The following is a 57,341-nucleotide window of genomic DNA, read 5'->3' as shown; positions in this document are numbered from 1 at the left end:
TTGAAGGTGCCGGTTTTGAAGGAGTCGGTTCCGCCTCATTCCCCCTGCTTTCAATGATTTTTAACAGGTCTTTGCGCGTGATCCGGCCTTCCCTTCCCGTTCCTTTCACCTGGTTCAAGTCAATGCCGTATTCCTGGGACAGTTTTAAAACGGCCGGGGAATAGCGGACTTTTTTCCCTTTTTCCGCTTCCGGCTGTGGCGCTGCAGCATCCGAACCCGGACCCGGTTCTGCTTCAGGCTGGACATTTGTTTCGGCTGCGGTTTTGACCGTGCAAATGACTTCCCCGACAGCAACGGTTTCGTCTTCCGAAGCGATCAGTTCCACGATTTCCCCTTCAAACGAAGAAGGCACTTCGGCATTGACTTTGTCTGTTAATACTTCACAAAGCGGATCGTATTTATGGACATGATCACCCGGGGATACAAGCCACTTGCTGATGGTTCCTTCCGTCACACTTTCTCCGAGCTGCGGCATCGTAATATTTTCTATCGCCAATTGGCACCCTCCTATCCTGCAATTCTAAAATTCGGCCAGTTCCCGCATTGCTTTTTCGACTTTTTCGGGATTGACCATAAAATATTTTTCCATCGTCGGCGCATACGGCATTGCCGGAACATCCGGACCGGCCAGACGCATGATCGGGGCGTCCAGGTCAAACAGGCAGTTTTCCGCAATGATCGCGGCAACTTCGCCGATAATGCTTCCTTCTTTATTGTCTTCCGTGATAAGCAGCACTTTCCCGGTTTTTGCAGCTGCCTCGATGATTGCCTCTTTGTCGAGCGGATAAACGGTGCGCAAATCGAGAATATGTGCTTCGATCCCGTCCTCTCTAAGCTTTTCCGCAGCCTGGAGGGCAAAATGGACGCAAAGCCCGTACGTGATCACCGTAATATCCGTTCCTTCCCTTTTTACTTCGGCCTTGCCGATCGGGAGCACATAATCTTCATCCGGCACTTCACCCTTAATCAGGCGGTACGCGCGCTTATGTTCGAAAAAGAGAACCGGATCATCGTCCCGGATTGCGGCTTTCAGCAACCCTTTTACGTCATAAGGCGTGGACGGCATGACAATTTTCAGCCCCGGCTGGTTTGCAAACACCGATTCAAGCGACTGGGAGTGATACAGTGCCCCGTGGACACCACCTCCGTACGGTGCACGCACGACAAGCGGGCATTGCCAGTCATTATTGGTGCGGTAGCGGATTTTCGCCGCTTCCGAAATAATCTGATTGACAGCCGGCAGAATAAAATCGGCAAACTGGATCTCGGCAACCGGCCGCATCCCGTACATCGCAGCCCCTACGCCGACCCCGGCAATCGCCGATTCAGCGAGCGGCGTATCGATCACTCTTTCGGCGCCGAACTGCTCGTATAATCCGGCCGTCGCCTTAAATACCCCGCCTTTTTTTCCAACATCTTCGCCGAGCACAAATACTTTTTCGTCCCGTTCCATTTCTTCCCGCAATGCTTTTGTAATTGCGTCAATATATGAAATGACAGCCATCGTTCTCCTCCTTACTCCCCGTAAACAAACCGGAGCGCATCTTCCGGTTTAGCATACGGCGCTTTTTCGGCGTAATCGGTTGCCTCATTGACGGTTTGGATGACGCGCGCATCGATTTCTTTTTCTTTTTCCCCGTCAAGAAGGCCCGCCTCTTTTAAGTACCGGCTAAATAAAACAACCGGATCTTTTTCTTTTGCCGTCTTCACTTCTTCCTGCGCACGGTAGCGGTCATCATCATCGGAAGAATGCGGTGTAAAGCGGTAAACAAGCGTTTCGATTAAAGTCGGCCCTTCCCCGCGCCGGGCACGGTCCGCCGCTTCTTTGACCACTTCATAGACAGCGAGCGGATCGTTTCCGTCAACTGTCACACCCGGCATGCCGTAGCCGATCGCACGGTCGGAAACGCGCGGGTTCCCGAGCTGCTTTTCAATCGGGACACTGATGGCATACTGGTTATTTTCGCACATGAAAATGACCGGCAGCTTGTGGACCGCGGCAAAATTCGCCCCTTCATGGAAATCGCCCTGGTTGGATGATCCTTCCCCGAAAGTGACAAAGGTAACAAAATCCTTTTTCTCCATTTTGCCTGCGAGCGCAATTCCGGCCGCATGCGGTACCTGTGTCGTTACAGGGGAAGACTGGGTGACGATTCTGTTTTTCTTCTGCCCGTAGTGGCCTGGCATTTGCCGGCCGCCCGAATTCGGGTCTTCCGCTTTGGCAAACCCGGAAAGCATAATGTCGCGTGCGGTCATGCCGAAAGCGAGCACAATCCCGAGATCGCGGTAATACGGCAATACATAATCTTTTGTCCTGTCGAGCGCAAAAGCGGCGCCAACCTGGGCAGCTTCCTGGCCCTGGCAGGAGACAACAAACGGAATTTTGCCGGACCGGTTTAAAAGCCACATCCGTTCATCCACCTTGCGCGCAAGCAGCATCATTTCGTACATTTCCAATACTTCCCGGTCGCTTAAACCTAAGTCTTTATGCCGATTTTTATTCATTGTTATCACTCCTTATCCAAAAGCTACGCATGGATTTCAAGCCCATCTACTGCGAGTGCCGCCTCCCCAATCGCTTCGCTTAGCGTCGGGTGCGGATGGATATTCATGGCCACCTCCCACGGCGCCGCATCCAAAACGCGTGCAAGCCCGGCTTCTGAAATCATATCTGTTGCATGCGGCCCGATGATATGTACGCCTAACAGATCGTCGGTTTTTGCGTCTGCCACGATTTTAACAAAGCCGTCCGTTTCCCCGTAGACAAGCGCTTTGCCGACTGCCTGGAACGAAAACCGGCCAATTTTTACATCATATCCTTTTTCTTTTGCTTTCTCTTCCGTCAGGCCGACACTGGCAATTTCAGGATTGGAATACACACATTTCGGCACCATGGTGTCATCGAGCGGGTCCACGCTTTTCCCGGCGATGCGGTCAGCCGCAATGATGCCTTCCCTTGCTGCTACATGGGCAAGCTGCAACCCGCCGATGCAGTCCCCGATCGCATAAATATGGGATTCTTTTGTCTGGTAAACTTCATTGACCTGAATAACGCCGTTTTCGATTTCAATATCCGTATTTTCGAGGCCGATGTTTTCCGTGTTGGCCAGCCGGCCGACCGATAATAAAAGCTTATCTGCCTCAAACGTTTTTCCGTTTTCCGTGCCGATCCGCACCTTGCCGTCCCCTGTCTGGAGGGAAGCTGCATTGAATGCGGTACCGGTGAAGATGGCAACCCCTTTTTTCTTCATAAGGCGCGTAATTTCTTTTGAAATGTCGCTGTCTTCTCCCGGCAAAAGGCGCGGGGAAGCCTCAATGATCGTCACCTTTACGCCAAAGTCGGCAAGCATCGAGGCCCATTCCACACCGATCGCCCCGCCGCCTGCAATCAGGATGGATGCAGGGAGTTCTTCCATTTCAAGCGCTTCGTCAGATGTCATCACATATTCCCCGTCGACTGCAAACCCGGGAAGCACACGCGGGCGCGAGCCGGTCGCAATGATTAAATTTTTCGGGAGGAGCATCTCATTGTCTGTACCCGCACCCTCGATTGAAACCGTTCCTGCTACGGGCGAAAAAATGGAGGGGCCGAGGATTCTGCCGGTGCCTTCATACACATCAATTTTCCCTTTTTTCATCAAGGATTGAACGCCGCGGTGCAATTGCGCCACAACTGCGTTTTTCCGTTCCCGGATTTTTGCAAAATTCAAGGCGGCATCACGGACATCCACGCCGAAATCGGCGCTTTTTCGGACCAGCCGGTATACTTCCGCGCTTCTTAACAGGGCTTTTGTCGGAATGCAGCCTTTATGGAGGCAGGTGCCGCCAAGTTTTGATTTTTCAACAATTGCTGTTTTTAACCCGTTTTTTGCTGCGCGGATGGCGGCCACATAGCCGCCTGTTCCGCCGCCCAAAACAACGACATCGTATTCTTTTGCCAATGTTGTTCCTCCTTCACTTGCGTTACCGCGGAAGCCGTTTTTCGAGCACGTGTTTATTGTGCGGCAAAAATTGTGAACGCGCACGGGAAACTTTTGCAATCCGTTCTTCCGCCATCCGGTCTGCCGCCAAATAGGACGGAATCCCGTCGCGTTTTGAAATGTCGATCACTTTCTGTACATTATAGTAGACTTGCTCGACTTTTTTCATCGCTCTTTCCCGGTTGTAACCGTGCAGTTCGTCAGCCACATTGATAACCCCGCCGGCATTGATGACATAATCGGGTGCATAAAGAATGCCCATTTCATGCAGCCGGTCGCCGTGCTTCGGTTCTTTCAACTGGTTATTTGCAGACCCCGCAATCACTTTTGCTTTCAGCTGCGGAAGCGTTTCATCATTCAAAATGGCCCCGAGCGCGCATGGGGCAAAAATATCACAGTCCTGGGCGTAAATGTCATCCGGGTCCACTGCTTTTGCCCCGAAAGCCTCAACAGCCCGTTTTACCGCCTCCGTTGAAATATCGGTCACAATAAGGCGGGCGCCTTCTTCGTGCAAATAGCGGCACAGTTCAAATGCAACATGGCCGACGCCCTGGACGGCGACGGTTTTCCCCTCAAGCGAATCACTTCCGAACGCCTCTTTTGCCGCTGCTTTCATGCCGACATAGCAGCCATACGCCGTGACAGGTGAAGGATTTCCGGATGAACCGTACGTTTGCGAAACGCCTGTCACAAAATCGGTTTCCTCGTGGATGATGTCCATATCTTCAACAGTGGTGCCGACATCTTCAGCTGTAATATAGCGGCCCCCGAGCCCCTGGATGAACCGGCCGAACGCCCGGAACATTTCTTCATTTTTGTCTTTGCGCGGGTCGCCGATGATGACGGTTTTCCCTCCGCCAAGATTGAGACCGGCGGCAGCGTTTTTATACGTCATCCCCCGCGCAAGCCGCAACGCATCTTCAATGGCGGCTTCTTCCGTTGCGTAAGTCCACATTCTCGTGCCCCCGAGCGCTGGCCCGAGTGTTGTATCATGTATGGCGATCACCGCTTTTAATCCAGATGCGTCATCATGGCAAAACAACAGTTGTTCATAATCGTATTTTCGCATATAATCAAAAATTTCCATTGGACTTCCTCCTTTTCCGCAAGCAAAGCTGTCAGAAAGCTGTACAGGCATTTTTGCGGCTGTAACGGACAGCCCGATGCCTCTTTTGAAAACGGCACACCGCTTTTTCCGAAACCCCGGGCCAGCCTTCACTGTTGAAAATGCAAAAAGAATGCCACTTTCGCATTGTTTTCCTGTTTCCGCTTTTCATGCAGAAATGGCGAAAAGAGCGGGGCTTAAAAAAATAAACTTCCGTTTACCAGTTTGCTACTTTTTGCACGAATATGCAAATTATTGCATGCTGATTTTTGCAAGCCGGTATTTTTCCAATTTATAGTACAGGCTTCTTAGTGAAATGCCAAGCTGTTTGGCCGTATTCGTTTTGTTCCCGGCATTTTCTTCGAGCGCTTTTTGGATCAGCTGCTTTTCAAAAGCGGACAGCATTTCATCGAGGTTGCCTTTTTCGGGTACCCCGTCCGCTTCTTGCTTTTCCGCGCGTTTCCCCGGGGATAAACCAAGCCCGTCAAGATGGTCCGCATCAATCGATTTTTCATGGAAACCCATAAAAATGATGGCCCGCCCGAGCACATTTTCCAATTCACGGACGTTTCCCGGCCAGTCGTAGCGGTACAGAATGGAAAGCGCTCTGCTTGTGATGCCTTCTACATTCCGGCCGTAATCCTGATTGATTTTTTGGATGAGACGCCTGGCCAGTAACGGAATCTCCTGTTTTCTCGCCCTGAGCGGCGGAATCCGATTGGCATGCGGTCGAGCCGGTAATATAAGTCTTCCCGGAAATTTCCTTCTGCAACAGCTTTTTCAAGGTCGGCATGCGTGGCACAAATAATCCGGACATCCACCGGTACCGGCTTTGTGCCGCCGACTTTCACAATCTCTTTTTCCTGCAGGACGCGCAAAAGTTTTGCCTGCATATGGGCGCTCAGTTCACCGATTTCGTCCAAAAACAGGCTGCCATGGTCGGCTTCTTCAAACAACCCCTTTTTGCCGCCTTTTTTCGCGCCTGAAAAAGCGCCTTCCTCATAGCCGAACAGCTCGCTTTCAAGCAGCGACTCGGCAATGGCCGCACAGTTGACACGGACAAATTTATGGTTTTTCCGGCTGGATGCCTGGTGGATGGCATGCGCAAACAGCTCTTTACCGGTGCCGGATTCGCCGCGCAGCAAAATCGTCACAGGTGTCTGTGCCGCCAGTTTGGCCTGTTCCACGGCGATATCCATTTCATCGGAAGCATGGATAATGTCCTCAAATGTATATTTTGCCGTGGCAGCCTGCATCATTTGCCTTCTCGCCCGGCGCAATTCCGTTGTTAATGTCTCGATTTCAGAGACGTCATGAATCACGCCGACGCTTCCCTTTAGCATGCCGTTGACGATGACCGGCGCAACATTGACAATCACTTCTTTTTTTAACGGACCGACCCGCATTTTCACGCCGCGTACCGGTTTTTTCGTTTGCAGCACTTTAAAATGCATGCTTTCGCCTTCGGAAATATCCGCTGTTGCCGGTTTGCCGATGACTTCCTCTTCGCTTAACCCGGTGATTCTTGTATAAGCCGGATTGATGAGGATGCCGCGCCCTTTTTCATCGACAACGGAAATCGCATCATCGCTTGAGTGGATAATGGCCTGCAGCATCATCTTGATTTCTTTTAAATTCGTAATCTCCTCAGCCTGTTTCACAGCTTCCGTAATATCCCGGAAAACGGAAATGGCCCCGGCGACTTTCCCGCCATCAAACATCGGAATGTGGGAGGCGAGTATTTTGACCCCGTTTTGCAGTTCAATTTCCACGTTTGTTTCCCTTTTCTTTGTTTCAAGGACATGGGCAAGCCGGCTTTTCGGGATCACGCTTGAGATCGGCTTGCCAAGCACTTCCCGGGCCGAAACGCCGTTGATCTTTTCCGCGGCCCTGTTCATAAAAATGATCCGGCCGTTTTTGTCAATCACCGTCATGCCTTCTGCCGTCGACTGAAGGATGAGCGCATGTTTTTTTGTTTCGCTTTCCAACTTCCGGATTAAGGCTTCTTTTTCCTCCAGCAATTTCGCAATCAAATAGGCGACACTGCCGGGGATGACAATCCGGCCCGTGCAATCGGCAGCGATTTCACGAAAAACTTGCTCATCCCCGGTTACCTCAATGATAATATCGACATCGGGACCTGAAAAAACGCGCCAGTTGTTTCCGGTCTTTACGCCCATGTTTTTGGCAAGCCGGATCCCCTCCGCCTGCGGATTGATATCAACGATGCCGGCCACACGGAATCGTGCGCTCTCGGACAATATTTTTAAAATCGCTTTTCCGCCTTTCCCCCCGCCAACGATTAAAACATTTTGCATCGCTGCTCCCCCTTTTCGTGCTGGTCTCCGCTATTCTATTTTATTTGAAAGGGCTTACATTTACAATGGGCTGCATTGCCTGCGTCCAATCCCGGGTGTTATAATGATGGAAACGGTTTAAAGGGGGGCCGGGATGGGCAGGTTGGTGGCACTTTTTGTATTGGCGGTGCCGGTCATCGCCGCTGCTTATGGGATCAAATGGATGCGGGATATGGTTTTCGGGATTCCGGACCGCCCGTTTTCTTCGCTGACGCTCCAGTTTCTGACCGGGCTTTTGCTCTCTGCCGGCGGCATTGCCTTTACCGCCGGATTTATCCTGCACCGGGACAGAAAGCACCAAAAGGTACAGAAACGTTTCAGCAAACCATCAAAATAAAGCATCCGGCTATTGCCCGGATGCTTTTTCCCGTTCTGCTTTTCTTTCCTGTACCGCCATTTCCGGGAAATCCGTGATGATTGCCGTGCAACCGATTTTAAACAGCCTTCTCATATCTTTCGCTTTATTCACTGTGTACGGCCTGACTGCAACACCGTGGTTCATGGCGGCACGGATGATCCATTCGGCCGTTGTCAAAAGGCGCGGATGGATCGCTTTTGCTCGGATCGATTTCGCGTAGACCCACGGCATAAACATCACTTCCGAATACAGCGGGGCAATCTCCACTTCGGGTGCCAGACGGTAGCATTGAATGATGGAATAGTGGTTAAAGGAAGAAAAAATGACCCTTTCTTCCAAATGGTATGCCCGGATTAACGAAACGGCTTTTTCCTCGATCAGCGGATAATCCACTTTTGCCGTCTTCAGTTCAATATTGCAGAGAAGCTGGTTTTGGGCGAGCCATTCAAAGACTTCTTCAAGTGCCGGGATGCTTAGCGGTTTGCCGGTTTCGAACCGGTCAATCACATCAAGCGACCGTAATTGAGCAAATGTTAAATCTTTCACATACCCTTTGCCTTCTGTCGTACGGTTGACCGTTTCATCATGAATGACGACCAGTTCGCCGTCTTTTGACAACTGAATATCCAGTTCAATCCCGTCCGCTCCGGCCTTTTCCGCTTCGAAAAAAGCTTCCATTGTGTTTTCCGGACGTGTGCCTGCCGATCCCCGGTGGGCAAAAATAAGCGTCACTTGATACACACCCTTTATTTATTTCGTTCATCATTATATATTCCCCGAACAAGAAAAGCGTAACCTTTTACGCACGGAATCCGGCCGGTACAACTCACTGCACCGGCCCCTTTCCCTTTCAGGAAGCTTTGTGTTCGAGGCGGAGTTTATCAGCGACCATGGCAATGAACTCGGAGTTTGTCGGCTTTGCTTTGGTCATGGAAACCGTATAACCGAATAGGGTGGAAATGGATTCGATATTTCCCCTGCTCCATGCCACTTCTATCGCATGGCGGATGGCGCGCTCAACACGGCTGGCAGTGGTATTGTATTTCTTTGCAATTTCGGGGTATAACACTTTTGTAATCGAGCCAAGCAATTCAATATCATTGTACACCATTGCAATCGCTTCGCGTAAATACATATAGCCTTTAATATGGGCCGGCACGCCGATTTCATGGATAATGCTCGTAATGCTTGCATCGAGATTGACAGGCTTCGATTCCGGTTTGGAAGCTGCCATGCCGGGTGATGATTTCAGGACGGAGCCTTTTTTGCTTGTCTGTCGGATTTGTGAAACAAGCATGTCCATATCAAACGGTTTCAGCACAAAATAGGATGCGCCCAGTTCCACCGCTTTTTTCGTTACATCTTCCTGGCCGAAAGCCGTCAGCATGATGACGTTCGGCATCCGGGAATAAGCCGATTCTTTTAGTTTCTCGAGCACGCCGAGACCGTCCAGATGCGGCATAATAATATCCAGCAGCAAAATGTCCGGGTCCGCCTCTTTTAACTGTTCAAGGCATTCCGTCCCGCTGTATGCCGTTCCGCAAATTTCCATGTCTTCCTGCTGGGATATATAATCTTCTAATAAACGAACAAGTTCACGGTTGTCATCAACAATAAACACTCTGATTTTTTTCACTGCCACTGTCCTCCTCAAAAAAATAGCCGTATCTCTGTACAAGAATATGTTTCGACAATGGCGGAAAATTTCCTGCTTTTTTATTCATTATTTTTTGTTGAAAACCGGGACGCTGGAAAATCGCCCGGACAAAACGTCCGCACGCATTAATAATAGATAAGTGCATCATTCTTTAAAAGCGGAAGGGGACTTGCCCCCTCCGTAAATGCCTGCTTCATGGAGCATCCATTCGATATGGACGCCATAGCCGGATGTCGGGTCGTTGACAAACACATGTGTCACGGCACCGACAAGCCGCCCGTTTTGAATGATCGGGCTCCCGCTCATTCCCTGAACAATGCCGCCCGTTTTTTTCAGCAATTCCGGGTCGGTAATTTTGATGACCATTCCTTTTGTTGCCGGAAATTTTTGCGGAATGGTGCTGACAATTTTAATCGAATAGGCTTCCACTTTTTTCCCGTCGACAACCGTTAAAATTTTTGCCGGCCCTGTCTTTACCTGGTCTGACAGTGCAATCGGCATCGGTTTTGCATATGTGCTGTCTTTTGCACCCGGATCCAGCTGTCCAAAAATGCCGAATGGGCTGTTTTTCGTTATATTCCCGATCCGGCCTTCTTCGGTAAAACGCGCCAATTTTTCCCCTGGGCTCCCGTTTTTGCCTTTTTCAATCGACGTCACGACCGAATTGACAATCCTGCCCTTTTCGACGACGATCGGTTTTTTTGTGTCCATATCGGATATGACATGCCCGAGGGCGCCATATTTTTTCGTTTTCGGATCAATAAACGTCATCGTGCCGATTCCAGCGGCCGAATCTCGTATATAAAGCCCGAGTTTATACGACTGCCCGCTTTTATCTTTTAACGGCTTTATCGTTTTCCGGATGGTTTGTCCATCCCTTTTAATGACGGCATCCAGCGGTTTTCCTTCTTCCCCTGCCTGCTGGACAATTGGGGCAATATCGGACATATTTTCGATTTTTTTCCCGTTCATTTCAAGGATCATGTCCCCAACTTCAATTCCGGCCTGTTCACCGGGAGAAAACTTCCCTTTGTCCGTCTGCACAAGATGATGGCCGACGATAAGGACGCCGAGCGTATTCAGCTTGACGCCGATCGACTGCCCGCCGGGGATCATCTTAATATTTGGATGCACTTCTACTTCCGTTTTTTTGACCGGGATGCCCGCCAGTTTAAGAAACATTTCTTCCTTGCCGGCTGACTTCCCTTTTATGGAAACCGTATGTTGATGCGCATGAATTTCCGCACTGTTTCCGCTTGCCATTACAGCGGCAGCAGAAGTTTTATGAAATTCGATTTGCTGGCCTTCCAGTAAGCGAACTTGCTTCGGAAAGTGAAGATATTGTTGAAAAGGCTGCGAAAAAACGCATAATAAAAGTGAAACAAGGAGAAATCCGCCTGTCAGCTTCCTTATTTTTTCAAAGTTCAAACATTCCACTCTCCTCGCTTCCGGTTCACCCTGTTGTTTAGCCTTTGTTTGTTTTGGCTATGATTTTAATTTAGCCTTGAAGCGTTTTAAATATAACAGCGCCTGCGGGAAAAATGCTGCCCAATCTGGATAGAAAGGGTCCGGCTCCACCATTTTTCCAAATAGGCGGACCGGACCCTTATTTTATCGCTTCGGCCAGTTCGAGCAGCTCTTTCGCATGCTGTCTTGTCAACTCTGTCATTTCAACGCCTGAAATCATACGGCCGATTTCTTTAATTTTTTCTTCCTGACCTAAAGGCTTGACTTTTGTCCGCGTTCTCTCCTTTTCAGTCTCTTTCATGATCAACAGATGTGTATCCGCCATGGCGGCAACCTGCGGCAGATGGGTAATGCAGAGGACTTGCGAATGGACCGAAATGCGGTAAATTTTCTCCGCAATCGCCTGCGCAACGCGGCCGCTTACGCCGGTATCCACTTCGTCGAAAATGACGGAAGTGATCCCCTGGTGCCGGGAAAATATCGTTTTTAATGCCAGCATAATCCGCGACAATTCTCCGCCCGAAGCGGTTTTTGCGAGCGGTTTTAGCGGTTCGCCCGGATTGGTGGAAATGTAAAATTCAACCTGGTCGAGCCCGTCGCGCCGGAACGGAATGTCATCCGCCTCATAATAATCATCAGCAGCGGCAAGAAAACGGACTTCAAACTTTGTTTTATCCATATACAGCTGCTTTAATTCGGAATGGATATTTTTAGTCAGCTTTTCCGCCCATTTTTTGCGTAAATCGCTGAGCTGCTTGGCTTCCAAATACAGATCGCGTTTTACCGTTTGCAGTTCTTTTTCTAGAAGCTCCACATGATGGTCACGGTTTACGATCGATTCGATTTCTTCTTCAATTTTGGACCCGTATTCCAGAATTTCTTCGATCGAGCTACCATATTTTCGTTTTAACTGGTTGATCTCATTCAGCCGCGCTTCAATTACGTTAAGCCGTTCCGGGTCAAATTCAAGTCCGTCAAGCCGGGAACGGATTGAGCGGGACATGTCTTCGAGCGTATAAAAACAACTTTGGACGGATTCCAAAATGTCAGAGAGCTCGCCATCCACTTCAGCCGCGGTTTCAAGATGGCTCATGGCAAGGCTGAGCCAGTCGAGGCCATGCTGTTCCCCGGCAAGCGCTTCATACCCCGTATTCAATGATTCAAACAGCCGTTCAAAATTGACGAGTTTTCGTTTTTCTTCCGCTAATTCCTCGTCTTCATGCAGCCTCAGTCCGGCGTTTTGGATTTCCTCATGCTGGAATTGGATGAGGTCAAGGCGCTGGGCGAGCTGCTGGTCGTTTTCATTCATTCTTTTTAACCGCCCGTAAACGGCTTCGTATTTTTTATACAATTTTTCGTAATCAAGGAGAGCCGTTTCAATCTCACTTTGCCCGTACTGGTCAAGCAGTGGCAGATGGTACGTTTCGTTCAGCAGTTCCTGCGTTTCGTGCTGGCTGTGGATATCAATTAAAGTCGACCCGATTTCGCGCAGCACCGAAATCGTCACAAGTTTTCCGTTGATGCGGCAAACGCTTTTCCCTGTTTTCGATATATCGCGCCGCAAAATGACCATGCCTTCCTCAATCTCAATGCCGAATTCGCGGGCGCGATCCATGCACGGATGACCGTCCTCGACCAGAAATAAGCCCTCAATCTCAGCACGGTTTTCCCCGTGCCGGACGAACTCCGATGACCCTCTCCCGCCTGTTAGAAGCTGGATGGCATCGATAATAATCGATTTGCCGGCACCGGTCTCCCCTGTCAGGACGGTCAGCCCGGCTTCAAATGAAAGCGTTAATGCATCAATAATGGCAAAATTTTTAATCGATAATTCCTGCAGCAATCAAACATCACCACTTTCTACAGCAAGTCCAAAAACCGTTGCGAAACCGTTTCGGTCTCATCCTGGTTTTTGCAAATGATCAGGCATGTATCATCTCCGCACAAGGAGCCGATAATTTCTTCCCAATCCAAAATATCAATCAAAGCGCCGATTGCATGCGCGTTACCGGGCAATGTTTTCAATACGATCAGGTGCCCGGCTGTATCAATGCTGACAAATGCATCTGTCAGCGCCCGTTTCAGTTTCTGCATCGGGTTGAAGCGCTGGTCGGCAGGCAAGCTGTATTTGTACCTGCCGTTATTGAGCGGCACTTTGACAAGATGAAGTTCTTTTATATCCCTTGAAATGGTGGCCTGCGTCACATTAAAGCCGGCATTGCGCAAATGCTCGACAAGCTCGTCCTGTGTTTCGATATCATAATTGGTAATCATTTCCCTGATTTTGATCAAGCGCTGTCCTTTATTCATATCCTCACCTCAAGGATGCTCTTTTGTAAATATGCATCTACTTGTATGTTAGCGCATTTACGGGCAAATGTACAAGCAGCTTTTTTCCGTAAACGGGCTTTTTTTCGGGTGCGAAACGCCCTTATACAAAGCAGCCTACCGGTTATCCAATAGGCTGCCAAATCTTTGTCTATCCCTTCCTGAGCGTGGCATGGGCTTCTTCCACCACGTCATTTACGGTTACGCGCAACCGGTTGGCGCCGCCTTCTGTTTCGCTGGCGGGCTTTACGAGGTGGATTAAAAATTCAATATTTCCTTCCCCGCCTGTAATCGGCGAGAAGGAGAGGTTTTCCACCGAAAAGTTTTCACGCAAGGCAAGCTGGATGATTTTTTCGATCACTTCGCGATGGACATTTTTATCTTTTACAATCCCCTTTTTGCCCACCTGCTCGCGCCCCGCTTCAAACTGCGGCTTAATCAGGGCGACCACATCGCTTAAAGGTGCAAGGAGCGTTTTTAATACCGGGAGGATCAAGGACAGGGAAATAAAGGACACGTCAATCGAGGCAAATTCCGGAATGCCCTTTGTGAAATCCTGCGGGGTAACATAGCGGAAATTTGTCCTTTCCATAACAACAACCCGCTCGTCCTGGCGCAGCTTCCATGCAAGCTGGTTATAACCGACATCGAGGGCATAAGACATTTTGGCACCGTGCTGGAGGGCACAGTCGGTAAATCCACCGGTCGAAGCGCCAATATCGAGAACAATTTTGTCTTTTACATTAAGTCCAAATACTTTCAACGCTTTTTCCAGTTTCAGTCCGCCCCGGGAAACGTACGGAAGGGGATCCCCTTTTACGATGAGCGGGGCATCAGCAGCAATTTTTTCACCCGGTTTATCAAGGCGGGTCTCATTTGAAAAGACAAGCCCCGCCATGACCGCCCTTTTTGCTTTTTCTCTTGTTTCGATTAATCCGCGTTCTACGAGGAGAACGTCCACCCGTTCTTTTTTCATTTAAAATGAAGCCTTTCTTTGCTGTTTTTGAGGCAATATCTGCCGGACTTCCCGGATCAGCCGGTCCTTTGTCAGCCCGATTTCCTGCCATAATTCTTTTACGCTGCCGTGCTCGACAAAGCGGTCGGGAATGCCAATACGGCGAATGATCCGATCAGAGAAGCCACGATCACCCGCAAATTCCAACACTGCGCTGCCAAACCCGCCTGCAAGCACGGCCTCTTCCACGGTTAATACCGGCATTCCGGTGCGGAAAACGGCTTCGAGCATTGCTTCATCAAGCGGTTTGATAAAGCGCGCATTGACCACTTTAACCGATATCCCTTGCTTTTGCAAAAATTTCGCTGCTTCCATGGCCATCGGAATCGTCGTCCCAAAGGTAAGGATGCACACGTCATTTCCTTCTTTCAAGACTTCCCAGGTGCCAAGCGGGATTTCTTTTAATTCTTCATCAAGCGCTACGCCGAGGCCATTGCCGCGCGGAAACCGCATCGCGATCGGCCCGCCGTCATATTTTAAAGCCGTGTATACCATATGCTGGCCTTCATTTTCGTCTTTTGGCATCATTAACACCATATTGGGCAGGCTGCGTAAAAAAGCAATATCAAATACGCCCTGATGGGTTTCGCCGTCCGCGCCGACAAGGCCCGCCCTGTCGATCCCGATGAAAACATTTAAGTTTTGCCGGCAAATGTCGTGGACAACCTGGTCATACGCCCGCTGCAGGAATGTCGAATAAATGGCCAAAAACGGTTTCATGCCCTGGGTGGCAAGCCCTGCAGCAAAAGTGGCGGCATGCTGCTCGGCAATCCCGACATCATATACCCTTTCCGGAAGCTCCTGCTGGAACCGTTCCAGCTTCGAACCAACTGTCATTGCCGGCGTAATCGCGACAATGCGCGCATCTTCCTTTGCAAGGCTGAGGACGGTATCGCTAACAAGTTTGCTCCAGGCAGGAGGGGCATCCGCCGGTTTGATAAAATCGCCGGTTTCAATTTTATACTGCCCGGTGCCGTGCCAGGCGCCTTTCGTATCGTTTTCGGCCGGTTCATATCCTTTTCCTTTTTTGGTAACGACATGCAAAAGAACAGGGCCTTTCGTCTTTTTGGCATACTGAATATTTTCGAGCAATGCATCAAAATGATGGCCGTCAACAGGGCCTAAATAAGTGAAACCGAGTTCTTCAAAAAAAATCCCGGAGACAAGCAAATATTTCAATGAGTCTTTCAGCCGTTCTGCAGTGGCCGCAAGCTTTCCGCCGACAGCCGGAATTTTTTTCAGCAGGAATTCCAGTTCATCTTTTGCGCGCCGGTATTTATTCGCCGTTCGCAGTTTGCCGAGCACCTGGTGAAGCGCGCCGACGTTCGGGGCAATCGACATCTCATTGTCATTCAGCACAACGATGATATCCCGTTTTTCATGGCCGATATGGTTGAGCGCTTCAAATGCCATGCCGCCGGTCAGCGCGCCGTCTCCGATCACCGGGACAATATACGATTTTTCTCCTTTTAAATCGCGGGCGACCGCCATGCCCATCGCGGCGGACAAGGAAGTGGAACTGTGCCCGGTTTCCCAGACATCATGAATGCTTTCATTCCGTTTCGGAAACCCTGAAAGCCCGTGGTATTGGCGCAGTGAGCCGAACTCTCCAGCCCGGCCGGTTAAAATTTTATGCACATATGACTGGTGTCCCACGTCCCAAAGAATTTTATCATTCGGGCTGTCAAAGCATTTATGCAGGGCAAGCGTCAATTCCACGACACCAAGATTCGGCCCGATATGCCCGCCGGTCTTCGACAATGTTTCAATCAAAAAGCGGCGGATTTCCGCGCTCAGTTGTTTCAAAGCGGGGATGTCCATTTGTTTCAAAAAGGACGGGTCCTTGATCGATTCAAGATCCAATGCGGATCACTCGCTTTCCTCATCAATATACGGCATCACTTACATCTATTATAAACAATCAACGCGTTTAGACAAGAAATACCTCATTTAAACAAACGCCGCCGGTTTTGCTGTTCCGGCCGTTCGGTTTGCGCCAAATGAACGGCCGTTAATGGTCCCGCGTTTCGATCATCCCCGTCAGTTCCATTAAGGCGCCGGTTTCAGCGCCGGTTTCAGCGAGGCACTGCTTTGCAAGGCGAGTATGGCGCCTGAGTTCTTGTTTGGCACCCTCAAGCGTTAAAAGAGCCGGATATGTACTTTTATGGCGGGATTCATCGCTGCCGACCCGCTTGCCGATTTTTTCCTGTTCCCCCTCGATATCCAATATGTCATCCCGGATTTGAAAAGCGAGGCCGAGATGATCGGCAAATTGCCCGAATTTTTCCAGCTGCTCTGTTGACGCGCCGCCAATCATCGCGCCGGCAAGCACGCTGAAACGAAGCAGTTTGCCGGTTTTGTGGGCATGGATATATTGTAGTTCCTCGAGGGTCAGTGTTTTATTTTCGCCTTCCATATCCGCCACCTGCCCGGCGACCATGCCTTCCGGACCCGCAGATTTTGCAAGGAGCGCAATCAGTTTTACCTTCAAAGCGTCATCCAACCCCGGATCTTCGGCAATCAGTCCGAAACTGTGCGTCAAAAGGCCGTCGCCGGCAAGAATCGCCACCGCTTCGCCAAATACTTTATGGTTGGTCGGCTTTCCTCTCCGCAAATCATCATCGTCCATTGCCGGGAGGTCATCATGGATCAGAGAATAAGTGTGGAGCATCTCGACTGCACACGCGGTCTGCATGCCCCGACCAGCCGGTTTACCGAGCGCGGATACGGTTGACAACAAAAGAAGGGGGCGGATCCTTTTCCCCCCGGCCTGGAGGGAATAATGCATCGCGTCTTTTAATACAGCAGGCGCACGAAGATCCGCGATATATTGTGCCAGGTGTTTTTCAATTTCTTTCACATCATACGCAGGCTTCTGCACGGTTATTCCTCCTCCCGGATCTCAAAATCCTGCTCTTCGCCATCCTCCGACATGATTTTTGCCAGCTGTTCCTCTACATTTTTCAGTTTTCCGTGGAGTAATTTGGACAGCTCCATTCCCTGTTTGTAAATGGAAATGGCTTCTTCGAGGGGCACATCCCCTTCTTCCAGTTTCCGCACAATGTCTTCCAGTTGCACCATCGCTTCTTCAAAAGTTAATGAATCAGCCATCTTTTTTCCCCCTTTCAATTTTATCTACCGTGCACAAAAGGCCGCCGTCCGTCAACCGGACCCGGATCGTTTCACCCGTTTTGGCCTGGCTTGTTTTTTTCAGGATCGTTCCGTCTTCCGCCATAGCCAGACTGTAGCCCCTTTCCATTACTTTCAACGGGCTCAGCGCTTCAAGGGCGGAAATATTTTTGGCAAAACGATGCTGCTTCTCCCGCAAGACCGCTTGCATTTGCTTCACGAGGTTTGCTTCAAGGCTCGTGAAATTCCGCCGCGCCTGCAGCAGTTTCTGTTCAGGACGGTTGCGCAAAAGCCGGCCGTGCAGATTGCGGGTTTGTTCCTCCGCTGTACCGATTAAGCGCCCCGCTTCCCTGTGCAGGCGATCTGTAAGGCGATCAGCCTGCTCGATTTGCTGGCGGATGAGCCGGTAAGGATTTGTCAAAACGGGCGACCGTTCAAGGTAAGCAAGCCGGCTTTTTTCATAGCGTACTTTCTCCCGCATGTTTCGTATAAGCCGCGTCTTTAAATGCAAGATTTTTTCCCGTACGTCATCAATATGGGGAACAGCAAGTTCAGCTGCAGCAGTCGGCGTCGGTGCCCGTAAGTCTGCCGCAAAATCGGCGATCGTAAAATCCGTCTCATGGCCGACAGCAGAAATCACCGGAATATTTGACGCAAAGATCGCCCGGGCCGTTATTTCTTCATTAAAAGCCCACAGCTCTTCGATGGAACCGCCGCCCCTTCCGACGATCAGCACATCCGCTTTGCCGATCCGGTTTGCCTGTTCAATTGCCTTTACAATCGAAGGGGCTGCATTTTCCCCTTGGACAAGGGCCGGATGTAAAATGATTTCAGCAACCGGATATCTTCTCCTGATGGTGGTGATGATATCGCGGACAGCAGCCCCTGTCGGCGATGTGATCACCCCGATCACTTTCGGATAAGCCGGGATGGGCCGGCGGTTTTGAAACAGGCCCTCTTTCTCCAGTTTTTCTTTTAGCTGTTCAAAAGCAAGATAAAGTGCGCCGATTCCGTCAGGCTGCATGCTTTTCACATACAGCTGGTAACTGCCGCCTGCTTCATAAACAGATACGGAACCCGTAACGAGCACTTTCATACCGTTTTCCGGCATAAACTTCAACGTCCGGTTTGCAGAAGCAAACATGACCGAAAGCAGTCTCGCTTTTTCATCTTTTAATGTAAAGTACATATGGCCGCTTGAATGCCGTTTGAAATTGGAAATTTCCCCTTTTACATGGATATCGTTTAAATAAGGGTCCGCGTCAAATTTCCGTTTGATATATTTTGTCAGCGTGTGTACGGATAAATATTGCATCGCTTTCCACCACCTTTCTCATGCATGAAGAAAGCTGCCTTCCCGCCGGAAGTCAGCTTTCTTTTAATGCCGCCCGCTCCCAGCACAAATGTCTCCCGGCACACTTCCGGACGATAAGCGGTTTTCCGGAAAAATGCCGTGACGGCAGGGCAGCCTGTTTAACGGTACAAGCGTTTTGCGGCTTTTACTGTATTGGAAAGCAGCATGGTAATCGTCATTGGCCCTACGCCGCCCGGGACAGGGGTAATATAGGAAGCTTTCTCCTTTACTTCATCAAAGTCAACATCCCCGCACAGCTTCCCGGACGCGTCACGGTTCATCCCGACATCAATGACGGCAGCACCCGCTTTGACAAAATCCGCTTTGATGAATTTTGCTTTGCCGACAGCACTGACCAAAATATCCGCCTGGCGGGTGAAAGATTTTAAATCGGCCGTTTTCGAATGGCAGTATGTGACGGTCGCATTTTCATTGAGGAACAGCTGGCCGCATGGTTTGCCGACAATATTGCTGCGGCCGATTACGACAACATGCTTCCCTTCGATCCGGATGCCCTTTGACTTCACCATTTTTAAAATTCCGTGGGGGGTGCAGGGTAAAAAGGTATCCTGGCCCGTCATCATCCTCCCGATATTTATCGGATGGAAACCGTCCACATCTTTCTCCGGGCTGATCGCTTCCACGATTTTTTGCGCATTGATATGCGGCGGCAAAGGAAGCTGGACGAGAATCCCGTGAATGTCAGGATCTTCATTTAAGGTTGCGATATGTCCGAGCAGTGCCTGTTCCGACACGTCTTCGGGAAGCTCGATTAAAACGGATTTCATTCCGAGCGCGCGGCACGCTTTTTCTTTGTTTTTGACGTATGTACGTGAAGCCGGATCGTTTCCGACTAATATGACAGCAAGCCCCGGGATAATCCCCTGTTGCGTTAACTGCTCCGCTTCCGCCTTTATCTCTTTTCTGAGTGCTTCGGCCAGTTGTTTTCCGTCAATGATTTCCGCTCCCATTATCCATCCCCCGTTATTTAGATTCAATCGAGTCTTTCATTTGATTCAAAACGCCATTAATAAATTTGGCAGATTTTTCATCTGCAAACCGTTTGGCAATCTCGAGTGCTTCGTTGATCGCCACATTGGCGGGCACATCCTCTGCGTACATCAGTTCGTAAGCGGCAAGGCGCAAAATATTGAGTTCCACTTTTGCAAGCCTGTCAAGCGTCCAATTTTCAAGATGCTGGCTGATCATGGCGTCGATTTCCGCGAGATGTGTTGCCGTTCCGTTTACCAATTTCTCAAGATAATCATCACTTTCCTGCCCGTCCAGCGCATTCCGGATCGCATCTTCCGGGCTCGCTTCATTCATATCCATCTGGAATAAAGCCTGAAGCGCTTTTTCGCGGGCGGTTCTTCTTTTCATCATTCGGCAGTAACTCCTTTAAAAAGCTCAAATTCGCATGCTTTTATTGTAACAGAAAGGTGGGACCAAAAAAAGGCCAGGACGCTTTGCCCGGACCCTTTTTCTCTTACTCTTCCGCCTGAAATTCAGGCTCCGCTTTCTGCGTATCAAATTGAATGCCGACAATATGAATATTCACTTCCGACGCTTCCAGGGCAGTCATATTGAGCAAAGCCTGGCGGATATTATCCTGGACTTCCTGGGCAACTGCCGGAATGGAAACGCCAAAATTCATGGTGCAATAGACATCGACTTTAATGCCATCATCACTCAGTTCCACTTTTACGCCTTTCCCGTGGTTTTTCCTGCCAAGGCGCTCCACGACGCCGCTTGCGAAATTGCCACGCATTTGGGCAACCCCTTCGACTTCGGAAGCGGCAATGCCCGCAATCACTTCAATCACTTCAGGAGCAATTTCCACTTTTCCCAAGCCGTCTTCATCATGATGCATTTCCAACATTTGGTTGTCTTCTGCCATCTTCAACACCTCCTATAATTACACGTTATTTCATTACATCATATTTTTCAAGGAATTTCGTGTTGAAATCCCCTTCGACAAAAACTTCATGTTCGAGGAGGCGCTGATGGAACGGAATCGTCGTGTGGACGCCTTCCACGGCATATTCGCTGAGCGCGCGTCTCATGCGAGCAATCGCCTCATCGCGCGTCGCTCCGTAGGCAATGAGCTTGGCAATCATGGAATCATAATACGGCGGAATGCTGTAACCCGGATATACGGCCGATTCCACGCGGATGCCGATCCCGCCCGGCGGCAGGTAAAAGTTAATTTTGCCCGCAGACGGCATAAAATTCTTTTCCGGATTTTCGGCATTGATCCGGCATTCAATTGCCCAGCCGTTCCATGTGACTTCATCCTGCTTTAAGGATAACGGTTCCCCGGATGCCACAAGGATCTGTTCTTTGACAAGATCCACGCCAGTGACCATTTCTGTAACCGGGTGTTCCACCTGGATGCGGGTATTCATTTCCATAAAGTAAAACTTCTGGTTGCGGTGGTCAAAAATAAACTCGATGGTGCCGGCCCCCGTATAGTCAACCGCTTTTGCCGCTTTCACGGCAGCCTGCCCCATTTCTTCGCGCATTTCGCTCGATAGTGCCGGGGACGGGGATTCTTCAAGCAGTTTTTGCAGCCGCCGCTGGATGGTGCAATCCCGTTCGCCCAGGTGGATCACATTGCCGAATTTATCAGCCATGACCTGGATTTCAACATGGCGGAAGTCTTCAATGTATTTTTCAAGATAAACACCCGGGTTGCCGAAAGCAGTCGCGGCTTCCTGCTGGGTGATGTGGATGCCTTTTACAAGCTCTTCTTCATTCAAAGCTACGCGGATCCCTTTGCCACCGCCGCCGGCCGTTGCCTTAATAATCACCGGATAGCCGATTTTTTTTGCGACGACTTTTGCTTCTTCTGCGTCTTTTACAAGCCCGTCCGAACCCGGGACAATCGGCACGCCCGCTTTTTTCATCGTTTCGCGCGCCACATCTTTTGCGCCCATTTTCGCAATGGCTTCCGGGCTTGGCCCGATAAACTCAATATTGCATTCTCGGCAAAGCTCGGCAAAATCGGCATTTTCAGCAAGAAATCCGTAACCGGGATGGATCGCGTCACAGCCTGTTAAAGTTGCTGCGCTGATGATGTTGGCAAAATTTAAATAACTGTCTTTCGATGCTTTCGGGCCGATGCAGTACGCTTCATCCGCAAGCTGGACATGCAGTGCATCTTTGTCCGCTTCCGAATAAACGGCCACGGCTTCAATCCCGAGGTCGCGGCAGGCACGGATAATCCGAACCGCAATTTCGCCGCGGTTTGCAATCAAAACTTTTTTAATCATGAAAGTCCGCTCCTTACTTTGTCTTTACCAAAAATAATGGCTGGCCGAATTCAACAAGCTGGCCGTCTTTGACGAGGATATCTACAATTTCCCCTTCCACTTCCGCTTCGATTTCGTTAAACAGCTTCATCGCTTCAATCATGCATACAACCGTATTCGGGCTGACTTTGGAGCCGATTTGCACATACGGTTCTTCTTCCGGGGAACCCGCCTGGTAAAAGGTGCCAACCATCGGCGACACGATTTTATGCAGATTTTCGTCGGCTGCTTGCGCCGGAGCTTCAGGCTGCGGGTTTTCTGCAAGCTGGCGGGGCTGCGCAGGCATTTGCGGGGGTGCGGAAACCTGAGCCACTTCACGCACCGGGCGTTCAATGACTTGGACGCCGGTGTTTTTCTTCATTTTGATGACGGTCCCGTCGTTTTCAAATTCAAATTCATCGAGGTTTGAACGGTCCACAAGCTCGATCAAAGCCTGGATTTCCTCTACTTTCAGCATATATGACACTCCTTCGTTTTTTCAGCTTCTAAAATTGTTAACAATTTATGAATAAATAACTATCCATATCATACGATAACCGGAGGCGAAAATTCAATCATTTGTATAAAAAACGGATTCCCGGCACATTGCAAAAATGCCCTTCCCCGCTTGGCGCAAAAAGGAGGAAGCGTTTTACGGAAATTTAAAATCACGCGCAAATCTATTTTTCAATCATTTTTCAATCATTTTTTAAATATAGAAAAAAAGCCCGGCAAAAAAGCAATCTCCCTTGTTTTCCGCACAGAAAAAAGGGCTGTAACCGCCCCCTATTCTGGCTTTCCTTAATTTGTCTGGAATTCCACGGCCAGTTTTGGCGTATTGCCCAATTCCTGGTTCACAAGCTTGACGATTTCATTTGCAGCCGCTTTATCGTGCTTTTTCGATTTGACGGTCACGACCACTTCATCGCCGTCTGCCTGAACGAGCGCATCCTCATATCCTTTTGCTTTGATCAGGCTTTCTAAAACCTGTTCTTTATTCGCCGTCTCCGTTAATTTTTTCATTTCATCCATTGCCTTGCTTTTTTCATCCGGCGTCAGGTCGGTCGATGCGAGTTTATTGGTCAGTTCTTCCTGCTTTTTGCTCATTTCATCCTGCCGCTCAAGGCGGAGCGTCTCAAACACTTCATCACTGGCAGACTTTGTTGTCAATTTGATTTTTTGCGAACCGGAAGCCTTTTCCTTCGTTGCCGCAGATTCCTTTTCTTTTTCTTGCCGGGTAACCTGATTCGTCGTTTTTGGTTCCGCCGTCACATAGTACACGGACAAAACCACAACAAGGCTTAACATGGTCAACAGCCAGACCGTTTGTTTTTTCAAAAGCATACCCATTCCTCCTCATTCTTTTTTTGGCATGACGGAAACACGGTAACTTGCGATATCAAGGGCGCTTGCAACAGCTTCTTTTACCGATTTTTGGATGGAGACGTCGCCGCCACCCTCGCAAACGACTAACACCCCTGTGATCTCCGGCTTCCTGGTTTCCGTTACAAGCGGCACTTCCTTGTCCCCGTTTTGGACGATGACGACTTTATCATCTTTTGAAATGCTGTCAATTTTCCGTTCCCCGCCGTTTTTATCTGTTTCGGTTGTCGTTTCATTCCGGATGGTGGCGTTTTTTTCGTACACTTTGCTTTCTGATGTGGCCACATTCACTTGGACGTTTACGGAACCGACGCCCTTGATTTGTTCCAGAATGCTTTTCAGTTCTTTCTCATATTGGTTTTCGTACGTGGAGATCGATTTTGATTTTTTGGAAGTGCCTGCACCGAATGCGGCTGTCCCTTTTCCGCCTGCCGTTTTTACGGGTGAAGATGCAGTCAGCGCTTCGTTTTTTTCGCTTGAAGTCCCGAAAAGGTCGTTGATAAACATCATCCCGAGACCGGAGATCAATAGTACGGTTAACAACACAAGCTTTTTCTTTTTATCCGGCGGGCCGGATGGCAGCCATTTTTCTTTCAGTTTTTTGAACGGTCCCTGGTTACGATCCATTTTCGTTTTCAAGCCCCCCTTCGAAACGGAGATCAATTTTTTCTTTATTGATTTTCCAGCGATTTGACAACATGGCAATGATCGATTGCTGCTCCCGTGTGCTTTGTTTTTCTGTTTGTTTATCCGTCCCGATTTCAACCGGTTTAATGGCAGCAACAGTCTCTTTTTCGTTTTGCGCTTCCAGATAGACGTGGATTTTTTTTACGTTTGACGCTTTTAAAGCGGTAAGATCCCCGCTTTTGGCCCCGTCTTTCCACTCGACCGTGATTTTTGAAATCGATTTTCCAAACGCTTCCTCTACCTCCCCTTCCACATCCTGCTTCAGTTGGACAGCCATTTGTTGTAATGTATATTCCTGCTGCATGTCATTTATTTCTTTTTTCTTCGTTTCAAGCGCATTTTCTTCCGCAGACGGGCTTGAAGTACTGGAATCCCCGAATTTTTCTATCCATATGGCAGGATCTGTGGAAAAGAGCCGGAATACGGGTGTGACGATGATGGCAATGAGCAAAAGCCCGGTCACAAGCTTTGTATATTTCCGCATCCCGGAGTCAGGCAGAAGCATGTCCGTTATGGTCGCCAAAAGGATAAAAATGATGATATTCAGCACCCATTTTGTCAAAACGTCCACAGGTCTCCCCCCTTAACGCATCATCATCGTAAGATTGCCCGCCGTAACGATGATCGTAATGCTGAGAAAAAACATGATGGTCACAATCGCGAGGGCGGCAAATACGTACAGCATGTTTTTGCTGATGATATCAAGACAGCTGATGACCGGCCCCCCGCCGAGCGGCTGCAAAAGGGCGGAAGCGAGCTTGAACATGAACGACATGGCGAAAATTTTGATAGCCGGAAACGCCGCAATGAGCAGCACAATGGCGACACCTGCAATGCCGAGCGTATTTTTCAAAAGGACGGAAGCGCTGATCACCGTATCGGCGGCATCCGTCAGCATCCGCCCGACAACCGGGACAAAATTGCCGGTCACAAATTTTGCGGTCCTGACCGCAAGCCCATCCATCACCGCCGTTGCCGTCCCCTGAACGGACAAGACGCCTAAAAACACAGCCATAAAAGCGCCGAGTATGCCGATCCCGAGATTGCGCAACAGACCGGCCAGCTGTGTTGCTTTGTGCTGTTCCGAGAGGGTGCTGACGACGCCTAAGAGCGTTGAAAGCAGCAGAAGCGGCAGCACGATGATCTCGACCAGCATGCCGCTTGTGCCGGAGAGAAAAATAATGACCGGGTGAAAAAAGGCTGCCGATCCGGCGCCGCCCGATGTGGAAAGCAGCGCCAGCAAGAGCGGCATCAGCGCCAGGATAAAACCTTTCATTGTCCGGATCGCCTCAAGCGCATATTGAAGGGCGACATGAAAACTGTTCAGGGCAATAATGACGAGCACCATGAAAACAACCGCATACGCAATTTTGCTGATCGTCCCTTGCTGGAACGAATGATGCAGGTTTTCCAGCAGGATGCTCAGAATCGTAAGAATGATGAGGGAGCCTAATAGTTTTGCATTGATCAGCAGCTCCTGAAAAATATACGAAAGCAGCCCTTTCAGCCAGGCTTGCAAAGAAAAATGCTTTTCGCCTTTCATAAAATCCATAAGGCTCCCTTTCTGGCTTTCCGGCAAGTATCCGCCGTATTTGCTGACAATTTCATCCCAGTAGTTTTTCAGTTCTGATAAGTCCAATTGATTCAGTTGTTCATCGACCATTTTTTCCGGAATGTTCTCCTGTTTGTCCGTATTTTCCGAAGCGGCGGATGCCGGCTGTGCGAAGAAACAGAAGGCAAACAGAATGAAAAGCGCGATGCACATTTTTTTGCGCCCCATATTCTCAACTCCCTGCACGCGGAACGAGATTGACAATCGTTTCAATCAGCACGGTAAGAATGGGGATGGCCATTGTTAAAATTATGATTTTGCCGGCCAGCTCCACCTTTGCCGCAAGTGCCCCCTGCCCGGCATCTTTTGTAATATTGGATGCAAAATCGGCGATATAAGCGACGCCGATAATTTTCAGGATCGTTTCGATATACATCGTGTCGACATTCCCTTTTTGGGCAATTTTTTGCAGCAGGCGGATGATCTCATATATCTTGTCCACCAGAAATAGAAAGATAAAACAGCCGGCAAAAAGCGTCAGCAAAAAGGCAAAATTCGGTTTCTGCTCTTTTAATATGAGCGCAAGGAAAGTCGTGATGAGCGCCACACCCGCAATTTGCAAAATTTCAATGGGAAATCCCCCCTTTTTTCCCGGCTTACTGAAAAAGAAAGACCGTTTTGATTTTGGAAAACAAATCCCCTACGATGGATGCCACTAAAAACAAAATGTAAAGAAAACCGAGAAGCGTAACCCATTGCGCATATTCTTTTTTGCCAACCTGGTCAAGAATCGTGTGGAGAAATGCGACGACAATCCCGACCCCGGCAATTTTAAAAATGATATCCACATCAATGCCCATTGCTTTTCCCCCAATATGATCCGTGCATCTCTCAGATCAGTAAAATAGCGATCAGTAAACCCGTGAGGACGCCAAGGCTTTTTGCCATTTTTTCATAGCGGAGCTGCCTTTCGTGCGCTTCTTTTTCTTCCCGTTCCAAATGTGAAAGGGCCAGGAGCAGCTGCTTTTGCTCGGTATAGCGGTCATGTTTGCCCAGGTTTTCCCCGAGTTGCCGCAATACTTCATACTCATTTTCTTTCAGGGCCGTCATTTCCCAAATCCCGTCAAGGCTTTTTTCCCATGCTTCTTTTACCGTTGTTTCCAATGTTGTCAACTGGCCGGCAAAGGAACGGAAGAAGGCGGCAGCCGGATCCGGAAGCTGGTCTGACAGTTTTCTTGCCGCTTCATGCAGCGGGGTATGCCCGTACATGATTTCCACCTCCAGTGCTTGAAGCGCGCTTTGAAAAATTCTTAGCTGGCGGGGGCGTTCGCTTAACCGTTTCGCTGCCTCAAAGCCGATGAAACTGGTGGCGAACACAATCAGTGCTGCTCCAAAAAGTTTAAGCACGGGAAACACCTTCACCGGTACGAATGATGTTCCCTTCCGCATCCCGGACTGCTGTTACCCTTCCCGGCCGGCTCCCCCGCGACAGTTCGAGAAAACGGTCAAACGCATACAATTCGAGGATTTTCTTTAAAATCGGGCGCTTATTTATATCCCGGAAGTTTTCCCCGTGCGTTGTCATGACGAGCGAAATGCCCGCATTTACCGCCTCCATAATTGCCGCCGCATCTTCTTCGCGGCCGATCTCATCCACGATGATGACATCCGGGCTCATCGACCGGATCAGCATCATCATCCCTTCCGCTTTCGGGCAGGCATCCAGCACATCGACCCTTGGCCCGAAATGGAGTTGCGGGATGCCGTGGACGCAGCCGGCAATTTCAGACCGTTCGTCGACAATTCCCACTTTGGCGGGCGAAATGCCGCGTTCCGGGATCCCGGTTGAAATCAGCCGTGCGATATCCCTTAAAAATGTCGTTTTCCCGGTCTGTGGCGCCCCGATGATCATCGCGGACAACCAGTGCCCGTTGTGAAGGGCAGAAAGATAAGGATCTGCAGTTCCGATTTTTTCCCGGGCAATCCGGATATTAAAAGATGAAAAATAGCGGATCGCCTTTACTTGTCCATTTTCAAGAATGACTTTCCCCGCGAATCCGACACGGTGCCCGCCGCTGATCGTGACATATCCCTTTTTCAGCTCTTCTTCAAGGGCGTAAAAGGAGAAATTCGCAAGCCGGCTGATCAGCTGCTCGGCATCGCTCTCCGTTGGCATGTAGCGCAAAAAATGCGGGATTCCTTTTGAAGTAATTTCAAGCGGGCGGTTTACGCGGATGCGGATTTCTTCCACATCTTCGAGTATATCCCCCAACTTTTCCAGCTGGTTGGATAAGGATTTCGGCAAAATGCCCAGCAAATCTTCCATTCTTCATCCCTGCTTTCAAAACATACAGTTTGGTTCATGGATAGTACAATCTATTCGCCAGGTTTGAAAACTATGACAAGGAAGCAGTGGCAGGCTCCGAAAGTTTAAGTTGTTTATAATATGATTATGTAAACTTATTTTTTCCTATCTTGCCGGAAAAGCAAAAAAGCTTGACGCCGTTTGGGACGCCAAGCTTATTTCAAAGCAATCAGGCACGGGACACGTATGAACCGTCCGTTGTATTGATGATCAATTTATCGCCTTCATTTACAAAGAAAGGCACCTGTACCGTCAGGCCGGTTTCAAGCGTGGCCGGTTTGGACCCGCCTGTTGCCGTATCGCCCTTTACCCCCGGTTCCGTATGGGTAACTGTCAGCGTGACCGTATTCGGGAGTTCAATGCCGAGCGTTTCTCCTTGGTACATGATCATTTGCACTTCCATGTTTTCCAGCAAGTATTGCAGCTCGTCTTTAATTTGGGCGCTGCTCAGCTCGATTTGTTCATACGTTTCCGTATCCATAAATACGTGCTGGTCGCCGTTTGCATATAAATACTGCATTCTCCGGTTGTCGATCTGTGCCCTTTCGACTTTTTCGCCGGCACGGAACGTTTTTTCCTGGATGGCGCCGGTACGCAAATTGCGAAGCTTCGAGCGCACAAAAGCGGCGCCCTTTCCCGGTTTAACATGCTGGAAATCGAGGACGCGCCAGATGCCGCCATCCACTTCAATCGTTAAGCCGGTGCGAAAATCGTTTACTGAAATCATATTTTTCCTCCTACATGTTCATTCGATCCCCTGTTAAGGGCTGTAACTATTATAATATAATCAGTTCTTTTGCGGAATGCGTCAGCAATTCATTCGAATTTTCGGTCATCACCGTATCGTCTTCAATCCGGACGCCGCCGACACCCGGCACATAAATACCCGGTTCGATGGTGACAACCATGCCCGGTTCCAAAGTATAAGCCGAGCGCATGGAAAGATTCGGGCCTTCGTGGATTTCAAGGCCGATCCCGTGCCCGAGGGAGTGGCCGAACGCTTCACCATAACCTTTCTGAGCAATATAATCGCGGGAAATGGCGTCTGCTTCAACACCGGACATGCCCGGTTTAATGTTTTCGACGGCAAGCAGCTGCGATTCCAGCACAATATTGTAAATTTCCTTCAATTGCTCGGAAGGCTCCCCGACGGCAACCGTCCTTGTTATATCCGAACAATAGCCTTTATAGAGCGCACCGTAATCCATCGTGACCAAATCGCCTTTTTCGATCACTTTGTCCGTCGCCACCCCGTGCGGCATGGCAGAGCGGAGGCCGGATGCGACGATGGTATCAAATGAAGAAGCGGTCGCGCCGCATTTCCTCATGAAAAATTCGAGTTCATTGGAAACTTCCAATTCCGTGACGCCCGGTTTTAAGAAGTCAAGGATATGTTTAAAAGCAGCATCTGCAATATCCGCAGCTTCTTTTAATATCTTAATTTCCGCATCTGTTTTGATCAAGCGCAAATTTTCAACAAGTCCGGAAACCGGGACCAGTTCTGCATCGAGTAGCCCTTCATACGTTTTAAAAAGCGCATAGCTCATATGGTCCTGCTCAAACCCAAGCCGTTTGATTCCCATTGCTTCTACCTGTTTGGCCACTTCCTGTTCCACCGGCCCCTGATGCTGGACGATCTCGTAGCCTTCGCACTCTTTTGATGCCTGCTCGACATAACGGAAATCCGTAATAAATTTTGCCGCTTCCCCGGATATAAGGACAATCCCGGTCGTTCCCGTAAAATTGGACATATAGCGGCGGTTATACGGACTTGTAATGAGCAAGCCGTCAATAGCGGCCTGCGGAAATGTTTCTCTTAATTTCTCCAGTTTTAACATCTTTCTTCCTCTCCCTTTTCTGCCTCAAGCAAAGCCATGAGGGCAAGCTCATAGCCGTACAGCCCAAGGCCCGCAATTTGCCCGCGCGCAACAGCCGCCGTTACAGAATGGTGGCGGAATTCCTCGCGAGCATGGATATTCGAAATATGTACTTCAATCACCGGTAGACGGATGGCACTGATCGCGTCCCGCAAAGCATAGCTGTAATGCGTGAACGCGCCTGGATTGAAAATAATCCCGGCAAAGCCTTCATCCCCGGCAGCATGGAGCTTGTCAATCAGGGCGCCTTCATGGTTGGATTGGAAAAAACCGATGGCAACGCCGTACTTTCGGGCCGCCGCTTCCATGTGCGCCATCAAGGTTTTTAGCGAATCTTTCCCGTAAATGCCGGGTTCCCTTTGCCCGAGCAAATTCAGATTTGGGCCGTTTAATACGAGGTATTTTTTCATTTCAAGCACCTTTTTCCCATATTTAACGTGCCCATTTTACCACAAATTGAAGAAAATTTCTATTTTTTAACTTTCCGGTCGCATGCATCTCCCTGAATCCGGGTCTCGCGCTTCTTCCCGCCCGGATCGATTTACGGGAGCGGGTTCGACTGCCTCTCCAGTTTTCTCTTAAAAACCCGGCTTCTTTCATACTCAAACGAAATCGAGTAACCGATAAACACACCGTAGAGAATGTAAATGCAACAGCAAGTGATAATCGTATTGGCATCGAGTTTTAAAAAAGGCTTCATGCCGGGAAAAATCGGATTCAGCACAATCAGGACGACCGCGCACAGGCAAAGCCCGTAGATCGCGCCCACCCACATCGATTTCAATTTTTTAAAGAAAAGATAATAGACAAGGGCACAGCCGGTAGAAAACAATCCGTATACCAATATGGAAATGGTTTTTCCGATCCACATTTTGCGCCAGGATCCGACCGTAAATGGTTCAAGCAGGACATTCGGTTCAATCGCCGTAAAATGAAAAGAAAAGCATAAATAGGCAACCAGGCTCCAAATGATCCCGCCCGCAAATCCGGTCATAAGCACCATTTGAAAAAAGGTCATGGAATGCTCCTGGTTTTTCAATGCTTTACTGTTATTTTCCATATTTTCCACCCCTTCACATGTGACGGCGCGCATCTTTTCTTTCTTATCTTTCCCATAAGTCTTTCCCCTAGTCGTATTTAAAATGATTTAGTAAAATAAGCGTAAGTAACGTTTCGGAAATCCATTCCGTTTTAAACGGGAAAGAAACATTCGAAGTTTAGGTTTGGGGGAGAAGAAATTGACAAAACCAGCTTATGGCGGCCAGGCAGTCGTGGAAGGGGTCATGTTCGGCGGAAAGCGGCATTCGGTCACTGCCATCCGCCGCAAAAACAACCGGATCGACTTCTTTTATCTGCCGAAAAAGACGCGCCCGTCCATTCAAAAATTAAAAAAAATCCCGTTTTTGCGCGGGATCATTGCCATCATTGAATCATCCGCAAACGGGGCAAAGCATTTGAATTTTGCAAGCGAGCGGTATGATGTTGACCCGGAAGAAGACGAAAAACGGAAGGAAGCAGCCCCGGCAAAAACAACGGTGGTGCTCGGCGTGGCTGCTGCCGGCGTCTTGTCCTTTTTGTTTGCCAAATTTTTCATGACGCTGATTCCCGTTTTTCTGGCAGAACTGACAAGGCCGTTTTTTCCCGGGGATACCGCGCAAATTCTCATTGAAGGCGCGTTTAAGCTGCTGCTCGTGCTTTCGTATATTTATTTGATTTCTTTAACGCCGTTTATCAAGCGGGTATTCCAATACCACGGGGCTGAACATAAAGTCATCAATACGTTTGAAAACGGGCTTGCCCTGACCGTTGAAAACGTCCGCTCACAATCGAGGCTGCATTACCGGTGCGGCAGCAGTTTTATTCTGTTTACCGTGATTGTGAGCGTCCTGATTTATACGCTTGTCCCGACAGATCCGCTCTGGCTTCGCCTCACCGACCGGATTTTGCTGATTCCAGTTGTGCTCGGCACGTCGTTTGAAGTCCTTCAGCTGACCAATAAAGTCCGCCATATTCCGGTTTTGAAATATCTTGGCTATCCGGGCCTGTGGCTGCAGCTGTTAACGACAAAAGAGCCGGATGACAAGCAAATTGAAGTTGCGATTTCCTCCTTTCAGGCGCTGCTTGAACTGGAATCGGGTGATCCAGCTTCTGCCGCCCGTTAAAAACGGCGTTTGAAGTTTCCAGTGCATGGGAATACATTTACTATCACAAGCTTGTTTGTGCGACGGGGAACCAACCTCAAAATAAAAACGGCCGGAACCGTATAAACTGATAGAATGATGGAAAAAATGGTTAGGAAAACATGAGGAGGTGGCTTTTGTTGAAGACGCGTCAATGGATCATCGCCGGCATTTTTCTTTTGGCCCTGCTTGGCCTGGGTTCCTCTTTGTTTCATGAGCCGGTTGTATTCTTAAAAAGGGTTTTGATAGCCTTCATTTTTGCGGCAGTGCTTTTGGCTGGCATGCGTTTCTTGCTCAAGAGAAGCACGAATGTTTCCAACCAGGAGCAAAAAGCATTTTTAAAAGCCGCCCGCAAATCCAGAAAAAGAATGAAAAAACGGAATATGAAGGTCCATACTGTCCACACGGTTAAATTTTCAAAACGGCCGCTGCGCAAAAAATCCAATGTCCAGTTAACCGTGATTGAAGGCAAAAAGGGCAAAAAGAAAAATCGAGCTGTCTACTAAGCTCGATTCTTTTTTAATTAATAGGACCACGTTTTCAGAAACGTTTCTGTTTTTTTCCGGCCCGCCTCGATTAAGGCTGCTTTTTGTTCGGCGGAAAGCTGAAAATCTGTGGCAGGTACGCCATCTGCAGCGATAAAAATAATGTCCTTTTCCAGTTTTCTTGAAATATAGCGGGCATCATGGGCGTCTTTCATCGTCTTGAACAAGGCATCGAACAGCTGGATCGCATTTTTTATCTCCGCATTTGGCTCTTCCGATTGTTTCGAGCTTAGCGTAATGCCAAGCACCGGCCGCGCCTTTTTTTCTTCCGGTTTGACAAACAGCCACATCGGAAAATTGCTTAAAACGCCACCGTCTGCAATAAGGCTCGTGCCTTCCAGCGAGCGCAGCCGTACCGGTTCGAAAAAATACGGGATGCTCGCGCTCATCCGGATGGCCTTTGCTACCGGAAAGGTTTGCCATGGCACCCCGTAACGCTCCAGGTCATCAGGCAATACAACAAGCCGGTTATGGGTAAGATCGGATGCCGTGAAATAAAGGGAGCCTTTTGGAACATCTTTGAACGTGTACACCCCTTTAGAGGCGAGTTTTTCCCCGATCCATTCCTCAAACGCGGCGCCCCTGTACAGCCCGAGCCGCCAATACAGCAGCAGCCATTTCGCAAACGGCACCGGCAGCAGCGTTTTCCGCTCGTCAAGGAACGCGGCCGCGTCTGTTTCCGCAAGCATTTGCTTCATTTCGCCGCTTGTATAGCCTGCAGCCAACAGCCCTGCAAAAACGGAACCGACGCTTGTGCCGGCCAGCCGTTTAAACGTAAATCCCCTTTTTTCCAATACTTCCAATGCCCCGATGAGCGCAAGGCCTTTTATGCCTCCACCGGAAAAAACCGCATCAATTTCCATGGAAACCCACCCTTGGATTCGCATCGGGCGTTTCGGTTTGTTGGTCAGAAAAGATACGGAATGTTGGCAGGATGCCCTGCTTGAGCGAAAGATGAAAAATGCTTTTTTATTATTTTAGCGCACAAGGAGAGGAATTAGAACAAAGCGTTCATACGGGACTATAACCGTGCCATGCTCCTGGTTAGCACAGCCTGCGCTTCCTTTACCATTTTTTCTAATAATTGGGCAACAGACGGGCAGTCCTCAATAAGGCCGGAAATTTGGCCCCCGTTTATAAAACCGTGCTCCATATCGCCTTGAAGCGCTCCCCTTTCATGATGGGCTTCGCTTGTCAGCGCTTTAAAGCGGTCCGGATCCGCGCCGCTTTCTTCCAGTTCGCGGAGATAGTCTGCGTACGCATTTTTGAACACTCTGCGCATCATTTGGTATCGTCTGCCGATGATCATCGTCGCTTCATCTGTTGCTTCCATTACAGCCTTCTTATATACAGGGTGAAACTGCGCTTCTTTTGTTGCGATGAATCTCGTCCCCATTTGCACGCCGTATGCCCCGAGCGAAAGTGCCGCCGCCAAACCTTTGCCGTCCGCAATCCCTCCCGCTGCGACAACCGGAATGTTGACCGCTTTTACAATCTGCGGAACGAGCACCATTGTCGTGCTTTCATTGGCAGCATTGATTCCTGCTGCTTCGTATCCTTCGCATACAAGGATATCAGCCCCCGCTATTTCCGCTTTTTTCGCCTGGCGGACAGTGGAGGAGACACAAATCACTTTTATGCCGTTTTGATGCAAAACCGGGATATATTTCGAAGGGTTGCCGGCAGATAGGGAAACAACTGGAATCTTTTTTTCAATGGCTAACCGGATGACTTCGTCCGCGTTTGGATGAACCGAAATGGCAATATTGACGCAGCAGGGGGAAGCGGCCAAGCTGCGCATTTTATCCATTCTTTTTTCGATTTCCGCTACGGGCAGCGTCCCGGCGCCAATCGTTCCCAGCCCGCCAGCGTTGGAAACACTTGCAGCAAGGGCAGGATCACTGATATTTCCCATCCCGCCCTGAAAAACCGGAAATTTGATGCCCAACATTTCAGTTACCGGATTTGCCACTTGATCGCTCCTTTCTGCGCCCGAATGATCATGCTTTTTCAGTTATAAGCGGATGGTCAAACACATCATAATGTTTGCTTTTCTGAAAAGTGTCGTATCCTTCAGAAAAAATGTCTTCAAAAAAATCATTTGCCGGTTTGGCAAGGATTCGGTAATAGTCCCGGAAAAGCGCGGCTGCTTCCTCCCCTTTCCATTTTTCCGGCAGCAGTTCTTCCGGCAAACCGGGATCCACAAACAATAGTTTCCGGTAATTATGGACAAGCATCGTCCGTTCGACAAAGCAGTCCTGATTCGTCATTTCCCCTCTTTTCATCTTTTCTTTGACGCTTTCATATTTTTCCCGGTAATGGGCCATAAAATCTTCATACCGGTCGTTCATATAATCAATATCCCATAATTCATGCACAAGTTCTTTATCGGATTTGCCCCATACATTTTCGGCAGTGAAGATTTTGACATATTCATTGATCCCATACTTGTCGATGATCCCTTTCATTTCATCCAGCAAATCATTCGGCGTAAGCCAGACACTGTTTAACAGGAGGCCGAAGCCGCTCCACATCAGTTCTTTTCTCAGTTCATCCCTGATGTTCCGCTTTTTTTCGGGTATCGTATACAGAAAAAACCGCCATTTGCCGTCCCATTTGCCCGGGTTCAGTTTAAAAATCCGCCCGGCAGCCTCATTCATCCGTTTTACACCGCGTTCAGTCAAAGAATAGTAACTGTTGTTTCCTTCTTTGCGGCTTTCCACCCAGCCTTGTTTGCTCATGCGGGAAATGGCAGCACGGACAGATTGCTCATGGTGGCCGAACGCTTCCAGCAATTTGATTAAACTGCCAATCCAAATTTCGCTTCCGTAATGGCGGATGTAATCGCCATAAAGCGTAAAAATCATCGAACGCGTATTTAACGTTTTTTCCATTTATAAACTCCTTGTCTCTGCCAAAGATCTCTTTCCCCCATTTTAAATTTTTTCGATAACGGTTGCAATCCCCTGGCCCACCCCGATGCACATCGTAGCGAGCCCCCGTTTTGCCTTTCGCTTTTGCATCTCGTGGACGAGCGTTGTTAAAATTCTCGCGCCGCTTGCTCCCAATGGATGTCCGAAAGCAATCGCCCCTCCGTTTACATTGACAATCTCACTGTCCAGTTCCAGCTGCCGGATGCATGCAATAGACTGGGAAGCAAAGGCTTCGTTTAACTCGACAAGATCAATATCCGAAATAGTAAATCCGGCGCGCTTTAATGCTTTTCTCGTTGCGTACACCGGGCCGAGCCCCATGATCCTTGGTTCCAATCCTGCCGTTGCGCTGGCGACAAACCGGGCCATCGGTTTGATGCCCAATTGGACAGCTTTTTCAGCGCTCATCAATAGCACGGCAGACGCCCCGTCATTGATGCCCGATGAATTTCCGGCCGTCACCGTGCCTCCTGCAAAAAGCGGTTTCAGCCTTGCTAGTTTTTCCGGCGTAGTATCGGGGCGGGGATGTTCATCCTGGGTGACAGACACGGATTCCCCCTTTTGATTCGTATACACGACAGGCACGATTTCATCTTGAAAGCGGTTTGCTTCCATGGCCGCTTTCGCCCTCATTTGGCTCGTAAAAGCAAAGGCATCCTGCGCTTTCCGGCTGATATGAAATTGCTTTGCGACATTTTCCGCCGTTTCCGGCATGCTGTCTGTCCCGTACATTTTCTTTAATTTTTCATTGACAAATCTCCATCCGATCGTTGTATCAAACATTTCCAAATTGCCCCTCGGGTAGCCGTTTTCCGGCTTTGCCATGACAAACGGCGCCCTTGTCATGCTCTCCGTTCCGCCGGCAATATAAAGATCCCCGTCACCAACCATGATCGCTTTGGCTGCGATATTGACAGCATCGAGGCCCGATCCGCATAAGCGGTTAACGGTTGTGCCGGCGGTTTCGACCGGAAGTCCGGCGAGCAATGCAGCCATTCTTGCGACATTCCGGTTTTCTTCGCCCGCGCCGTTCGCATTTCCGAGAATGACCTCTTCGATTTCGTTCCAGGGAACTTCGGGATGGCGGCCGAGCAACGCCTTGATGGCGGTTGCCGCCAGATCGTCCGGCCTTACTGATTTTAACGCTCCTTTATATCGCCCAATCGGTGTTCTGACCGCATCAACGATGACGACGTCTCTCATCTTCATTCTCCTTCAACCGTTGTGTAATCATATACGCCCTTGCCTGTTTTCCGCCCAAGCCTGCCCGCTTTCACATACTTTTCCAGTAAAGGCGCCGGCCGGTACTTTTCGCCAAGCTTTTCATGCAAGTAGCGCAAATTGTTTAGCCTTGCATCCAAACCGACCAAATCCGCCAATTCAAACGGCCCCATCGGAAAATTCAAGCCGAGCTTGACGGCTTTATCGATTTCTTCCGCTGTCCCTACCCCTTCCTGCAGCATGTAGAACGCTTCATTTCCAACTAAACAGCTGATTCTGCTTGTAACAAAGCCGGGAAATTCATTCACGATCACCGTTTCTTTCCCCATTTTTTCAGCTGTTTTTTCAGCCCGTTGAACCGTTTCATCGCTTGTTTCAAGCCCCCTGATGATCTCGACAAGCGGCATTTTATGCACCGGATTGAAAAAATGCATGGCAATAACAGATGCGGGACGGGTAGTAAAAGAACCGATTTCAGTCGGGCTCATCGTTGATGTATTGGTCGCAAGGATGCAACCGGCAGGCGCAAACCTGTCCATTTTTTCAAACACTTCTTTTTTTATTTCCGTTTTTTCCGGCACTGCCTCGATGATCACATCTGCACAACCGGCTGCAGCCGGCAAATCAACGGTATATTCGATATTTGCCTTTATCCTTTCAGCATCTGCCCCGTTGATTTTCCCCCTCGAAAGCCCTTTTTCCATGACGGATTCAATCCTGTTTTCCGCTTGATGCAAGATGTCAGGCCGGACATCTACCAGTCTGACTTTGAAACCGCCGAGTGCGCCCGCATAAGCAATGCCGCACCCCATTACCCCTGAACCAATGACAACCAATGTTTCCGCCATCATACCACTTCCTCTTTACATTTTCTATCTTTTTAGACGATTTTTAAAAGAAGCGAACCCATCCCGAAAGAATGCGTTCGCTTCTTATTTGTCCATCTTGCCCTGCCGGATACCCGTTTCACTGCCAGTGCAGCAATGAGTGCCTTTATTCGACCGGAAGCTTATAACTGAAACGGGTTTAAAGGTTTTGCCCCTGCATAAGTGAGTACACTCTTGGTTTCACTGTATAAATCGAGGCATTCGAAGCTTAATTCGCGCCCGAAGCCGGATTGTTTATATCCGCCGAACGGTGTCCCCGGGAATGCGGAGAACGGGCTGTTGACCATGACAATGCCTGCCTGGATGCCGTCTGTGACCCGCTTAATTAGGCCCTGGTCCTTTGCCCAAATGCTTGAAGCCAGGCCGTACTTCGTCGCATTTGCAAGTTTTACGGCTTCCTTCTCCTCTTTAAAAGGCATCACCACCACGACCGGCCCAAAAATTTCTTCCTGGGCAATTTTGCTGTCATTGGTGACGTTTGTGATAATGGTCGGTTCATACCAGTAACCATTTTCAAACCCTTCCACTTTAGCCGGTTTTCCGCCTGTCACGATGGTTGCGCCGGCCTGCTTTGCTTCTTCGACATAGCGGTGGATGGTTTCCAGCTGCCCTTTGCTGATGATCGCCCCGATATGCGAGGCAGGCGAAAACGGATCACCGAGCACCAGTTTTTTCGTTTTGGCCACAAATTTTTCCATAAACGCATCGTAAATGTCTTCGTGCAGGAAAATACGGGATCTCGCTTCGCACGATTGCCCGGTATTATAGAAGATGCCGTACAGGGCACCATTGACGGCGGCATCGAGATCCGCATCCTGAAATACGAGATTCGGAGATTTTCCGCCAAGTTCCAGCGTGACTCTTTTCAATGTTTCCGAAGCGTTTGCCATGATCTCTTTTCCGGTGGAAGTTTCTCCGGTAAAGGCGATTTTATCGACCCCTTCATGCTTCGCCAAATAAGACCCGATTTTCGCCCCCGGCCCGGTAATCACGTTCACAACGCCTGCCGGAACACCGGCCTCATGGCAGATTTCAGCCAGTAAAATGGCTGTAATCGGCGTAAGGCTTGCCGGCTTTACCACAACAGAACATCCTGCTGCGATCGCCGGGGCAATTTTCCATGCAGCCATCATGAGCGGGTAATTCCATGGAATGATCTGGGCAGCGACCCCAACCGGTTCTTTTTGGGTATAGTTAAAGAACTGGCCGGGAACATGGTTCACAGCGCCGCGATGTCCGACAATCACCCCCGCGAAAAACTCGAAATCTTCAATGGCCTGCATCACCTGCCCCTTTGCCGTTTCAATCGTCTTTCCGGTATTTAAAATTTCCATCTCAACAAGCGCATCAAAACGGCTGCGCATAATGGAGGCAATTTTGTTCAGGACGCGCGCCCGTTTTCCAACCGGATAGCGCCTCCATTTTCCGTGTTCAAAAGCATGGCGCGCCGCCTCAACGGCCCGGTAGACATCCGCGTCATCCGCTTTCGGCACCGTGGCGATGGCTTCGCCGGTTGCAGGATTATAGACGTGAAACGTTTCGCCGCCTGCAGCATCCACCGGTTCTCCGTTGATGACCATTTTATACGCGCTCCGTTTCATTTCAGCAGGAAATACTGCTACTTCTTTTGTTATCGGCATGCATGTTCATCCTTTCTGTTTAATTGCCTTTGTATTCCGGTTTTCTTTTTTCAAAAAATGCCCGGACCCCTTCCTTGTGGTCGGCTGTTTGCCCTGCAATCTGCTGGGCGTATGCTTCATTTTCGAGCATTTCATCCAATGTGCTTTCAAAGCTTTTTTGCATATACCGCTTCACGAGGCCGATTGCTTTTGTCGGCATCGCGGCAAGCCTTTCAGCAAAATGCTGCGTTTCCTGTTCCAAGTGGCAGGCTGGAACCACTTTCGTTAATAGCCCGGACGCCATCGCTTCTGGTGCACTGATTTTCTCCCTTAAATTTGCGCATATCATTCACAAAATAATGGAGGTTTTTGTTTTCGTATTGCAATGCCTGTTCGTGTTCAATCCGGCGCGGCTGGCATGCCCCGATACCGGCTGTAATCAAGACCGTTTTTAAAAAATGGAAGCCTGATCCTGTTTCGATGCGAAAGGTGCCGCGGCCGGTTTTCTTCACATCCTGCACCGTTTCGTTCAGCACAATCGTTGGATGAAATTGCATGGCTTGTTCGATTAACCGGTCGGCCAATGATTGCGCTTTCACTTTTGGCATACCGGTTACATCATAAATGTATTTTTCGGGGTAAAGCGCGGCAAGCTGCCCGCCAAGTTGCGACATGCTTTCAATGATTTTAACTCTCATTTGCCGCAAGCCGCCGTAAAAAGCCGCAAATAAACCAACAGGCCCGCCGCCGATAATCGTCACATCATAAACGGTTTCGTCCATCAACCGCCCTCCTTTTTATCATTTTAATTTATATAACGTTTTTAACACGTTATATATTGTTTTTGATATATAAATAGTAGCATCGGACATTTTTGCTGTCAATATTCGAATTAAAATTTTTTAACCATTTTTCTGATGATTCTTTTAACCGGTGTTTTATAAGCGAAAAAAAACGGAGCATCACTTTGCTCCGTTTTTTTCTCCATTATTCCATTTACAAGCCGCATTTTAATTGCGCGCCGCAGTTATCGCATGTATTGCAGCCGCCGATTTCCTTAACTTTCCCTTTCCGGCAGATCGGGCAGGTATCGCCGATTTCGTTGCCGTATGTGACGTTTGTTGACCGGATATCCGGGATGGTATCAACCAGGACGACATGCTGTTTCGCGTGTTTGACTTCCGCTTTTTCCTGTTTTTCTTCCTGTGGTTCTTCTGCTTTCAATGTCAGGACTTGCGAATCCCGGCTCCCGTCCACATAAACGGTTCCGCCTTTCGCGCCGCCCTTATACAGGCGTTCGTACACTTTTTCCACCTGTTCAACCGTGTAGCCGCGCGGGGCGTTGACCGTTTTCGAAATCGAGCTGTCCACCCAGCGCTGGATGACGCATTGGACATCGGCATGGGCTTCCGGTGCAAGATCCATCGCGGTTACAAACCAGTTTGGCAGATGGTCTTTGTCCGTTTCCGGGTGCTTATCCAGATACTCCTGGACGATATCCGCATTGACCTCGATAAATTTGCCGAGGCGACCGCTGCGGAAATAGGAAAAGGAAAAATACGGTTCCAGCCCAGTGGAAACGCCAACCATGGTGCCGGTGGATCCGGTTGGTGCAACGGTTAGCAAATGGGAGTTCCGGATGCCGTGTGTTAAAATCGCCTTGCGGATGTCTTCCGGCATGTTTTTCATATAGCCGGTTTCCGTGAATGCATGGCGCAGGCGGTTTGTCTCTTCTTCGGTTTCACCCGTTAAAAACGGGAAACTCCCCTTTTCTTTTGCGATCTCAATGGATGCGCGGTATGCTTCGGTCGCGATTGTTTCAAACACTTTGTCGACAAGTTTATTGCCTTCTTCAGATCCGTATTCTTTTTCCATATAAATGAGAAGGTCGGCTAAGCCCATAACGCCAAGGCCGACACGCCGTTCCCCGAGCGCCTGTTTTTTGTTTTCTTTCAGGAAGTACGGGGTCGCGTCAATGACATTGTCCTGCATGCGGACGCCGGTATGGACGGTTTGTTTCAATTGGTCCCAGCGCACTTCTTTCGTTTCTTTGTCGACCATTTTTGCAAGATTGACTGCTGCCAGGTTGCAGACGGAATAGGGCGCAAGGGGTTGCTCTCCGCAAGGGTTTGTTGCGACGACTTTCTGGCCGTATGCTTTTGCGTTTGTCATGTCGTTGGCGTTGTCGATAAAGAAGACGCCCGGTTCCGCCGAGTAAGTCGCGCAGATGTTAATCAAATTCCAAAGTTCTTTTGCTTTGATTTTGCGATAGACGCGCACTTTGCGGCCAAGTTTTTCCCATTCGCGCACATCGCCGATCTTATGCCATTCTTCATTGTATATGCGCATTTCTTCTTCGCTGTAATTTTCCACATCCGGAAATTTCAGCTCGAATTCTGCGTCTTGCTCAACTGCTTCCATAAATTCTTTTGTGAGGCAGACGGAAATATTGGCGCCGGTTAAAAATTCCGGATTATGAACGGTGTAATGGCCGCCTGTTTCCAGTTTTTCTTCCGCCTCTTTCATGACTTCTTCCGTAAAGCCGCCTTGGCCCGGAATATGTTTGTAGTTCACAATCCCATGGTACATTTGCCTTTCCATTTCAGAGAGCGGCGTGAATTTCAATTTATCGTGGGCAAGCTTGCGGATCCATTCATCGTTCGTATTTTCGATCAGGAAACGCAAAATCCGCGGATTCTGCATTTTCGAAATGATAAATTCGACAATGTCCGGGTGCCAGACAGCCAGCATGATCATTTGCGCTCCCCTGCGACTGCCGCCCTGTTCGACCAGGTGCGTAAGTTTGGCGATGTCATCGAGCCATGAGACAGAGCCGCTTGATTTGCCGTTGACCCCTCTAGCCAGCGTATTGCGCGGGCGCAGCGTCGAACCGTTTGTCCCAACTCCGCCGCCGCGGCTCATAATTTCCATCACCTGTTTACGGTGTTCGGAAATGCCTTCCCTTGAATCCGGTACAAACGGCATCACATAACAATTAAAATAAGTCACTTCCGTTTCCGAGCCGGCGCCGTAGAGGACGCGGCCTGCCGGGATAAAGTTTAAGTTTACCAGTTCATTGTAAAACTTCTCAAACCATTCTTTCCGTTTCTCTTCTGTTTTTTCCACTGCCGCTAAGCCGGTTGCATTCCGTTTTGCGATTTGTTCGTAGTAGACTTCAAGAGGCTTTTCAATGATATCAAGCGACCTTTTGATGACCCCCGTTTCTCTTTCATCCGGGTGTTCCAGCGCCTGGCGGTAATCTTCTTCAATTAAGACTTCCGCTTCATTTTTTTCCCAGTCGATCCCTTTAATGACGCCGAGCCCCCTGGCCGGAAATTTCGGGTCTTCTTTAATCGTGAGGACAACAAAATCGCCCTTGCCCAATGTGACTTTTTCCGTGTCTTTAAACGCGTATCTGTCAATCATGACAAGCCTTGAAACGCCTTTGTACGTAATGTTCATATCCGGTGTAATCGGATGGACCTGCGGAAATAAGCGGATATCTTCGTTCAGCTTCTCCACATTCCATAATTTTTCTGTCGAAGCAACAGACATAACGACAACTCCTTCTCTATTTCTCCATGCAAATTCTCTGGTGGTTCTGCCTCCTTTAAAATAGCACACCGCAGGGAAAAATTGCAAGCAAAAATACTAGATATTGTATTGACATTTTGTTTTTATATACCATATATTGTGTTTAGGTCAAACCTCTTTCTTTTTGTCAAATGAAAAAAAGAATAAACCATGCCGAAAATCTGAGAAATCCCCCGAAAAAGCAGGCAAACCCGGGCATAACGAAAAAATTTGCCGCTTGCATCAAAAAAGCAGCCATAAAAAGCGCGGCACTAAAGGAAAAAGCGAAAAATCATACCTCTGGCCGCTAAAAAAAACAAATGTTCATTTATCTCTTAAAATTCCATTCATCCGACCGGTACCTTCTGTCTGCCAGTTCTTCGACATACGCCTGTTGCGCCGGCGTCAGCGTGTACGGTTCCAGCCGGATGCCGAGCCCTTCTTCAAACCCCTTATGGAAAGCCTCTTTTGCCTCCTCGTATGTGACGGGAACGTTGCGCAGCTCATTGATTGCAACCGCCTTTTTCTTAAAACTCCGCTGCATCCTTTCTCTCACTCTGTCATTCGGATATTTAAACAGGCTGAACAGCTTGTCCTCATCCATATCGAGCAAAATCGAGCCGTGCTGCAAAATGACGCCTTTCTGCCGCGTCTGTGCGCTGCCGGCGACTTTTCGCCCTTCCACGACCAGTTCGTACCAGCTCGGCGTATCAAAACAAACCGAAGAATGCGGAGACCTTAGTGCCTCCCGTTCTGCTTCCGTTCGCGGCACTGCAAAATACGCCTCCAGGCCGAGCGCACGAAATCCCCTGACAAGCCCCTCTGAAATGACACGGTAGGCTTCCGTGACCGTTTTCGGCATATCCGGATGCGCTTCCGACACGATCACGCTGTAGGTCAGCTCGTGCTCGTGCAAAACAGCCCTTCCCCCTGTCGGTCGCCGGACAAAACCGAGCCCGTATCGTTTTACCGCTTCGAGATCGATTTCCTGTTTTGCCCGCTGGAAATACCCGATTGAAAGGGTGGCCGGATCCCAGCCGTAAAAGCGGATGGCTGGCGGGATCTCCCCTTTGCTGTGCCAGTCAAGCAGGGCCTCATCCAGCGCCATGTTAAAAAACGGCGGACAGTGGCCTGAATCTACAAACAACCAGGTTTCTTTTCCCATATGTACCCCTCTTCTTTAAAATATCACTTTACCAGTTTACCAAAAAACGACGAAAAACGGCAAAGCCCCGCTCAAGTTTGTGCCGATTTTTCCGCTGGTGCTTAAAACAGAACGGTTACGGGCTTTTCAGACGGAAAAAACGGAAAAAATAGCGGTGACATGTTTCTTAAAAAAAGATTTTGATTCAGAAGCGCAACACGAATATAATAGTAGATAGCGCATCAGGTAAGAAAGGGGGCACGAAAGATGTCACAATCGTGGTACACACTCATCATTGTTATTGTTGCGGTAGTAGCATATACTCTCGCCAGATACTACCGGCAGAAAAAAATCCTGAAAAGCTTGACGGAAGAAGAATTCAAGGCGGGTTACCGCAAAGCGCAGCTCATTGATGTGCGCGAACCGAATGAATTTGCAAACGGACATATTTTAGGCGCACGCAATATTCCGCTGTCTCAGCTGAAAATGAGATTAAAAGAGATCCGGACCGATAAACCGGTTTATTTATATTGCCAGAACGGGACGCGCACCGGGCGCGCCGCTGAAATGCTTTATAAAAACGGCTGCCGCGACCTTTACCAGTTGAAAGGCGGCTTTAAAAACTGGACAGGCAAAATCAAATCAGGGAAATAAAAAATGCCGCGGCAATGCTGCGGCATTTTTCTTTTTATTTTTTCACATAACGCAAAACCGGTTTTCGTGCCGCCCGCGTTTCATCCAGGCGTTTGACAATGGTTGTATGCGGGGCTTCCTGGACGATTTCCGGATTTTCCTCCGCTTCTTTTGCGATTTGGATCATCGCGTCAATAAAGGCATCCAGCGTTTCCTTCGACTCTGTTTCCGTCGGCTCAATCATCATGCACTCTTCCACATTGAGCGGGAAATACACAGTTGGCGGATGGAAGCCGAAATCAAGCAGCCGCTTGGCAATATCAAACGTCCGCACCCCGAGTTTTTTCTGGCGCCTGCCGCTTAACACAAATTCATGTTTACAATGGCGGTCATACGGCAGGTCGTAATACGGCGCCAGTTTCCTCATCATATAATTGGCATTGATCACCGCATTCTCGGTCACTTCCCGCAAGCCATCCGGCCCCATTGAACGGATATACGTATAGGCCCGGACATTGATGCCGAAATTGCCGTAAAACGGCTTTACCCTGCCGATCGATTGCGGCCGGTCTTCATCCAGCACATAGCGGTCGCCTTTTTTCGCAACAACCGGCACCGGCAAAAACGGGATCAGCTCTTTTTTGACGCCGACCGGACCCGAACCCGGGCCACCGCCGCCGTGGGGGCCTGTGAACGTTTTATGAAGATTCAGGTGGACAACATCGAATCCCATATCGCCCGGGCGCGCCTTCGCAAGCACGGCATTCAAGTTGGCACCGTCATAATACAGTTTGCCGCCCGCGTCATGGATGATCTCCGCCATTTCAAGGATATGCGCTTCAAACAGCCCGAGCGTATTCGGATTGGTAAGCATGAGCGCCGCGGTATCTTCCCCGGCAATTTTTCTTAAGTCGTCGAGATCGACAAGCCCTTCTTCATTCGACTTCACAGTGACCGTTTCGAAGCCGGCAACGGACGCGGAAGCCGGGTTGGTGCCGTGGGCGGAGTCGGGAATGATCACTTTTGTCCGCTTTGTATCCCCGTTTGCTTCATGGAAAGCACGGATCAGCATCAGCCCGGTCCATTCCCCGTGGGCGCCGGCAGCAGGCTGCAAGGTCACCTCATCCATGCCGGTAATCTCTTTTAAATGTTCCTGCAAGTCATACATCAGCCCGAGCGCCCCCTGGACGGTGCTTTCATCTTGAAGCGGGTGGATATGGGCAAATCCCGGAAAGCGCGCAACCGTTTCATTGATTTTCGGATTGTATTTCATCGTGCAGGATCCGAGCGGGTAAAAGCCGGAATCGACGCCGTGGTTGTTTTCTGACAGCTTTGTGTAGTGCCGCATTAAATCCAGTTCCGACACTTCCGGCAGTTCCGCATCCTGTTTGCGGACGTATTCAGGCGGAAAAATGTCAAAAGCGTCCACTTCCGGCACGTCCATTTCCGGCAAGCTGTACGCGATCCGCCCCTGTTTGGACCGTTCAAAAATGAGCGGCATTCCTTCATTCGCCATCACACACGACCCCCATTTCTTCAGCCAATTGGTCAATCTCTTCTTTTGACCGCAATTCCGTCACGGCAATGAGCATGCAACCGGCAAATTCCGGGTAATCCTTGCTCACATCATAACCGCCGATGATTTTTTTCTGCAATAAATGTTCATTTACTTCTTGAACACTTTTTGGCAATTTCACGGGAAACTCATTGAAAAAAGGAGACGAAAACGGGATTTCAAACCCTTTTTCCGCCAATTTCTTTTTTGCGTACTGTGCTTTTGCCATATTGGCTAGTGCCATTTCTTTTACGCCTTTTTTGCCGAGGGCGCTCATGGCCACCGATGCGGCAAGGGCATTGAGCGCCTGGTTAGAGCAAATATTGGACGTCGCTTTATTGCGGCGGATATGCTGTTCGCGCGCCTGGAGCGTAAGCACATACCCCCTTTTCCCGTTCTCGTCGACCGTTTCGCCGACGAGCCGGCCCGGCATTTTCCGCATTAGTTTTGACGTTGTAGCGAAGTAGCCGCAATGCGGGCCGCCGAATGCAGTTGGAATGCCGAAAACCTGGCAATCGCCGGTTGTAATATCGGCGCCGAAATCCCCCGGCGGCGCAAGCACCCCAAGGGCAAGCAGATTGGCGGATACAACAAACAAAGCTTTTTCGGCATGGGCCAGTTCGCCGATTTCTTTTAACCGTTCAAGCGAACCGAAAAAGTTCGGGTACTGGACGATGACAGCAGCTGTCCCGCCGTCTATTTGTTTTTTAGCTGCTTCCAGATCGGTGCAGCCGTCTGCGAGCGGTATTTCTTCCACGGTGATGCCTTTTCCCTTGGCATAAGTATGTAAAACGGCCCGGTACTCCGGATGGACAGCTTTTGAAATCAATATTTTCTTCCTCTTCGTCTGCCCGGCCGCAAGCATGGCCGCTTCAGCCATGGACGTGCCGCCGTCATACATCGAGGAATTGGCCACATCCATGCCGGTCAGCTCGCATATCATCGTCTGGAATTCAAAGATAGCCTGCAGTTCCCCTTGCGAGATTTCCGGCTGGTAAGGTGTATAGGCCGTATAAAATTCGGATCTTGAGATCACATGGTCCACGACCGTTGGAATATAGTGGTCGTAAACCCCCGCCCCCAAAAAAGAGGCATATTCTTTTAAATTGGCATTTTTTCCGGCAAGTTCTGACAGTTCTTTTAACAGCGCCGTTTCCGATTTTGCTTTTTTGATCCGGTAATCCCCTTTAAACCGCACTTTTTCGGGAATATCGGAAAACAGTTCCCCGACGCTTCGGACTCCGATCGCATCCAGCATCTCACGCTTATCTTCTTCCGTCATTGGCAGGTAGCGATGCATCACTTTTCCCCTCCCCCGTTTTTTGGCTTTTTATAGAACGGTGTTTGGACAACGACAGCTTTAATCTTTTTGGAACGGACGTCCACTTCTACTTCGGTGCCGGGTGCGTCCCACGGTATACGCAAAAGGGCAAGGCCGATATTTTTCTTTAAAGTCGGCGACTGTGTCCCGGTTGTCACCGTGCCAATCCGCTCATCCCCTGCATAAACGCTGTATCCGTGGCGCGGAATGCCACGGCCGATCATTTCGATACCGGCAAGGCGCCGTTTCAGACCTTCTGCTTTCTGTGCAAGGAGCGCCTGCTTCCCGATAAAATCCGCTTCTTTCTTAAGCTTTACAGCAAAACCGATGCCGGCTTCAAGCGGAGAAATGTCTTCCGTTAGCTCCTGGCCGTAAAGACAGAGCCCGGCTTCAAAGCGGAGCGTATCCCTTGCTCCGAGCCCGCACGGCAAAACGCCTTTTTCCCGGCCCTTCGCCAATATCTCATCCCATAGCTTCAGTGCATCTTCACTGCGGCAGTAAATTTCAAAGCCGTCTTCACCCGTGTAACCGGTTCTCGAAAGCAATACTTTACAACCGGCAGCCTTTGCGTTTTCAATAAATGAAAACGTTGGAATGGCAAAAACATCCGCTTCTGGCGCAAGTTTCTGCATCACTTCCGTAGCAAGCGGCCCCTGGAGCGCGAGCTGGGCAACCGATGCGCTGATGTCCGTTATGGAAACATCCTCCGTCCGGTGTGAAACAAGCCACTTGTAATCTTTTTCCGTATTGGCGGCATTCACCACGAGCCAATACCGGTTTTCGCCCAATTGGTAAACCAGCAAATCATCGACTGTGCCGCCGGCTTCATTGCACATGGCGGTATATTGGGCAGCACCCGGCTTCAATTTGGACACATCGTTCGTCATCATTTTTTGAAGAAAGCCAAGGCTTTGAGGCCCCTCCACCAGGATTTCGCCCATATGCGAAACATCAAACAGGCCTGCCCGCGTACGGACGGCTTCGTGTTCGGCTTTAATGCCCGAAAATTGCACCGGCAGTTCCCAGCCGCCGAAATCGGTCGTTTTTGCGCCGTATTTCCGGTATACATCATATAATGGCGTCCGTTTTAATTCCGGCATTCGTACCCCTCCATTTTGTTTTTTATCCGGACGTGGATCCGGGGGCAAAAAAACAGGGAATATTCCGCCTGCTTCACGAAATATTCCCTGTCCTTGCACCTGAAAGTTTACCGAAAAACGGTTTTCCCCTTTGGTGGCTTCCCGAAAAGAAGCGCTCTCCAGAGATGCGTCAAATTAAGAGTCTTTTTGCCTGAGAGATTCACGTTTCCGCTTGCTCCGTCGGCGCTGCAAAAAATGCAGTCTCTCCTCTTATTCTCATCCGCCAATATTCAGTTCAAAATCGGGCATACTAAAGTTAAAATGCCTGATGCAGGCTGTTCGATACGATTTTTCCCTGTATAACCTGTAAAAACTCTTGATCAGTTTCATCGTATCATGACACCATTCTGAAAATCAATTGAATTTTTTAAAATAAAAAGCGGCTGTAAGAAATCGAAAACGATGATCGGGGACGATTGGAAAAGGAGTGCAGGCAGCATGGAAGTCAACATTGAATTTGACCGCTCATGGGAAACGGGATTGATGGAACGCTATCAGGACGACGGGCCGTGGGGAAAATGGGAACTTTATAAGCTTGCAGTGGAAATGGAAAAACGGCTGGTCATTCCTGAATTTGAAGGATTGCAGGCGCCAAAGCATCTGGCCAATGTCAAACCGCTTGCGCACCAGCTGGAGGTTGCCCGCCAGGTCGTTGAAAAAATGAACGGCAAAGCCATTTTGGCGGATGAAGTCGGGCTTGGAAAAACGATTGAAGCCGGCCTTATTTTAAAAGAATATATGATTCGCGGGCTAGCAAAAAAAGTGCTCATTTTAGTTCCGGCGTCGCTCGTATCGCAATGGGTCGCGGAACTGAACAGCAAATTCCATATCCCCGCTGTTGGGCAAAAGAAAAGTTATATGTGGGAGCAGTATGACTGTGTTGTCTCTTCCATTGACACCGCAAAAAGAAGCCCGCACCGTGACATCATTTACAAGCAGCAGTATGACATGATTATTATTGACGAGGCGCATAAGTTAAAAAATCCGAATACAAAAAATTACGCCTTTGTTCAAGGCTTAAAGAAGAAATTCTGCCTGCTTTTGACGGCAACACCGATTCAAAACCGGATCGATGAAATCTTCCACCTTGTCTCCCTTTTAAAGCCAGGCCATTTAGGCAGCGAATCGAATTTCAGCAAAAAATATAAAAAAGGGGACAGGCAGGTGAAGGAAGACGAACATTTGCGGGAGCTGGTCAGCAAAGTGATGATCCGGAACCGGCGCACAAACACCGGGGTGGAATGGACAAAACGGCGCGTTGAAACGGTGCTGATTGACTTCAGTAAAGAAGAGCGCGAACTGTATGACGCGCTGCAAACGATCCGGCAAGGCAGCGAATCGTACAGCCGCGCCGGCTTTTCGCTGTTGACGCTGCAGCGCGAGGCGTGTTCGAGCCGGGAAGCCGTTTTTGTAACCTTAAAAAACCTGCTGAAAAAAACGGAGCAGCCCTCGCCCGTTTTAGAAGAAACCGTTGCTGCGCTGATCCAGAAAATTGAAGCGGTAAAAACCAATTCAAAAGCGGAAAAAGCGCTCGAGCTGATCCAAAACATTGATGATAAAGTGATTATTTTTACGGAATACCGGGCAACACAGCTTTACCTGCAATGGTTTTTAAAACAACACGGCATTTCATCCGTCCCGTTCCGCGGCGGCTTTAAGCGCGGCAAAAAAGACTGGATGCGGCAGCTGTTTGAAAACCACGCCCAGGTGCTCATTGCGACAGAAGCGGGCGGTGAAGGGATCAACCTGCAATTTTGCCACCATATGATCAATTTTGACCTGCCGTGGAACCCGATGCGGCTCGAGCAAAGGATCGGGCGCGTCCACCGCCTCGGCCAGGAAAAGGACGTGCATATTTACAACTTTGCGACCAAAAATACGGTTGAAGAACATATTCTGAAACTGTTGTACGAAAAAATCCATTTGTTTGAGCGGGTGATCGGGGAACTTGATGAAATTCTGACCCGGCTCGAATTCGGAAAACTGGAAGACCATCTGCTGGATGTCTTCCAAAACTCGCAATCAGAAGGCGAAATGAACATCAAAATGGAAAATCTCACCCAAATGATCGAATTTGCGGAAGCGATACGGAAAGAGGAGGGGCATGCGGATGCTGCAGGAAGAAATACATCAATATCTTGAACGCTTTTTTGAAGCAAACGGCGCTGTATTGGTTGAAAACCGCCCCGGCTGGATGACGGTGCAATTAACCATTGAACTCGATAAAGCGTTAATGAACCGGCCGTTTTACTGGTCCTATCTTGAAAAAACAGGCGGCATCCCGAATCCGATGACCGTCACGTTCATTACGGACCGGGAAAAAGCACCGGATACGGTGAAAGGAGAGCCGGTCCATTTTGGAAGCCCCCGCCTGAACCAGATTTTCGAGACGGCAAAGCAGTTTTCCCGCTATATCCGCCTGTTTGAAGACGTCCATCCCGGGCAGAAACAGGTGCCGCTTTACCCTTGGCTTGGGATGAATGTTAAAATTTCGTACCGCTGTGATTTAAAAAAAGATGTGTTCCGTTCGATCGGGTTGAATTTGATCCACGGCACAATGGCTGAAAATTTTCAGGACTTGTTGGAGCAGCGGACGCTGGTGCCGAAAATTCCGGATTATTGTTTTACCCTGACGCCGATCATCATGCTAAAAAGCGCCGTCAAAAGGATTGAACATTATATCCGGCAGGGCCTGGCGAAAGAGCCGCATCATTGGGCGGAAGAAGCGGTAAAACGGTGGCACCAGGATCTCGCGCTGTTGGACCATTTTTACGAAGATATGGAAGAGTGCCCGGAATCGTATGAAATTGAAAAACAGGCGCTAAAGGAACAGTATGAGCCGAAAATTACCGTTCATGTCCTAAACGGTGGCCTCTTTTATTTAAAAGATGCGTTTATATAAGCAGGCAGCCCGCAAAAAAGGCTGCCTGCTTTCTACTGTTTTCTTTTGAAAAAGAGGAAAAAATAAGGGAGGATACCGAACCATCTTTCGGCAAAAGGCGGCATCTCTTCCTTTTTCTCGTTCCGCTTTTTCTGCCGCTCGCTTTTTGGCGTGCTCACATGCTGCATCCATGTTTGTGTCAGCAATTTGACATAATCATTTGTCGACATTGGCGCCACCGTCCTTACAGGCGCCAGTATACCCGAAAGCTTCCGTTTTTATGCGGCCGGAAATTTCCGCAACAATTTCCGCCACCGATTTTCCCGTCGTATCAATAACCAAATCGGCACAAGAAAGGTAAAACGGCCGCCTTTTTTTATAAAGGGAGATGATCTCCTCCTTTGTCCTTCCTGCTGCAACAGGTCTTGAGGGGTCATTTTGAATGCGTGAAACCAATATTTCCGGATCGCAATCCAGAAAAACCGTCACGCCGTCTCGTTTTAATAGACAGACGTTTTCTTCCCGCATGACAATTCCCCCGCCTGTCATGATCACCCCTGCAAGCGATGTGGCCCGTTTCAGCATCTCTGTTTCTTTCCGGCGAAAATAGGCTTCTCCTTTTACAGCGAAAATGGCAGCGGGCGGCATTCCTTCCTCTTCTTCAATCCAGCGGTCCAAGTCCGTCGCCCTACTTCCCAAGAGCGAGGCGAGCGCATGGCCGACAGTCGTTTTTCCGGCACCCATAAACCCGGTCAAATAGATCCTTTTGTTCATCGTTCCTCCCATTGAAACACCTTTTTTTCTGTCTGATTATATCGTATCGTACTTTTAAACGGTTCACCACTCTCATTTTCCGCAGTTAAAGAAATCACTGCAGTATCTCCGTCCTGTTTGATACTGTAAGACACCTTTCCGTCTGAAAAACGGAGTTCCCCCGGGCTTTTGTCGCCTTTTTCCAATTTTTGCGCCGCCTCCCTAATGGCGAAAAGCGACATGGTATTCCGCAAATAATATTCCTTCACCAGCACGGCATATTTCTTTTCGCCGAGATAAATGTCCGTTCCCGAAATGACCATACTGCATGCGGCAAGCGCCAAAAACAGCACCACTGGCAAAATAAACCCTTTTTGCCTGTTCATCGGGCAACGCCTTCCGATTGGCCGGGATCAACCGCATGGCGGGAAAGAAAGGTCATTTCCGCTGTTCTTTCCGCGCCATTCGGATAAACGGCGGCCACTTTGACCCCGTTTCCTGTTGCCGCAAATTGGATGGACTGCACATTTTGAAGCACAATTTGATGCCCTTCACCGTCCACTCTCCGCCGCAGACTGTTCTGGTATGGTTCATACGTAATCGTCCTTCCTGCCTCGTTCAGTTTCAAAGTATTTTGGGCTGCCTGGCACGAGGTGCTTATCCGGATTTCTTTACGCAACTGCATGAGAAAAAGATTCCACTCTTCATCTTCTTCCGGCCGGAATGCTTCCCCGGCTGTCCCGAATGTTTTCACTGCCAGGGGAAAAAGTGAGAACAAGGAAGTGACGAGAAGCAGTACGCACACGCTTTCAAGCAGCGTAAAGCCTTTTTCATTGCTGGAGCGAAACGCAAGTCGTGTTTTGTTCATGTTTGACACATGCCTTTCTGCCATTGTCTTTGATTTGAAATGTCCATGTGGCCCCGCCCGCCTTTTTTTCTTTTTCAACGACTTTTCCGGTAAAAATCCATTCCTCCGTTTTTTCGTATAAAAAACGGGATGCCTCCATCTCCTGCTTTGTCTCTTTGATTTGACCAAGCATATGGAGAAACGGCGGGAATAAGCAGGCCGCCATCAGGCAAAATACGGCAAACGCAGCGATGACTTCCGGAAAAGTAAAGCCCCGTTCATTCTTCGACATAAAACCGCCCGCTTCCAATATGCGTAACCAGCTTGATTTGTTCTTGGCCGGACTGGAAATAGAGCGTGCCGAACTGGGTGACATTCCCGTCCGGCCCAATTGCATAGGAATGAAAGCTGCCGTTTTCGAACATTTTGATGCCTTCCGGAAGCCTTCTTTTTATAATCGTCGCATTTTTCCTCGCTTCGAAAATGGAGTACATATTGTTCTGGCGGAAAAATTGGACGTATACATTCGTCTGGCGGGAAATCGCGTCCGTTTGCGCCAGATACAAATCATTTTCAAGCTGGTTAATGAACATTTTTTTGACGATCGTATGTTTCACCGGCTTAAAACCGGCAAACGCAAGGGCGGTGATCACGGATACAATCAACAAAACAACGAGCATTTCCGGAAAGGTAAAACCGGCTTCATTTTTTGGCCGTTTCACTTTGCAACCTCCGTTACTTTCCCGTCCGCCCCGATGTTCACTCCGTTTCCATTCGGGCAGCTCGTTTTCGATACATAGCCGCCGTCTTTTAACTGGTTGATAGATGACGGATATTCATTGTGGTCCATTTCATACGCCTGCACCTGTCCCTGCACCATCGCAATGAACGCATCGCAGCCTTTATTATTGATCGCATCGGTATGCTTGGAAATGTTCGGAATCATCAAAAACAAGAGAACCGTAATGACGAGCAAAACAATCAGCATTTCGATCAGCGTAAACCCTTTTTCATTTTTGATAAAAGACATGGGCAATTTCTCCTTTCTTTTTTTAGGGGGAAGGCTTGAAGCCCCGCCATCCGGCACGCCTTCCCCGGTTAAACCGCGTCAATCATCTGGAACATCGGCAGCATGATCGACAAATAAATGGCGACCAAAAAGAAACCGATGAAAATAAACACAACCGGTTGAATCAGCCCGAACAGGCTTTGGATTTTCTCTTCCATTCTTTTCAAGCTAATTTGGCTGTAATAATAGAGCTCCTGATCAAGGCGCCCGTTTTTCTCCCCGTGGCGGACCAAAATGACCAGCTGCGGCTCGATAAACGGGACAGAAGCCAGTGCCCGGGAGAACGTCTCACCAGCAAGCAGTTTTTCGCGCAAAAATTTTGCAGTATCGCGCCAAAGCGGCTTGAAATTTTGCGATTCCATGACATGCAAAATTTCATAGACGGAAAAACCACTTTTCAGCATAAAGCTCCATTCTCTTGCCAAAAACTGGCTGTAATAGCTGGTATAGTAAAAGCGGGATATCGGCAGCCGCGAAAGCCATGCCGCCTGCATCAGCGGTTTTTTTCTTTTAAAATAGAGAAAAAAGAGTGTGAAAAATAGGAAGAGAAAAATACTTGAAACCAGGATATCATTCGGGGCCTGTTCCATGATGGCTAGGAACAGCCGGAGATTTCGCGAAGGTTTGTAGTCCATTGCGACATACATATGTTCAAATTGCGGCAGCAACACGTTTCTCACAAAAGCCGTGGCGATAAAAAGCGCGGCTGCCAATAGGAGCGGATAACGGATCAGTTTCCAAAAGGCAAGGGCATCCTCATGCTTTTTCAATAAGTAAGCGCCCGCCTCTTTAAGGGCAGCAACCATCTCCCCGTGCCGTCCGGCAAAATAAATTTGCATGCACGCATTGGCATCAAACCGGTGTTTCAGCAGCACGTCATGGAGTGGCGTTCCGTTTTGCAGCTGTTTGTTCATGGAACGTGCATCCAGTTCGCCGTCCACATGCCCGAGAAAATCGATAGCATCTGCAATCGGAAATCCGTTTTCGAGCATTTCACCGACCCGGGTAAGAAAGCGTCCCTGCAGTTTGAGGCTTATCCGCTTCTTCCTCTTCGACAATCCAGCGGTGATACTCTTCTTCAGAAATGTATCCAAGCACAATCCCCTTTCTGAGCCATTCTTTCAGTGTCGGATAATGATAGTAGACCTGTTCCCCCTTTGCTTCTTTCAGCACTCGCTGCAAATTTTTCCCGTACAGCAGCTCATATACCGCGGTTTGCCGCTTTTCTCGGCTGCGTGGGCAATCTTGCGAATCATGCGGACAGCGGATCCCACCGCATACCGGGCATCGCAATGTAATCAGCCGCTGTGCGCTGACTGCGAGCAAAGTCTGCTCCATTTCGTGGATGCTCACCCCAAATTCCATCAGCCTGTAAATCGCGCCCTTTGCGTCACGCGTATGCAATGTCGTCAGCACGAGGTGGCCGGTGAGTGATGCGCGGATCGCAATTCTTGCTGTTTCGGCATCACGGATTTCCCCCACCAGAATAATATCCGGATCATGGCGCAAAATCGCTTTCAGCCCTGTGCTGTAAGTAATACCTGCTTTTTCATTTACCTGCACCTGCAAAAACGAATCGCTTTGTTTTTCAACAGGATCTTCCAGTGTAATCACATTCCGTAAAAACCGTTTTGCGCACTGCTCAACAAGCGTATACATCGTCGTAGACTTGCCGCTGCCGGTTGGGCCGCTGAAAATCAACATGCCATGCGAATGGTTGAGCAGCGCCATTAATTTTTTTGTGCTCGATGGAAAAAGTGAAATTTGGCTGAGCTGGAATTTTTCTTCATGGGGCAAGATCCGAATGACGAGGCTCTCTTTGGAAAGAGAGGTTGGCAGCGTCGAAATCCTTAAGGAGATCGTCTGCTGCAAAACGTTCATGGCGAACGACCCGCTTTGGGGTTTCCGTTTTTCACTGATATCCATGGAAGACATAAATTTCAAATGGGATATCAGCCTTTCCCCGGCTTTCGCGGAAAGGTTGCGGTGGGGGTACAGCCTTCCGTACTGCCGGAACTGGACATGGTAATGCTTTTCTTTCGGAACGATATGGACATCGGTCACATTGTTTTTTACCGCCTGTCCGATCAAAAGTTCCGCAATTTTTTCAACTGACATAAACCATCACATACCACCTTTCTTTTTGGGATATTCTCTCATTTCGACACGGCTTTCAAAATTCCTGCTTTAAAACAAAAATTTTTTCGCTATTTTTTCTCTTAGCGACAAAAAAGTGTGTGATTTTTGTCACAAATTTTGGCGTTGTTATCATTTACTCAACTTTCGCACCTAGAAAATCATAATAAATTCAGTGCTGGCTAATGTCTATTACGTCTCAGATACAGCACTTGACAGTAAAATTAATATATGAAAAAACACCTCTACTTTTGGTATAGTTGATTTATCGAAAATCACTACCAAATAGAAGAGGTGTCTCCTACTATGATAGCGAAAAACAGCCTGAATAATCAACTACCAAATGAAATAAAATCAACATTTAAAGAGTTGAATGTGTTGAAACACTTGCGAATCGCCGGTATTACGAAGTCCTTTGGTTTTTCTTGTGCCTACATTTTTCAATTGACTTTTTGTATGATCTTTGAAAACAAAAACTGGTTCAGGATGTTGGAAAATAAGAAAGCTACAGACATTCCAGCCAAAGATACCGTTTATCGGTTTCTCAACCAATCAACGTTCAACTGGCGTCGTTTCCTCCTTTCACTGGTTGCCTCAGTGATTGGAAAAGTTTCGAAATTGACACGTCATGACCGTCCGAAAGTATTGATTTTAGATGATTCATCTTATGACCGGAACCGAAGCAAACACGTTGAGCTCCTGGCTCGCTGCTTTGATCATGCATCTCAAAAAATGCGTTTTTACAAAGGATTCCGCATGTTGACATTAGGATGGTCTGATGGCGCAACATTCCTACCCGTTGACTTCTCATTATTGAGTTCGAAAAAGAGCCAGATCAACGGCATATCCGAAAATATCGATAAACGCAGCTCCGGTTATAAGCGCCGAAAAGAAGCATTACAAACGGCACCAGAACAGATTCCCGGCATGATTGCCCGGGCGATGAATTCTGGTATCGATGCTTCCTATGTTCTAATGGATTCGTGGTTCACCCAACAACC

General features: G+C 48.9%; 60 protein-coding genes, 2 pseudogenes and 1 riboswitch (1 of these 63 running past the window's edge). Of the genes and pseudogenes, 7 read left to right on the top strand and 55 right to left on the bottom strand.

From position 1 onward, the window contains the following. The 6 genes and pseudogenes from NFR98_RS01590 to NFR98_RS01565 all read right to left on the bottom strand — a co-directional run. On the bottom strand, positions 1-496 hold the beginning of the coding sequence (locus NFR98_RS01590; RefSeq protein WP_014098081.1) for a dihydrolipoamide acetyltransferase family protein. The gene continues 782 nt to the left of window position 1, outside the view; 496 of the gene's 1,278 nt are visible here — the first part of the coding sequence; its start codon is at positions 494-496; its stop codon lies off the left edge, out of view. A gap of 24 nt (positions 497-520) precedes the next feature. Continuing rightward, positions 521-1,504 (bottom strand): alpha-ketoacid dehydrogenase subunit beta, encoded by a 984-nt coding sequence (locus tag NFR98_RS01585; protein ID WP_014098080.1) that lies wholly within the window; start codon positions 1,502-1,504, stop codon positions 521-523. A gap of 11 nt (positions 1,505-1,515) precedes the next feature. Continuing rightward, positions 1,516-2,505, bottom strand: a complete 990-nt coding sequence (locus NFR98_RS01580; protein ID WP_014098079.1) for a thiamine pyrophosphate-dependent dehydrogenase E1 component subunit alpha — start codon at positions 2,503-2,505, stop codon at positions 1,516-1,518. 23 nt (positions 2,506-2,528) lie between these two features. Continuing rightward, positions 2,529-3,941, bottom strand: coding sequence for a dihydrolipoyl dehydrogenase (gene lpdA, locus NFR98_RS01575; protein WP_014098078.1), 1,413 nt, complete (start codon positions 3,939-3,941; stop codon positions 2,529-2,531). 22 nt (positions 3,942-3,963) lie between these two features. Continuing rightward, complete coding sequence (locus NFR98_RS01570) at positions 3,964-5,067, bottom strand: Leu/Phe/Val dehydrogenase (RefSeq protein WP_017550506.1); 1,104 nt, start codon at positions 5,065-5,067, stop codon at positions 3,964-3,966. A gap of 270 nt (positions 5,068-5,337) precedes the next feature. Further along, positions 5,338-7,403 (bottom strand): annotated as a pseudogene (locus NFR98_RS01565) (sigma 54-interacting transcriptional regulator). A 133-nt stretch (positions 7,404-7,536) separates the two neighbouring features. On the opposite strand from NFR98_RS01565, the gene NFR98_RS01560 reads away from it, so the two are divergent. Beyond that, a complete protein-coding gene (locus NFR98_RS01560; RefSeq protein ID WP_014098074.1) occupies positions 7,537-7,779 on the top strand; it encodes a DUF2627 domain-containing protein in 243 nt (80 codons plus the stop codon). A gap of 9 nt (positions 7,780-7,788) precedes the next feature. Here the strand turns inward: NFR98_RS01560 and NFR98_RS01555 are convergent, their stop codons facing one another. From NFR98_RS01555 to NFR98_RS01425, 27 genes are all read right to left on the bottom strand, one after another. Next, positions 7,789-8,532, bottom strand: coding sequence for a glycerophosphodiester phosphodiesterase (locus NFR98_RS01555; protein ID WP_014098073.1), 744 nt, complete (start codon positions 8,530-8,532; stop codon positions 7,789-7,791). 118 nt (positions 8,533-8,650) lie between these two features. Beyond that, on the bottom strand, positions 8,651-9,436 hold the full coding sequence (gene spo0A, locus NFR98_RS01550; RefSeq protein ID WP_014098072.1) for a sporulation transcription factor Spo0A: 786 nt from the start codon (positions 9,434-9,436) through the stop codon (positions 8,651-8,653). A 165-nt stretch (positions 9,437-9,601) separates the two neighbouring features. Beyond that, a complete protein-coding gene (gene spoIVB, locus NFR98_RS01545; RefSeq protein WP_014098070.1) occupies positions 9,602-10,885 on the bottom strand; it encodes a SpoIVB peptidase in 1,284 nt (427 codons plus the stop codon). 178 nt (positions 10,886-11,063) lie between these two features. Next, a complete protein-coding gene (gene recN, locus NFR98_RS01540; RefSeq protein ID WP_014098069.1) occupies positions 11,064-12,767 on the bottom strand; it encodes a DNA repair protein RecN in 1,704 nt (567 codons plus the stop codon). 17 nt (positions 12,768-12,784) lie between these two features. Further along, the gene (gene ahrC, locus NFR98_RS01535) at positions 12,785-13,234 is read right to left on the bottom strand and encodes a transcriptional regulator AhrC/ArgR (RefSeq protein WP_014098068.1); all 450 of its coding nucleotides are present in this window, start codon (positions 13,232-13,234) and stop codon (positions 12,785-12,787) included. Between the two features lie 169 nt (positions 13,235-13,403). Beyond that, a complete protein-coding gene (locus NFR98_RS01530) occupies positions 13,404-14,228 on the bottom strand; it encodes a TlyA family RNA methyltransferase (protein ID WP_014098067.1) in 825 nt (274 codons plus the stop codon). Beyond that, positions 14,229-16,130, bottom strand: a complete 1,902-nt coding sequence (dxs, locus tag NFR98_RS01525) for a 1-deoxy-D-xylulose-5-phosphate synthase (protein ID WP_014098066.1) — start codon at positions 16,128-16,130, stop codon at positions 14,229-14,231. 148 nt (positions 16,131-16,278) lie between these two features. Further along, a complete protein-coding gene (locus NFR98_RS01520) occupies positions 16,279-17,148 on the bottom strand; it encodes a polyprenyl synthetase family protein (RefSeq protein WP_017550507.1) in 870 nt (289 codons plus the stop codon). Between the two features lie 2 nt (positions 17,149-17,150). After that, positions 17,151-17,378, bottom strand: coding sequence for an exodeoxyribonuclease VII small subunit (locus NFR98_RS01515; protein ID WP_013859605.1), 228 nt, complete (start codon positions 17,376-17,378; stop codon positions 17,151-17,153). Further along, a complete protein-coding gene (gene xseA / locus NFR98_RS01510) occupies positions 17,371-18,711 on the bottom strand; it encodes an exodeoxyribonuclease VII large subunit (RefSeq protein WP_014098064.1) in 1,341 nt (446 codons plus the stop codon). The genes NFR98_RS01515 and xseA overlap by 8 nt, the downstream gene beginning before the upstream one ends. Positions 18,712-18,869: 158 nt before the next feature. Further along, positions 18,870-19,721, bottom strand: a complete 852-nt coding sequence (gene folD, locus NFR98_RS01505; RefSeq protein WP_014098063.1) for a bifunctional methylenetetrahydrofolate dehydrogenase/methenyltetrahydrofolate cyclohydrolase FolD — start codon at positions 19,719-19,721, stop codon at positions 18,870-18,872. 13 nt (positions 19,722-19,734) lie between these two features. After that, positions 19,735-20,130, bottom strand: a complete 396-nt coding sequence (gene nusB, locus NFR98_RS01500; RefSeq protein WP_026104520.1) for a transcription antitermination factor NusB — start codon at positions 20,128-20,130, stop codon at positions 19,735-19,737. Positions 20,131-20,236: 106 nt separating this feature from the next. After that, on the bottom strand, positions 20,237-20,647 hold the full coding sequence (locus tag NFR98_RS01495; RefSeq protein ID WP_014098061.1) for an Asp23/Gls24 family envelope stress response protein: 411 nt from the start codon (positions 20,645-20,647) through the stop codon (positions 20,237-20,239). 25 nt (positions 20,648-20,672) lie between these two features. Then, on the bottom strand, positions 20,673-22,022 hold the full coding sequence (gene accC / locus NFR98_RS01490) for an acetyl-CoA carboxylase biotin carboxylase subunit (protein WP_014098060.1): 1,350 nt from the start codon (positions 22,020-22,022) through the stop codon (positions 20,673-20,675). Between the two features lie 13 nt (positions 22,023-22,035). Then, positions 22,036-22,518, bottom strand: coding sequence for an acetyl-CoA carboxylase biotin carboxyl carrier protein (gene accB / locus NFR98_RS01485; RefSeq protein ID WP_014098059.1), 483 nt, complete (start codon positions 22,516-22,518; stop codon positions 22,036-22,038). A 323-nt stretch (positions 22,519-22,841) separates the two neighbouring features. Continuing rightward, positions 22,842-23,384, bottom strand: coding sequence for a SpoIIIAH-like family protein (locus NFR98_RS01480; RefSeq protein ID WP_013859613.1), 543 nt, complete (start codon positions 23,382-23,384; stop codon positions 22,842-22,844). Between the two features lie 12 nt (positions 23,385-23,396). Next, positions 23,397-24,050: a stage III sporulation protein AG gene (gene spoIIIAG, locus NFR98_RS01475; RefSeq protein WP_014098058.1), complete on the bottom strand. Its 654-nt coding sequence runs from the start codon at positions 24,048-24,050 to the stop codon at positions 23,397-23,399. After that, complete coding sequence (gene spoIIIAF, locus NFR98_RS01470) at positions 24,040-24,681, bottom strand: stage III sporulation protein AF (protein ID WP_014098057.1); 642 nt, start codon at positions 24,679-24,681, stop codon at positions 24,040-24,042. Before spoIIIAF ends, spoIIIAG begins: the two co-directional genes overlap by 11 nt. 12 nt (positions 24,682-24,693) lie before the next feature. Next, positions 24,694-25,890 (bottom strand): stage III sporulation protein AE, encoded by a 1,197-nt coding sequence (gene spoIIIAE / locus NFR98_RS01465; protein ID WP_014098056.1) that lies wholly within the window; start codon positions 25,888-25,890, stop codon positions 24,694-24,696. 4 nt (positions 25,891-25,894) lie between these two features. After that, positions 25,895-26,284, bottom strand: coding sequence for a stage III sporulation protein AD (gene spoIIIAD, locus NFR98_RS01460; protein ID WP_014098055.1), 390 nt, complete (start codon positions 26,282-26,284; stop codon positions 25,895-25,897). Positions 26,285-26,318: 34 nt separating this feature from the next. Next, on the bottom strand, positions 26,319-26,522 hold the full coding sequence (gene spoIIIAC, locus NFR98_RS01455; protein ID WP_013859618.1) for a stage III sporulation protein AC: 204 nt from the start codon (positions 26,520-26,522) through the stop codon (positions 26,319-26,321). 31 nt (positions 26,523-26,553) lie between these two features. Next, positions 26,554-27,069, bottom strand: a complete 516-nt coding sequence (gene spoIIIAB, locus NFR98_RS01450) for a stage III sporulation protein SpoIIIAB (protein WP_061565225.1) — start codon at positions 27,067-27,069, stop codon at positions 26,554-26,556. Then, positions 27,062-27,988: a stage III sporulation protein AA gene (gene spoIIIAA / locus NFR98_RS01445; protein ID WP_061565226.1), complete on the bottom strand. Its 927-nt coding sequence runs from the start codon at positions 27,986-27,988 to the stop codon at positions 27,062-27,064. Before spoIIIAA ends, spoIIIAB begins: the two co-directional genes overlap by 8 nt. A 208-nt stretch (positions 27,989-28,196) precedes the next feature. Further along, positions 28,197-28,754, bottom strand: a complete 558-nt coding sequence (gene efp, locus NFR98_RS01440; RefSeq protein ID WP_017550512.1) for an elongation factor P — start codon at positions 28,752-28,754, stop codon at positions 28,197-28,199. Between the two features lie 49 nt (positions 28,755-28,803). Next, positions 28,804-29,865, bottom strand: a complete 1,062-nt coding sequence (locus tag NFR98_RS01435; protein ID WP_014098051.1) for a M24 family metallopeptidase — start codon at positions 29,863-29,865, stop codon at positions 28,804-28,806. Next, positions 29,859-30,314 (bottom strand): type II 3-dehydroquinate dehydratase, encoded by a 456-nt coding sequence (gene aroQ / locus NFR98_RS01430; RefSeq protein ID WP_014098050.1) that lies wholly within the window; start codon positions 30,312-30,314, stop codon positions 29,859-29,861. The genes NFR98_RS01435 and aroQ overlap by 7 nt, the downstream gene beginning before the upstream one ends. A gap of 131 nt (positions 30,315-30,445) precedes the next feature. Next, positions 30,446-30,964 (bottom strand): YqhR family membrane protein, encoded by a 519-nt coding sequence (locus NFR98_RS01425; protein WP_230090457.1) that lies wholly within the window; start codon positions 30,962-30,964, stop codon positions 30,446-30,448. A 178-nt stretch (positions 30,965-31,142) separates the two neighbouring features. On the opposite strand from NFR98_RS01425, the gene NFR98_RS01420 reads away from it, so the two are divergent. Together NFR98_RS01420 and NFR98_RS01415 are read left to right on the top strand one after the other, a co-directional pair. Continuing rightward, the gene (locus NFR98_RS01420; RefSeq protein ID WP_014098048.1) at positions 31,143-32,066 is read left to right on the top strand and encodes a DUF1385 domain-containing protein; all 924 of its coding nucleotides are present in this window, start codon (positions 31,143-31,145) and stop codon (positions 32,064-32,066) included. A 158-nt stretch (positions 32,067-32,224) separates the two neighbouring features. Next, positions 32,225-32,590, top strand: a complete 366-nt coding sequence (locus NFR98_RS01415) for an SA1362 family protein (RefSeq protein ID WP_014098047.1) — start codon at positions 32,225-32,227, stop codon at positions 32,588-32,590. Between the two features lie 17 nt (positions 32,591-32,607). Here NFR98_RS01415 and NFR98_RS01410 read toward each other — a convergent pair whose 3' ends face one another. The 10 genes and pseudogenes from NFR98_RS01410 to NFR98_RS01365 all read right to left on the bottom strand — a co-directional run bounded on the left by NFR98_RS01410 (position 32,608) and on the right by NFR98_RS01365 (position 44,027). Beyond that, positions 32,608-33,492, bottom strand: a complete 885-nt coding sequence (locus NFR98_RS01410) for a patatin-like phospholipase family protein (protein WP_014098046.1) — start codon at positions 33,490-33,492, stop codon at positions 32,608-32,610. A gap of 158 nt (positions 33,493-33,650) precedes the next feature. Further along, positions 33,651-34,601, bottom strand: a complete 951-nt coding sequence (locus NFR98_RS01405; protein WP_014098045.1) for an NAD(P)H-dependent flavin oxidoreductase — start codon at positions 34,599-34,601, stop codon at positions 33,651-33,653. 28 nt (positions 34,602-34,629) lie between these two features. Then, positions 34,630-35,523 carry a phenylacetic acid degradation operon negative regulatory protein PaaX gene (gene paaX, locus NFR98_RS01400; RefSeq protein WP_071451930.1) on the bottom strand — a complete coding sequence of 298 codons (894 nt, stop codon included), beginning with the start codon at positions 35,521-35,523 and terminating at the stop codon, positions 34,630-34,632. Between the two features lie 42 nt (positions 35,524-35,565). Continuing rightward, a complete protein-coding gene (locus tag NFR98_RS01395) occupies positions 35,566-36,765 on the bottom strand; it encodes an acetyl-CoA C-acyltransferase (protein ID WP_251459538.1) in 1,200 nt (399 codons plus the stop codon). A gap of 2 nt (positions 36,766-36,767) precedes the next feature. Then, complete coding sequence (locus NFR98_RS01390; RefSeq protein ID WP_026104521.1) at positions 36,768-37,631, bottom strand: 3-hydroxyacyl-CoA dehydrogenase; 864 nt, start codon at positions 37,629-37,631, stop codon at positions 36,768-36,770. 161 nt (positions 37,632-37,792) lie between these two features. Next, a complete protein-coding gene (locus tag NFR98_RS01385) occupies positions 37,793-39,310 on the bottom strand; it encodes an aldehyde dehydrogenase family protein (RefSeq protein WP_014098041.1) in 1,518 nt (505 codons plus the stop codon). Positions 39,311-39,329: 19 nt separating this feature from the next. Then, the gene (locus NFR98_RS01380; protein WP_110139055.1) at positions 39,330-39,593 is read right to left on the bottom strand and encodes an enoyl-CoA hydratase-related protein; all 264 of its coding nucleotides are present in this window, start codon (positions 39,591-39,593) and stop codon (positions 39,330-39,332) included. Next, positions 39,568-40,071 (bottom strand): annotated as a pseudogene (locus tag NFR98_RS01375) (NAD(P)/FAD-dependent oxidoreductase); the annotation flags it as partial. The gene NFR98_RS01380 and the pseudogene NFR98_RS01375, both read right to left, overlap by 26 nt. 214 nt (positions 40,072-40,285) lie before the next feature. Continuing rightward, positions 40,286-42,844 (bottom strand): vitamin B12-dependent ribonucleotide reductase, encoded by a 2,559-nt coding sequence (locus tag NFR98_RS01370; protein ID WP_046720743.1) that lies wholly within the window; start codon positions 42,842-42,844, stop codon positions 40,286-40,288. A 346-nt stretch (positions 42,845-43,190) separates the two neighbouring features. Next, on the bottom strand, positions 43,191-44,027 hold the full coding sequence (locus NFR98_RS01365; protein ID WP_017550530.1) for a lipoate--protein ligase family protein: 837 nt from the start codon (positions 44,025-44,027) through the stop codon (positions 43,191-43,193). Between the two features lie 246 nt (positions 44,028-44,273). On the opposite strand from NFR98_RS01365, the gene NFR98_RS01360 reads away from it, so the two are divergent. Further along, on the top strand, positions 44,274-44,660 hold the full coding sequence (locus NFR98_RS01360) for a rhodanese-like domain-containing protein (RefSeq protein ID WP_014098035.1): 387 nt from the start codon (positions 44,274-44,276) through the stop codon (positions 44,658-44,660). A gap of 34 nt (positions 44,661-44,694) precedes the next feature. Here NFR98_RS01360 and gcvPB read toward each other — a convergent pair whose 3' ends face one another. The 3 genes from gcvPB to gcvT are packed head-to-tail and all read right to left on the bottom strand — an operon-like array spanning position 44,695 to position 48,615. Next, positions 44,695-46,155, bottom strand: a complete 1,461-nt coding sequence (gene gcvPB / locus NFR98_RS01355; RefSeq protein WP_251459536.1) for an aminomethyl-transferring glycine dehydrogenase subunit GcvPB — start codon at positions 46,153-46,155, stop codon at positions 44,695-44,697. Continuing rightward, complete coding sequence (gcvPA, locus tag NFR98_RS01350; RefSeq protein ID WP_026104522.1) at positions 46,145-47,497, bottom strand: aminomethyl-transferring glycine dehydrogenase subunit GcvPA; 1,353 nt, start codon at positions 47,495-47,497, stop codon at positions 46,145-46,147. The genes gcvPB and gcvPA overlap by 11 nt, the downstream gene beginning before the upstream one ends. Next, entirely contained in the window at positions 47,494-48,615 is a 1,122-nt protein-coding gene (gcvT, locus tag NFR98_RS01345; RefSeq protein ID WP_017550532.1) for a glycine cleavage system aminomethyltransferase GcvT, read from the bottom strand. The genes gcvPA and gcvT overlap by 4 nt, the downstream gene beginning before the upstream one ends. 168 nt (positions 48,616-48,783) lie before the next feature. After that, a riboswitch (glycine riboswitch) is annotated at positions 48,784-48,874 on the bottom strand. Between the two features lie 218 nt (positions 48,875-49,092). On the opposite strand from gcvT, the gene NFR98_RS01340 reads away from it, so the two are divergent. Together NFR98_RS01340 and NFR98_RS01335 are read left to right on the top strand one after the other, a co-directional pair. Further along, positions 49,093-50,796, top strand: a complete 1,704-nt coding sequence (locus tag NFR98_RS01340) for a DEAD/DEAH box helicase (protein ID WP_014098031.1) — start codon at positions 49,093-49,095, stop codon at positions 50,794-50,796. Then, complete coding sequence (locus NFR98_RS01335) at positions 50,765-51,556, top strand: YqhG family protein (RefSeq protein ID WP_251459534.1); 792 nt, start codon at positions 50,765-50,767, stop codon at positions 51,554-51,556. Before NFR98_RS01340 ends, NFR98_RS01335 begins: the two co-directional genes overlap by 32 nt. Positions 51,557-51,588: 32 nt before the next feature. On the opposite strand, the gene NFR98_RS01330 is transcribed toward NFR98_RS01335, so the two are convergent. From NFR98_RS01330 to comGA, 9 genes are all read right to left on the bottom strand, one after another. After that, a complete protein-coding gene (locus tag NFR98_RS01330) occupies positions 51,589-51,765 on the bottom strand; it encodes a YqzE family protein (protein WP_014098029.1) in 177 nt (58 codons plus the stop codon). Continuing rightward, on the bottom strand, positions 51,752-52,309 hold the full coding sequence (locus NFR98_RS01325) for a shikimate kinase (RefSeq protein ID WP_014098028.1): 558 nt from the start codon (positions 52,307-52,309) through the stop codon (positions 51,752-51,754). The genes NFR98_RS01330 and NFR98_RS01325 overlap by 14 nt, the downstream gene beginning before the upstream one ends. Then, a complete protein-coding gene (comGG, locus tag NFR98_RS01320) occupies positions 52,306-52,674 on the bottom strand; it encodes a competence type IV pilus minor pilin ComGG (protein ID WP_014098027.1) in 369 nt (122 codons plus the stop codon). Before comGG ends, NFR98_RS01325 begins: the two co-directional genes overlap by 4 nt. Beyond that, the gene (gene comGF, locus NFR98_RS01315; RefSeq protein WP_014098026.1) at positions 52,671-53,156 is read right to left on the bottom strand and encodes a competence type IV pilus minor pilin ComGF; all 486 of its coding nucleotides are present in this window, start codon (positions 53,154-53,156) and stop codon (positions 52,671-52,673) included. Before comGF ends, comGG begins: the two co-directional genes overlap by 4 nt. Beyond that, complete coding sequence (locus tag NFR98_RS01310; RefSeq protein WP_014098025.1) at positions 53,119-53,427, bottom strand: type II secretion system protein; 309 nt, start codon at positions 53,425-53,427, stop codon at positions 53,119-53,121. Before NFR98_RS01310 ends, comGF begins: the two co-directional genes overlap by 38 nt. Continuing rightward, positions 53,414-53,857, bottom strand: coding sequence for a competence type IV pilus minor pilin ComGD (gene comGD / locus NFR98_RS01305; RefSeq protein ID WP_014098024.1), 444 nt, complete (start codon positions 53,855-53,857; stop codon positions 53,414-53,416). Before comGD ends, NFR98_RS01310 begins: the two co-directional genes overlap by 14 nt. Next, positions 53,854-54,165, bottom strand: a complete 312-nt coding sequence (comGC, locus tag NFR98_RS01300; RefSeq protein ID WP_014098023.1) for a competence type IV pilus major pilin ComGC — start codon at positions 54,163-54,165, stop codon at positions 53,854-53,856. Before comGC ends, comGD begins: the two co-directional genes overlap by 4 nt. A 68-nt stretch (positions 54,166-54,233) precedes the next feature. Further along, on the bottom strand, positions 54,234-55,196 hold the full coding sequence (comGB, locus tag NFR98_RS01295) for a competence type IV pilus assembly protein ComGB (RefSeq protein ID WP_017550533.1): 963 nt from the start codon (positions 55,194-55,196) through the stop codon (positions 54,234-54,236). A 1-nt stretch (position 55,197) separates the two neighbouring features. After that, a complete protein-coding gene (comGA, locus tag NFR98_RS01290) occupies positions 55,198-56,322 on the bottom strand; it encodes a competence type IV pilus ATPase ComGA (protein ID WP_251459532.1) in 1,125 nt (374 codons plus the stop codon). A 324-nt stretch (positions 56,323-56,646) separates the two neighbouring features. Here comGA and NFR98_RS01285 point away from each other — a divergent pair. Continuing rightward, positions 56,647-57,341, top strand: a 695-nt coding sequence (locus tag NFR98_RS01285; RefSeq protein ID WP_251459530.1) for an IS4 family transposase, incomplete at its 3' end; no start/stop codon positions are given.

It is taken from the genome of Weizmannia agrestimuris, from assembly GCF_943193165.1.
Lineage (GTDB): Bacteria > Bacillota > Bacilli > Bacillales > Bacillaceae_C > Weizmannia > Weizmannia faecalis.
The sequence above is the reverse complement of the archived record's forward strand: the minus strand, read 5'-3'. Positions and strand labels throughout refer to the sequence as shown.

Bases quoted from the DNA above. Each gene is read 5' to 3' on its own strand.
- NFR98_RS01580 (WP_014098079.1), bottom strand. From the start codon at position 2,505: ATGAATAAAAATCGGCATAAAGACTTAGGTTTAAGCGACCGGGAAGTA.
- comGG (WP_014098027.1), bottom strand. From the start codon at position 52,674: ATGAACAGGCAAAAAGGGTTTATTTTGCCAGTGGTGCTGTTTTTGGCG.
- NFR98_RS01310 (WP_014098025.1), bottom strand. From the start codon at position 53,427: ATGTCGAAGAATGAACGGGGCTTTACTTTTCCGGAAGTCATCGCTGCG.
- NFR98_RS01335 (WP_251459534.1), top strand. From the start codon at position 50,765: ATGCTGCAGGAAGAAATACATCAATATCTTGAACGCTTTTTTGAAGCA.
- NFR98_RS01330 (WP_014098029.1), bottom strand. From the start codon at position 51,765: ATGTCGACAAATGATTATGTCAAATTGCTGACACAAACATGGATGCAG.
- NFR98_RS01390 (WP_026104521.1), bottom strand. From the start codon at position 37,631: ATGGCGGAAACATTGGTTGTCATTGGTTCAGGGGTAATGGGGTGCGGC.
- NFR98_RS01530 (WP_014098067.1), bottom strand. From the start codon at position 14,228: ATGAAAAAAGAACGGGTGGACGTTCTCCTCGTAGAACGCGGATTAATC.
- spoIIIAA (WP_061565226.1), bottom strand. From the start codon at position 27,988: ATGGAAGATTTGCTGGGCATTTTGCCGAAATCCTTATCCAACCAGCTG.
- NFR98_RS01380 (WP_110139055.1), bottom strand. From the start codon at position 39,593: ATGGCGTCCGGGCTATTAACGAAAGTGGTTCCAGCCTGCCACTTGGAA.
- NFR98_RS01370 (WP_046720743.1), bottom strand. From the start codon at position 42,844: ATGTCTGTTGCTTCGACAGAAAAATTATGGAATGTGGAGAAGCTGAAC.
- NFR98_RS01395 (WP_251459538.1), bottom strand. From the start codon at position 36,765: ATGAGAGACGTCGTCATCGTTGATGCGGTCAGAACACCGATTGGGCGA.
- nusB (WP_026104520.1), bottom strand. From the start codon at position 20,130: ATGAAAAGAAGAACCGCCCGCGAAAAAGCGCTTCAGGCTTTATTCCAG.
- xseA (WP_014098064.1), bottom strand. From the start codon at position 18,711: ATGCAATATTTATCCGTACACACGCTGACAAAATATATCAAACGGAAA.
- folD (WP_014098063.1), bottom strand. From the start codon at position 19,721: ATGGGAGCGGAAATCATTGACGGAAAACAACTGGCCGAAGCACTCAGA.
- spoIIIAC (WP_013859618.1), bottom strand. From the start codon at position 26,522: ATGGGCATTGATGTGGATATCATTTTTAAAATTGCCGGGGTCGGGATT.
- accC (WP_014098060.1), bottom strand. From the start codon at position 22,022: ATGATTAAAAAAGTTTTGATTGCAAACCGCGGCGAAATTGCGGTTCGG.
- NFR98_RS01495 (WP_014098061.1), bottom strand. From the start codon at position 20,647: ATGGCAGAAGACAACCAAATGTTGGAAATGCATCATGATGAAGACGGC.
- NFR98_RS01360 (WP_014098035.1), top strand. From the start codon at position 44,274: ATGTCACAATCGTGGTACACACTCATCATTGTTATTGTTGCGGTAGTA.
- ahrC (WP_014098068.1), bottom strand. From the start codon at position 13,234: ATGAATAAAGGACAGCGCTTGATCAAAATCAGGGAAATGATTACCAAT.
- NFR98_RS01585 (WP_014098080.1), bottom strand. From the start codon at position 1,504: ATGGCTGTCATTTCATATATTGACGCAATTACAAAAGCATTGCGGGAA.
- NFR98_RS01515 (WP_013859605.1), bottom strand. From the start codon at position 17,378: ATGGCTGATTCATTAACTTTTGAAGAAGCGATGGTGCAACTGGAAGAC.
- gcvPB (WP_251459536.1), bottom strand. From the start codon at position 46,155: ATGGCGAATGAAGGAATGCCGCTCATTTTTGAACGGTCCAAACAGGGG.
- comGC (WP_014098023.1), bottom strand. From the start codon at position 54,165: ATGTCTTTTATCAAAAATGAAAAAGGGTTTACGCTGATCGAAATGCTG.
- accB (WP_014098059.1), bottom strand. From the start codon at position 22,518: ATGCTGAAAGTAGAGGAAATCCAGGCTTTGATCGAGCTTGTGGACCGT.
- comGF (WP_014098026.1), bottom strand. From the start codon at position 53,156: ATGAACAAAACACGACTTGCGTTTCGCTCCAGCAATGAAAAAGGCTTT.
- NFR98_RS01340 (WP_014098031.1), top strand. From the start codon at position 49,093: ATGGAAGTCAACATTGAATTTGACCGCTCATGGGAAACGGGATTGATG.
- NFR98_RS01560 (WP_014098074.1), top strand. From the start codon at position 7,537: ATGGGCAGGTTGGTGGCACTTTTTGTATTGGCGGTGCCGGTCATCGCC.
- aroQ (WP_014098050.1), bottom strand. From the start codon at position 30,314: ATGAAAAAATACCTCGTATTAAACGGCCCAAATCTGAATTTGCTCGGG.
- NFR98_RS01570 (WP_017550506.1), bottom strand. From the start codon at position 5,067: ATGGAAATTTTTGATTATATGCGAAAATACGATTATGAACAACTGTTG.
- spoIIIAE (WP_014098056.1), bottom strand. From the start codon at position 25,890: ATGGGGCGCAAAAAAATGTGCATCGCGCTTTTCATTCTGTTTGCCTTC.
- spoIIIAG (WP_014098058.1), bottom strand. From the start codon at position 24,050: ATGGATCGTAACCAGGGACCGTTCAAAAAACTGAAAGAAAAATGGCTG.
- NFR98_RS01385 (WP_014098041.1), bottom strand. From the start codon at position 39,310: ATGCCGATAACAAAAGAAGTAGCAGTATTTCCTGCTGAAATGAAACGG.
- comGA (WP_251459532.1), bottom strand. From the start codon at position 56,322: ATGTCAGTTGAAAAAATTGCGGAACTTTTGATCGGACAGGCGGTAAAA.
- paaX (WP_071451930.1), bottom strand. From the start codon at position 35,523: ATGGAAAAAACGTTAAATACGCGTTCGATGATTTTTACGCTTTATGGC.
- gcvT (WP_017550532.1), bottom strand. From the start codon at position 48,615: ATGCCGGAATTAAAACGGACGCCATTATATGATGTATACCGGAAATAC.
- NFR98_RS01410 (WP_014098046.1), bottom strand. From the start codon at position 33,492: ATGGAAATTGATGCGGTTTTTTCCGGTGGAGGCATAAAAGGCCTTGCG.
- NFR98_RS01425 (WP_230090457.1), bottom strand. From the start codon at position 30,964: ATGGAAAATAACAGTAAAGCATTGAAAAACCAGGAGCATTCCATGACC.
- NFR98_RS01435 (WP_014098051.1), bottom strand. From the start codon at position 29,865: ATGTTAAAACTGGAGAAATTAAGAGAAACATTTCCGCAGGCCGCTATT.
- efp (WP_017550512.1), bottom strand. From the start codon at position 28,754: ATGATTTCAGTAAACGATTTTCGCACCGGCTTAACGATTGAAGTGGAT.
- NFR98_RS01365 (WP_017550530.1), bottom strand. From the start codon at position 44,027: ATGGGAAAAGAAACCTGGTTGTTTGTAGATTCAGGCCACTGTCCGCCG.
- NFR98_RS01325 (WP_014098028.1), bottom strand. From the start codon at position 52,309: ATGAACAAAAGGATCTATTTGACCGGGTTTATGGGTGCCGGAAAAACG.
- comGB (WP_017550533.1), bottom strand. From the start codon at position 55,196: ATGCTCGAAAACGGATTTCCGATTGCAGATGCTATCGATTTTCTCGGG.
- NFR98_RS01480 (WP_013859613.1), bottom strand. From the start codon at position 23,384: ATGCTTTTGAAAAAACAAACGGTCTGGCTGTTGACCATGTTAAGCCTT.